51 protein-coding genes, 1 pseudogene and 1 riboswitch (1 of these 53 running past the window's edge) are annotated in these 57671 nt (G+C 53.3%); of the genes and pseudogenes, 20 read left to right on the top strand and 32 right to left on the bottom strand.

The genetic code is table 11. The features are described 5' to 3' along the window. The 3 genes and pseudogenes from serS to AC0MA3_RS24055 all read left to right on the top strand — a co-directional run. A pseudogene (gene serS / locus AC0MA3_RS24065) lies at nucleotides 1-86 on the top strand (serine--tRNA ligase); it begins 1210 nt to the left of the window's first position. A gap of 203 nt (nucleotides 87-289) precedes the next feature. Beyond that, nucleotides 290-1192, top strand: coding sequence for an ArsR/SmtB family transcription factor (locus tag AC0MA3_RS24060; protein WP_474658103.1), 903 nt, complete (start codon nucleotides 290-292; stop codon nucleotides 1190-1192). A 118-nt stretch (nucleotides 1193-1310) separates the two neighbouring features. Next, the gene (locus AC0MA3_RS24055; protein ID WP_474658102.1) at nucleotides 1311-2612 is read left to right on the top strand and encodes an MFS transporter; all 1302 of its coding nucleotides are present in this window, start codon (nucleotides 1311-1313) and stop codon (nucleotides 2610-2612) included. Nucleotides 2613-2867: 255 nt separating this feature from the next. Here the strand turns inward: AC0MA3_RS24055 and AC0MA3_RS24050 are convergent, their stop codons facing one another. The 10 genes from AC0MA3_RS24050 to AC0MA3_RS24005 all read right to left on the bottom strand — a co-directional run bounded on the left by AC0MA3_RS24050 (nucleotide 2868) and on the right by AC0MA3_RS24005 (nucleotide 18258). Further along, nucleotides 2868-3509, bottom strand: a complete 642-nt coding sequence (locus tag AC0MA3_RS24050; protein WP_474658101.1) for a histidine phosphatase family protein — start codon at nucleotides 3507-3509, stop codon at nucleotides 2868-2870. A gap of 48 nt (nucleotides 3510-3557) precedes the next feature. Then, the gene (locus tag AC0MA3_RS24045) at nucleotides 3558-4361 is read right to left on the bottom strand and encodes an AAC(3) family N-acetyltransferase (protein ID WP_474658100.1); all 804 of its coding nucleotides are present in this window, start codon (nucleotides 4359-4361) and stop codon (nucleotides 3558-3560) included. A 269-nt stretch (nucleotides 4362-4630) separates the two neighbouring features. After that, complete coding sequence (locus AC0MA3_RS24040) at nucleotides 4631-6220, bottom strand: response regulator (RefSeq protein ID WP_474658099.1); 1590 nt, start codon at nucleotides 6218-6220, stop codon at nucleotides 4631-4633. Further along, nucleotides 6217-8112 carry a sensor histidine kinase gene (locus AC0MA3_RS24035; protein ID WP_474658098.1) on the bottom strand — a complete coding sequence of 632 codons (1896 nt, stop codon included), beginning with the start codon at nucleotides 8110-8112 and terminating at the stop codon, nucleotides 6217-6219. The genes AC0MA3_RS24040 and AC0MA3_RS24035 overlap by 4 nt, the downstream gene beginning before the upstream one ends. 200 nt (nucleotides 8113-8312) lie before the next feature. After that, nucleotides 8313-10010: a type 2 periplasmic-binding domain-containing protein gene (locus AC0MA3_RS24030; RefSeq protein ID WP_474658097.1), complete on the bottom strand. Its 1698-nt coding sequence runs from the start codon at nucleotides 10008-10010 to the stop codon at nucleotides 8313-8315. Nucleotides 10011-10144: 134 nt separating this feature from the next. Beyond that, nucleotides 10145-11035, bottom strand: a complete 891-nt coding sequence (locus AC0MA3_RS24025) for a carbohydrate ABC transporter permease (RefSeq protein WP_379158271.1) — start codon at nucleotides 11033-11035, stop codon at nucleotides 10145-10147. 16 nt (nucleotides 11036-11051) lie between these two features. After that, nucleotides 11052-12041: an ABC transporter permease gene (locus AC0MA3_RS24020; RefSeq protein ID WP_474658096.1), complete on the bottom strand. Its 990-nt coding sequence runs from the start codon at nucleotides 12039-12041 to the stop codon at nucleotides 11052-11054. A 473-nt stretch (nucleotides 12042-12514) separates the two neighbouring features. After that, nucleotides 12515-15754 (bottom strand): cellobiose phosphorylase, encoded by a 3240-nt coding sequence (locus AC0MA3_RS24015; protein WP_474658095.1) that lies wholly within the window; start codon nucleotides 15752-15754, stop codon nucleotides 12515-12517. A 58-nt stretch (nucleotides 15755-15812) separates the two neighbouring features. Beyond that, nucleotides 15813-17162, bottom strand: a complete 1350-nt coding sequence (locus AC0MA3_RS24010; RefSeq protein ID WP_474658094.1) for a glycoside hydrolase family 30 protein — start codon at nucleotides 17160-17162, stop codon at nucleotides 15813-15815. A gap of 79 nt (nucleotides 17163-17241) precedes the next feature. Next, the gene (locus AC0MA3_RS24005) at nucleotides 17242-18258 is read right to left on the bottom strand and encodes a LacI family DNA-binding transcriptional regulator (protein ID WP_379158259.1); all 1017 of its coding nucleotides are present in this window, start codon (nucleotides 18256-18258) and stop codon (nucleotides 17242-17244) included. A gap of 209 nt (nucleotides 18259-18467) precedes the next feature. Between AC0MA3_RS24005 and AC0MA3_RS24000 the strand changes: the two genes are divergently transcribed. After that, nucleotides 18468-19280 carry an HNH endonuclease gene (locus AC0MA3_RS24000; protein ID WP_474658093.1) on the top strand — a complete coding sequence of 271 codons (813 nt, stop codon included), beginning with the start codon at nucleotides 18468-18470 and terminating at the stop codon, nucleotides 19278-19280. Between the two features lie 73 nt (nucleotides 19281-19353). On the opposite strand, the gene AC0MA3_RS23995 is transcribed toward AC0MA3_RS24000, so the two are convergent. Then, complete coding sequence (locus AC0MA3_RS23995) at nucleotides 19354-19545, bottom strand: YwbE family protein (protein ID WP_474658092.1); 192 nt, start codon at nucleotides 19543-19545, stop codon at nucleotides 19354-19356. 67 nt (nucleotides 19546-19612) lie between these two features. Between AC0MA3_RS23995 and AC0MA3_RS23990 the strand changes: the two genes are divergently transcribed. Then, nucleotides 19613-19915 (top strand): hypothetical protein, encoded by a 303-nt coding sequence (locus tag AC0MA3_RS23990; protein WP_379158251.1) that lies wholly within the window; start codon nucleotides 19613-19615, stop codon nucleotides 19913-19915. A 50-nt stretch (nucleotides 19916-19965) separates the two neighbouring features. Here the strand turns inward: AC0MA3_RS23990 and sdaAA are convergent, their stop codons facing one another. The 3 genes from sdaAA to AC0MA3_RS23975 form a co-directional block, all read right to left on the bottom strand. Continuing rightward, nucleotides 19966-20844, bottom strand: a complete 879-nt coding sequence (gene sdaAA, locus AC0MA3_RS23985; RefSeq protein ID WP_474658091.1) for an L-serine ammonia-lyase, iron-sulfur-dependent, subunit alpha — start codon at nucleotides 20842-20844, stop codon at nucleotides 19966-19968. Further along, on the bottom strand, nucleotides 20841-21551 hold the full coding sequence (gene sdaAB / locus AC0MA3_RS23980) for an L-serine ammonia-lyase, iron-sulfur-dependent subunit beta (RefSeq protein ID WP_474658090.1): 711 nt from the start codon (nucleotides 21549-21551) through the stop codon (nucleotides 20841-20843). The genes sdaAA and sdaAB overlap by 4 nt, the downstream gene beginning before the upstream one ends. Before the next feature lie 95 nt (nucleotides 21552-21646). Continuing rightward, nucleotides 21647-22066: a GNAT family N-acetyltransferase gene (locus tag AC0MA3_RS23975; protein WP_474658089.1), complete on the bottom strand. Its 420-nt coding sequence runs from the start codon at nucleotides 22064-22066 to the stop codon at nucleotides 21647-21649. Nucleotides 22067-22208: 142 nt separating this feature from the next. Between AC0MA3_RS23975 and AC0MA3_RS23970 the strand changes: the two genes are divergently transcribed. Together AC0MA3_RS23970 and AC0MA3_RS23965 are read left to right on the top strand one after the other, a co-directional pair. Further along, on the top strand, nucleotides 22209-23108 hold the full coding sequence (locus tag AC0MA3_RS23970; protein ID WP_379158238.1) for an SDR family oxidoreductase: 900 nt from the start codon (nucleotides 22209-22211) through the stop codon (nucleotides 23106-23108). Nucleotides 23109-23171: 63 nt separating this feature from the next. Further along, nucleotides 23172-23627: a hypothetical protein gene (locus tag AC0MA3_RS23965; protein WP_474658088.1), complete on the top strand. Its 456-nt coding sequence runs from the start codon at nucleotides 23172-23174 to the stop codon at nucleotides 23625-23627. Nucleotides 23628-23650: 23 nt separating this feature from the next. On the opposite strand, the gene AC0MA3_RS23960 is transcribed toward AC0MA3_RS23965, so the two are convergent. Together AC0MA3_RS23960 and AC0MA3_RS23955 are read right to left on the bottom strand one after the other, a co-directional pair. Further along, a complete protein-coding gene (locus AC0MA3_RS23960; RefSeq protein WP_474658087.1) occupies nucleotides 23651-25408 on the bottom strand; it encodes an NAD(P)H-hydrate dehydratase in 1758 nt (585 codons plus the stop codon). A gap of 159 nt (nucleotides 25409-25567) precedes the next feature. Then, nucleotides 25568-26200 carry an NAD(P)-dependent oxidoreductase gene (locus tag AC0MA3_RS23955; protein ID WP_474658086.1) on the bottom strand — a complete coding sequence of 211 codons (633 nt, stop codon included), beginning with the start codon at nucleotides 26198-26200 and terminating at the stop codon, nucleotides 25568-25570. A 330-nt stretch (nucleotides 26201-26530) separates the two neighbouring features. Here AC0MA3_RS23955 and AC0MA3_RS23950 point away from each other — a divergent pair, with 330 nt between their 5' ends. Both AC0MA3_RS23950 and AC0MA3_RS23945 read left to right on the top strand, forming a co-directional pair. After that, nucleotides 26531-26842 carry a hypothetical protein gene (locus AC0MA3_RS23950; protein WP_474658085.1) on the top strand — a complete coding sequence of 104 codons (312 nt, stop codon included), beginning with the start codon at nucleotides 26531-26533 and terminating at the stop codon, nucleotides 26840-26842. Nucleotides 26843-27066: 224 nt separating this feature from the next. Then, on the top strand, nucleotides 27067-27687 hold the full coding sequence (locus AC0MA3_RS23945; protein WP_474658084.1) for a sensor domain-containing protein: 621 nt from the start codon (nucleotides 27067-27069) through the stop codon (nucleotides 27685-27687). Between the two features lie 130 nt (nucleotides 27688-27817). Here the strand turns inward: AC0MA3_RS23945 and AC0MA3_RS23940 are convergent, their stop codons facing one another. The 4 genes from AC0MA3_RS23940 to AC0MA3_RS23925 form a co-directional block, all read right to left on the bottom strand. Next, the gene (locus tag AC0MA3_RS23940; protein WP_379158217.1) at nucleotides 27818-28039 is read right to left on the bottom strand and encodes a YezD family protein; all 222 of its coding nucleotides are present in this window, start codon (nucleotides 28037-28039) and stop codon (nucleotides 27818-27820) included. A 99-nt stretch (nucleotides 28040-28138) separates the two neighbouring features. After that, complete coding sequence (gene cysW / locus AC0MA3_RS23935; RefSeq protein WP_474658083.1) at nucleotides 28139-29002, bottom strand: sulfate ABC transporter permease subunit CysW; 864 nt, start codon at nucleotides 29000-29002, stop codon at nucleotides 28139-28141. A gap of 150 nt (nucleotides 29003-29152) precedes the next feature. Further along, the gene (gene cysT, locus AC0MA3_RS23930) at nucleotides 29153-30004 is read right to left on the bottom strand and encodes a sulfate ABC transporter permease subunit CysT (RefSeq protein ID WP_474658082.1); all 852 of its coding nucleotides are present in this window, start codon (nucleotides 30002-30004) and stop codon (nucleotides 29153-29155) included. A gap of 29 nt (nucleotides 30005-30033) precedes the next feature. Continuing rightward, entirely contained in the window at nucleotides 30034-31143 is a 1110-nt protein-coding gene (locus AC0MA3_RS23925; protein ID WP_474658111.1) for a sulfate ABC transporter substrate-binding protein, read from the bottom strand. Between the two features lie 448 nt (nucleotides 31144-31591). Between AC0MA3_RS23925 and AC0MA3_RS23920 the strand changes: the two genes are divergently transcribed. Beyond that, nucleotides 31592-33907: an alpha/beta hydrolase family protein gene (locus AC0MA3_RS23920; RefSeq protein ID WP_474658081.1), complete on the top strand. Its 2316-nt coding sequence runs from the start codon at nucleotides 31592-31594 to the stop codon at nucleotides 33905-33907. 94 nt (nucleotides 33908-34001) lie between these two features. Here AC0MA3_RS23920 and AC0MA3_RS23915 read toward each other — a convergent pair whose 3' ends face one another. Further along, nucleotides 34002-35051 carry a lactonase family protein gene (locus AC0MA3_RS23915; RefSeq protein ID WP_379158201.1) on the bottom strand — a complete coding sequence of 350 codons (1050 nt, stop codon included), beginning with the start codon at nucleotides 35049-35051 and terminating at the stop codon, nucleotides 34002-34004. Between the two features lie 271 nt (nucleotides 35052-35322). Here AC0MA3_RS23915 and AC0MA3_RS23910 point away from each other — a divergent pair, with 271 nt between their 5' ends. The 3 genes from AC0MA3_RS23910 to AC0MA3_RS23900 all read left to right on the top strand — a co-directional run bounded on the left by AC0MA3_RS23910 (nucleotide 35323) and on the right by AC0MA3_RS23900 (nucleotide 37588). Next, nucleotides 35323-35583, top strand: coding sequence for a GlsB/YeaQ/YmgE family stress response membrane protein (locus AC0MA3_RS23910; protein WP_379158198.1), 261 nt, complete (start codon nucleotides 35323-35325; stop codon nucleotides 35581-35583). A 211-nt stretch (nucleotides 35584-35794) separates the two neighbouring features. Next, nucleotides 35795-36301, top strand: a complete 507-nt coding sequence (locus AC0MA3_RS23905) for a CcdC family protein (protein ID WP_379158195.1) — start codon at nucleotides 35795-35797, stop codon at nucleotides 36299-36301. 324 nt (nucleotides 36302-36625) lie between these two features. Beyond that, complete coding sequence (locus AC0MA3_RS23900; protein WP_379158193.1) at nucleotides 36626-37588, top strand: L-lactate dehydrogenase; 963 nt, start codon at nucleotides 36626-36628, stop codon at nucleotides 37586-37588. 122 nt (nucleotides 37589-37710) lie between these two features. Here the strand turns inward: AC0MA3_RS23900 and AC0MA3_RS23895 are convergent, their stop codons facing one another. Continuing rightward, complete coding sequence (locus tag AC0MA3_RS23895; RefSeq protein WP_474658080.1) at nucleotides 37711-39993, bottom strand: heavy metal translocating P-type ATPase; 2283 nt, start codon at nucleotides 39991-39993, stop codon at nucleotides 37711-37713. Between the two features lie 258 nt (nucleotides 39994-40251). Here AC0MA3_RS23895 and AC0MA3_RS23890 point away from each other — a divergent pair, with 258 nt between their 5' ends. Next, entirely contained in the window at nucleotides 40252-41235 is a 984-nt protein-coding gene (locus AC0MA3_RS23890; protein WP_474658079.1) for a cation diffusion facilitator family transporter, read from the top strand. 166 nt (nucleotides 41236-41401) lie between these two features. On the opposite strand, the gene AC0MA3_RS23885 is transcribed toward AC0MA3_RS23890, so the two are convergent. From AC0MA3_RS23885 to AC0MA3_RS23850, 8 genes are all read right to left on the bottom strand, one after another. Further along, on the bottom strand, nucleotides 41402-41767 hold the full coding sequence (locus AC0MA3_RS23885; RefSeq protein ID WP_379158184.1) for an ArsR/SmtB family transcription factor: 366 nt from the start codon (nucleotides 41765-41767) through the stop codon (nucleotides 41402-41404). A 143-nt stretch (nucleotides 41768-41910) separates the two neighbouring features. Next, a complete protein-coding gene (locus tag AC0MA3_RS23880) occupies nucleotides 41911-42651 on the bottom strand; it encodes an ABC transporter permease (protein WP_474658078.1) in 741 nt (246 codons plus the stop codon). Nucleotides 42652-42653: 2 nt separating this feature from the next. Continuing rightward, nucleotides 42654-43370, bottom strand: coding sequence for an ABC transporter permease (locus AC0MA3_RS23875; RefSeq protein ID WP_474658077.1), 717 nt, complete (start codon nucleotides 43368-43370; stop codon nucleotides 42654-42656). Continuing rightward, a complete protein-coding gene (locus AC0MA3_RS23870; protein ID WP_474658110.1) occupies nucleotides 43367-44281 on the bottom strand; it encodes an ABC transporter ATP-binding protein in 915 nt (304 codons plus the stop codon). Before AC0MA3_RS23870 ends, AC0MA3_RS23875 begins: the two co-directional genes overlap by 4 nt. Nucleotides 44282-44340: 59 nt before the next feature. Then, complete coding sequence (locus tag AC0MA3_RS23865; RefSeq protein ID WP_474658076.1) at nucleotides 44341-45789, bottom strand: sensor histidine kinase; 1449 nt, start codon at nucleotides 45787-45789, stop codon at nucleotides 44341-44343. Continuing rightward, nucleotides 45786-46460: a response regulator transcription factor gene (locus AC0MA3_RS23860; RefSeq protein ID WP_474658075.1), complete on the bottom strand. Its 675-nt coding sequence runs from the start codon at nucleotides 46458-46460 to the stop codon at nucleotides 45786-45788. The genes AC0MA3_RS23865 and AC0MA3_RS23860 overlap by 4 nt, the downstream gene beginning before the upstream one ends. A 95-nt stretch (nucleotides 46461-46555) precedes the next feature. Further along, on the bottom strand, nucleotides 46556-47593 hold the full coding sequence (locus tag AC0MA3_RS23855) for an EAL domain-containing protein (RefSeq protein WP_474658074.1): 1038 nt from the start codon (nucleotides 47591-47593) through the stop codon (nucleotides 46556-46558). Between the two features lie 257 nt (nucleotides 47594-47850). Next, on the bottom strand, nucleotides 47851-48288 hold the full coding sequence (locus AC0MA3_RS23850) for a pyridoxamine 5'-phosphate oxidase family protein (RefSeq protein WP_474658073.1): 438 nt from the start codon (nucleotides 48286-48288) through the stop codon (nucleotides 47851-47853). Between the two features lie 171 nt (nucleotides 48289-48459). Here AC0MA3_RS23850 and AC0MA3_RS23845 point away from each other — a divergent pair, with 171 nt between their 5' ends. After that, nucleotides 48460-49632 carry an MFS transporter gene (locus tag AC0MA3_RS23845; RefSeq protein WP_474658072.1) on the top strand — a complete coding sequence of 391 codons (1173 nt, stop codon included), beginning with the start codon at nucleotides 48460-48462 and terminating at the stop codon, nucleotides 49630-49632. 42 nt (nucleotides 49633-49674) lie between these two features. Next, complete coding sequence (locus tag AC0MA3_RS23840) at nucleotides 49675-51135, top strand: hypothetical protein (protein ID WP_474658071.1); 1461 nt, start codon at nucleotides 49675-49677, stop codon at nucleotides 51133-51135. A gap of 1 nt (nucleotide 51136) precedes the next feature. Here the strand turns inward: AC0MA3_RS23840 and AC0MA3_RS23835 are convergent, their stop codons facing one another. Both AC0MA3_RS23835 and AC0MA3_RS23830 read right to left on the bottom strand, forming a co-directional pair. Next, nucleotides 51137-52828 carry an ATP-binding protein gene (locus AC0MA3_RS23835; protein ID WP_474658070.1) on the bottom strand — a complete coding sequence of 564 codons (1692 nt, stop codon included), beginning with the start codon at nucleotides 52826-52828 and terminating at the stop codon, nucleotides 51137-51139. Nucleotides 52829-52864: 36 nt separating this feature from the next. Further along, nucleotides 52865-53887 carry a cobalamin-dependent protein gene (locus AC0MA3_RS23830; RefSeq protein ID WP_474658069.1) on the bottom strand — a complete coding sequence of 341 codons (1023 nt, stop codon included), beginning with the start codon at nucleotides 53885-53887 and terminating at the stop codon, nucleotides 52865-52867. Between the two features lie 213 nt (nucleotides 53888-54100). Further along, a riboswitch (TPP riboswitch) is annotated at nucleotides 54101-54213 on the top strand. Between the two features lie 122 nt (nucleotides 54214-54335). On the opposite strand from AC0MA3_RS23830, the gene AC0MA3_RS23825 reads away from it, so the two are divergent. The 4 genes from AC0MA3_RS23825 (at nucleotide 54336) to AC0MA3_RS23810 (ending at nucleotide 57399) form a co-directional block, all read left to right on the top strand. After that, entirely contained in the window at nucleotides 54336-55412 is a 1077-nt protein-coding gene (locus tag AC0MA3_RS23825) for an ABC transporter substrate-binding protein (RefSeq protein WP_474658068.1), read from the top strand. Nucleotides 55413-55466: 54 nt separating this feature from the next. Next, complete coding sequence (locus tag AC0MA3_RS23820) at nucleotides 55467-55760, top strand: thiamine-binding protein (RefSeq protein ID WP_379158147.1); 294 nt, start codon at nucleotides 55467-55469, stop codon at nucleotides 55758-55760. Next, complete coding sequence (locus AC0MA3_RS23815; protein WP_379158145.1) at nucleotides 55757-56518, top strand: ABC transporter permease; 762 nt, start codon at nucleotides 55757-55759, stop codon at nucleotides 56516-56518. Before AC0MA3_RS23820 ends, AC0MA3_RS23815 begins: the two co-directional genes overlap by 4 nt. 86 nt (nucleotides 56519-56604) lie before the next feature. Further along, entirely contained in the window at nucleotides 56605-57399 is a 795-nt protein-coding gene (locus tag AC0MA3_RS23810) for an ABC transporter ATP-binding protein (protein ID WP_474658109.1), read from the top strand. Nucleotides 57400-57671 lie beyond the last annotated feature (272 nt).

Below are 57671 nucleotides of genomic sequence, written 5' to 3'. Positions count from 1 at the left end.
ATGGTTCGATCTATATCCCGCAGGCCCTACGCAAGTATATGGACGGGCAGGAAATTCTACACGCCGCTGCGCCGGCAGCGGAGTAACCGCACGATAAAGCCTTGGCCCTTAAGCGGCCGAGGCTTTTTTTTTCAGAAATAATAAACCAGTGCAGAAGCTGCAGCGATGTTGGTCAAGACCTTGGGCTCCATACCCTTGATATTAATTATTAGTTCGCATATAATAAAACCAGTAATCGGTTCTATATTTATAGAACAAAATATACAAAATAGAGAAACGGGGAACATACGTGGATTATAAGGTAGAAGTGGATTTTGCCCCCATGCATGAATGTTTTAACAGTCTGAGCGCCTTCCTTGGCAAACAGAACCATAACGCTCTGGAATCTGGAAAGCTCTGGGTCAAGGAGGTTCAGAAGAGGTTCACCCCAGCCCAGCTGCAGAACATGCAGGAATTTTACAAGGAAAATACAGATTTCACGCTCACGCCTTATATCTGGAGTTGTCCTGGAGGCCGTTCGGTCGACGGCTTCCTGGATTGGTTCGAGGGCCTGTCTCCGGGGGAATTGTTCGAGACCGCTGCACGCTTTGGATCAACCGTGTCCTCCAATCTTGCCTTACTGCGCACACGCACCTCCAGTATTTTGAGGGAATGGAATGAACAGTATTTCAGCGGAATTGATCCCGCCATTCTTGTAGGGTTAAGTCAAGAGGCGGAAGCCAGACGAACGGAATTGAACGATAACAATGCTATGGAGGTCTACGAACGGGCGACGCAGGGGATGCGGCTGTATCCCGCCAAAGAAGTGAAGCAGATCATCCTAATCCCACAGTACCACGCCCGTCCTCTGGTCACTTCATCGCTGTGCGATGAATTTGTATTTACCAGCTATGCCTATGATGCGCTGCCTCCCGAGGAAGGACGGCCCGCTCCCACTCTGCTGCGGCTAACCCGGGCGCTGTCGGATGAGACACGTCTATACATTCTCCGCCTATTGGCTGGAAAACAGCTGAGCTTTACAGAAATCGTACGGCAGGTCGGCCTCTCCAAAAGCACGATCCACTATCATCTCATCACGCTGCGCTCGGCCGGGCTGGTCATTGTCCATTCCACCGGCAAAAGCGCGTCCTACAGCCTGCGCCTGGATGCGCTGAATGATCTGCCCAAGCGGATTGCCGATTATTTGGAGTAGCAGGCAGCGGGTTGGATTGAAAGAGCAATCCCCTATGCTGAAAGGCCGCTTAGTGTGTTGTGCACCATTTACGGCCTAAGCCCCTGCCTCAGCTTACATATAAAGGAGTGAATTCCCAATGCTGAAACGCAGCTATTATGGTCTGCTGTCTACCATTTCTTTGAGTGCTTTCGGAGATGCATTCGGGCTACTGGCGATGGAGTGGCTGGTCTATGAGCTGACCGGCTCCAAGCTGGCCATGGGCGCGCTGGCGCTCAGCTCCGGCATCCCTGAGCTGCTGTTTCGCTTAATCGGCTCACCGCTCGCCGACCGGCTGCCCCGCGTGCGCTTCATGGCCTGTCTGGCCGCGATCCGGCTGCTGGCCATCGCCCTTCCGCTGGGCATGGGCCTCGCCGGCCAGCTCCAGCTCTGGCATTTATTCGCCGCTGCCGGACTTAGCGGCGCCTGCGCCGCGCTGTTCATGCCGACGGCGATGGCTGTGATTCCCGGCGTCGCGGACAGCCGGAAGCTGGTACGCGCCTTTGCTGTCATCGATGGCTGCAAGGGTGCAGCGACGCTGCTCGGGCCTGCGCTGGCGGGTGTGCTGACCGCAGCCAGCGGGGCGCTCCCGGCACTCGGCATCAATCTGCTCTGCTACACTGCCGCCATCGCCACGCTGCTGTACCTGCCGAAGCTTCCGGGGCCAGCCACCAAACCGGCTGCCGCCTTAGGCGGCTTCTCCCTCTCCCTGTACATACGCGAGATGGCTGAAGGTTTTACCTTTTACAAGCAGTTCCCGGCGATGCTCACCATTATGTTCATGGCTTCGGTCAGTAACCTGAGCTCCATCGCGGTCTGGACGATGATGGTTCCCTATGTGCGCGAAGTGCTCCACCGTGATGCCGCAGCATTGGGAACACTTACCACAGCCTCTGCACTAGGATCGCTGGTCGGGCTGGGCGTAATCTCGGTGCTGGGTGAGATTCAGCACAGACGCCTGGTGATGCTCTCCAGTCTTGGAGCCATTGGAGTCATGACATCCATGTGGGGGCTTATTCCCAGCTTCCCCTTTGCGCTTGCGGCCGTATTTATATCCGGCGCCCTTGGCCCCTTCTTCGGCTCCTTAAGCTCCTCCCTTCATGGACGTCTGGTTCCCGGCAATCTTCAGGGACGGGTTAACTCGATCCGGTTTTTGATCGGCGGCAGCCTGCAGCCCTTTGGCGCTTTTGCCGGAGGAGCGATTGCCGAAATCTACGGTGTGTCCGCTTTGTTCCTCGCCGCTGGATTGCTGCCGGCGTTATGTGCCGGAGCCGCCCTGCTGCTCCCCGGCCTTAGAATGCTTGATGGTGACCTGTCCATGATTGAAGCGAGATATCTGCAGAGCAGCAGGCCGGCAGCTTCGCCTCAAGGCGTGACTTCAGCCTCTTCAGCCAAACGGTAAACCCGCCGCCCTGGATCAATAAACCACGCTGAACCATGGGTCCGTTAGGCCGGCTGATAAGGTCAATTGGCGAAAATAGGAGCTTTCTGGGCCGCATGGACCGCATGGACTGCACTCGCATGAACACGAACAGGCGACACCCGTATTCCCCGAGCATCGCCTACAAGTTTCTTGGCTATATAAGCTGAATGGAGAAACCCTTGTGGAACCAGAGTTTCGCTAATACAGCAAGTAAGATCCTTACGTTCACTCTAATTAATCAAAAAGTTCATCTTCTACGCTATTCCCATAATGGCTCGTATCCCCGTGCAGCAGAATCTCCGCCGCTCCGTCCGTAAAATCGATTCTGCACAGACAGGTAGGATGAATATAAGGCAAATCCCACAGATTCTCCATAGCTCTCTCTTCGAAATAAGCCATCAGCACTTTGATCACTACCGTATGGGTAACAATTAGAATACTCTGACCGTCATGCTCCGCCACTATTTCATGCAGCTTGTCCAGGGCCCGCTTCTGCACACCAGTAAAAGTCTCGCTGCCCTCTACATTGAATTCCTCGGGGTCTTTCCAAAAATTAAAGTGCTGCGCTGAGTCAGCACTCTGAATCTCACCAGATTCCCGCCCCTCCCACAGTCCCATACCAATCTCCTTGAATTCATCACAAGCGATGAGCGGGATGCTCCGCTCGCCCCGGACAATCTCTGCTGTCCGCAAAGCTCTCGGGCTTGAGCTTGAGTAGATGATATCCAGAGGCACCATTTGCAGTCCCTGGTTCAGCCACTGTGCCTGCTGCTCGCCGAGTGGTGTAAGCGGTGAATCGAGATGCCCCTGCATCCGGTTTTGGACATTCCACTCGGTCTGCCCGTGCCGGGTTAAATATACAGTTGTTGCAGCCAATGTACTCCACTCCTCTATATCACTATTTTCAATACCCACCTGACCTGGTTATACCCGCTTCTGCTCCAGCCATTTCACCGCATAGTCCACGATCTCACGCTGCGGGATAAGCTGGGCCGTGGCTGCGGCAACTTTTCCATATGTAATCTGTCCTGTCTCTTGTCCAAAGTCCGTGCCAATGGCGGCAAAATCATCCGAATTCCAGTTATAATCCCTGTATTCCTCCCATTGTCTGGCCCCGTCAACCCGCATGGGCGCTCCCGCAGTAACCTCCTGCTTCCCGGCATACTCTGCCCGGTATTCAGCCAAATGGAGTGAAGTATTGTTGAAGCTGTCCACACCAAGCAGCAGTACGCTTCCCTTCAGGTCATAGATTCGGGCCAATGGCGACTGTTCACCAAAGGCAAAATCCAGCGCATGCCCATCAATAATCTCATCCCTGTGCCTGCCCCAGGCAGCAAAAGAATGGACCGGATGGCTGCTGCGCCTAACCCCCTTTTGCTTCCGGAAGGTTTCCGGGATCACGCCCATCCCCCTTAGCAGCGTTAGATCCGGGTCATAGGCCGGCATCTGTTCCCGGATGGTCTGCCACCACGCCTCCGGTACCGGCGGATTGCTCCAGCCTGCCGGGTCGGTAACATCTGAGGAGTGGGTCGGCATCACCAAAGTCCCTTCTTCCCCAAGCACCTGCTCCAGCGCCAGAATAACGGCAACCGGCCCGCCTGCCACCCATTGCCCCAGCGATTTAAAAGAAGAGTGCAGCAGCAGCGTCATCCCCTCACGCACCCCCAGCTCCCGAAAGTCCGAAGCCAGTGTCTCTACAGTAATAAGCTCCCCTTGTATTTCTTCCACTCGAACGCTCCCCCTAACACTTTCATTCGATAATCCAGTTGGAATTAGTACACTTCAATTTTCCGTAATCGTTAATAAACACCCAAATACGCTTATAGCTGAAAATTTAAGTTCCCTTTTTCCACCTAAACCCAAAAAAAGAGCCTAATATCGCTAAATTAATTGTACAAATTACCACTAACAAAGAAGTAACTAAAAGCCTAAGCTGATCACGCGAGCCAGCAGCCACGCAGCCACGCCACCGGTAAAACCGCTGCCGTTCCGGGTTCTTACGATTCCTTATCTCCCAAATGTCCAGAATAGCGCTCCAGCAGAAGCTTGGCGCGGTATTCGCCCGGCGAGATGCCCTCCAGCTCCTTGAACACGCGGGCGAACTGCTTGCTGTTCTCGAAGCCGACGGCTTCGGAGACACCGGCCAGCTTGATGCGGTTCTCAGAGAGCAGCGCTTTGGCATGGCGGATGCGGACTTTTTTGAGATATAGCACAAAGCTCTCTCCAGTGTAGGCCTTGAAGGCCTCACTGAAATAAGAATAGTTAAGCGACACATGGTTGCTCACCATCGCCATATTCAGCGGACGGGTATAATTCGCCTCTATATAAGCCAGCGCTTCCTCCATGTCGGCATGCTCCGTATGGGCAGATTTAATTCCTATAATATAATCGTTCACCTTAATGAGCAAATGCTCCAGTGTCCGGTAATAGTCATGAAAATGGCGGAAATTATACAGATTGCCCACCGTACGGTACAGTTTGAGCACTTCTACAGAGGCCTCCCCGTGCAGCCGGAATACCTCGTCGAGTACCCGTTCGTTCATGCTGCGGCCTACCTGTTCAAGATACGCCAGATCGAGATGCTGTAAATGATCCAGCTGAAAAATCGTCCCCAGCAGGCTCTTAATTTCCTTCTCGCGGTCTGTACCGAGCATATTCAGCAGCTTACGCAGCTCCTCCTCCGGCCATGGAAAAAGCAGCCGGCCTTCCCGGAAATCCGCGTAGTCGATGAAGCTAGACTGCGGCGGCAGAAATGTATACTGCAGCGCGCGGCAAGCCTCTTTGTACGCGGAACGGAAGTCTGCCGGATTCCGGTTATCACCGCTGATACCGATGAGCAGCCCATTCAGTTCTCTTGTATCAGCCTGCCGGGACAGCTCCCGGAACGCCTCTTTGCTGCCTCCGACCAGGACCAGCTTCCCTTCCCAATCTGTCAGAACTTCAGCAAACGGCCCGGCCAGCGGTCCGGTCATCCGCTCGATCAAACCCTGAACTTCACCAGGCTTCATGCGCTTCCCGTCTTTGTAATAGAAATTCAGCACACCCACTGTAAAAGGAACAGGCAACCGGTCCAGCTCCTGCAGCTGCGTTAGTGACGGCTCCACAGGCTCCTGCATGAGCAGTTCGCGCAGGCGGGCATTACGCAGCTCCTGGCGGTAGCCCTCCGTCTCCTCAGCAAGCCTGCGGGAGCTTGACTCCTGCTCCAGACACTCTCTGTTGATCTGCTCCAGAATTCCGAATAGCTCCTCGCGTCTTATCGGCTTCAGCAGGTAGTCCTTGACGCGGTAGCGGATTGCGCTTTTGGCATATTCGAAATCATCGTAGCCGCTCAGAATGACGACCGCTGGTCCTTCCCCGCCTGGCTCTGCTTCAGCGGCAAGACGCTCCAGCAGAGTAATCCCATCCATCACCGGCATGCGGATATCGGTAATAATAATATCCCTGCGCTCCTGCTGATACAGCGCCAGTGCCTCTGCACCGTTCCCCGCGAGCTCGATGCTGTAACGGGACGGGTATTCCCGCTCAATCATGGCCTTCAGGCCCTGTCGGATCATTTTCTCATCATCTATGATCAGCAGCTTCTTCATGTCTGTCTATCCCCCGTCAAAAGAACTTTAGGCAGCGTCATGAACACCGTCGTCCATTCCCCCGCTTGACTCTGCACTTCCAGCCCGTATGCGTCCCCATAGAATAACTGCAGCCGCTGATGTACATTCCGCAGTCCAATACCGCCAACTCTGTAACCTCCTGCCGCTGATCCGGAAGCATCCACACCCGGTTCATCCTTGGCATAAATCGAGGCATGCAGCTCCTTCAGGCGCTCGGGTGTCAGTCCGAACCCGTTATCCCGGATTGCAATGAAAATGTCCCCCTCTGCCTCTGAAATCTGGATGCGGATGGAGCGGTCCTGCAGCTCTTCCTCTCTGGAAGACCAGGCATGCTTCACGCTGTTCTCCACCACCGGCTGCAGCGACATTTTCAGTACCTCCAGTTCCAGATAAGAGGGAGCAATCAAAAGCTCCAGCGTAATGGGATGCTCAAACCGGATATTCATCACTTCGATGTAATTCTCGATATGGCGGATTTCATCCCGCAGCTTCACATACTCGCCGGACCATTTGAAATTGTACCGCATCATGCCGCCGAGCGAAGTCAGGGCATCGGAAATGCCCCGCTGATTCTCGATCTCTGCCAGCATCTTAATATTTTCCAGCGTATTGTAGAGGAAATGGGCATCAATCTGGTTATGCAAGGTCCGCAGCTCCGCCTCTTTGGAGAGCGCCTCCTTGTTCACCGCCTGGGCCACCAGTGTATTGATCGTATTCATCAGCTTGGAGAAATGATGCGCCAGCTCCCCGACCTCCCCGCCTCCGCGGATGCTGATGCCCGTATACGCCTCCCCTCTGCGCACCCGTTTCATCGTCTCTGTTAACCGGCGCAGATTCTTCAGAATGAAGGCATTCAGCACATAAGCTATAACCGTAACCAGAACGATAAAACCGATGTTAAGACCGATAATCAGATTGCGGGTATGCGAAATATCCCTCATGACACTCTCCATCGACACCACATTCAGCAATGAAGCGCCAATCTGAGGAATCGGGGTCTGAATCAGCAGAAAAGAGTTGCCATCCTCCTTGTAATGAACATCCCACTCCCCGGTTTTCTCATACTGCTGCAAGCGTTCGGCAATCGCTCCGTTCAGCTTCGGGTTATCCTGCTCAAAAGAATGGTCCGCCCGTGTAAACAGCTGCAGCCCGTCCCCTGCGATGAACATCTGCGACTGGTTGTCACGCACATCGGTATAGGTTTTTGGCGTGAAGCGACTGAGCAGCATATCTACCTGAATCATGCCGACATGATGACCGGCCGGAATGCTAATTTCCCTCAACAAAGAAACCTTAGGCTGCCCCTGCGGTGCGTGGCCCGTATAGCGCTGCATAAGATCCGGATCGCTCTTCTGAAAAGACCACAGTTCCTGCCCCTGCAGCTTCAGTGCTTGCTGAAACCATGGCTCCATGGACACCCGGTCCTCCCGGAAAATAATCGGCCAGATCTCGTGCACCTCCTTGCTCGCCGAATACAGCCGCAGATGCTCAATATTGGGATTATTGAATTGAATCCGGTTCAAATTCACATAAGTGGTCGTATTGAAATCAATCAGTTCTCCAAGTGAGGGATCACTCTCATTAAGCAGATAATTCTGGATCACCTTGTCGGAATAAGCCATCTGCGCCGCACGCTCCATGGCTTCGATCTGATTGAGGATATGCATCTTTTCCATTTGCAGTAAATAGTTGTTTTTGTCCACAGCATCGCGGACATACGTATTATTGATCGCTCTATAGGAATAGAGGGACACCAACAGGCAGGGACCCAAAATAATGAAAATATAGGCCGCCACCAGCCGGCTTTGCAGCGATCTCCGTCCCCACCAATAGCTGAAGGAGCTCCATAATGCCCCGGTTCGTGTGCGCATGTTCACCTGTATCCTGTACACCTCGCCTCAAAGGCCGCAGATTAGACAAGCAGAAACAGCTAAGCCGTCCTTCTACAGGACGGTACCGTTTCAGTAAGAAATAGAAGGATAATGAATTGCGTGAATCCTATAAATTCTTATATTTAGAAAATAACCCAAAAGCCCGCAGTCAGCGGGCCATTGGGCATTATTCTAGAGAGTTACATTCCAAGTTTCTTTTTGTTCTCTTCATATTTCGTCTGGCGGTAAGCATCGAAGGTCGCTTGACCTTCTTTTTCTTTCTTCGCCAGATACTCGCTCCAGAGCTTATCGAACTCAGCATCGGAGGAAGCCATCAGCAGCTTCGGCAGCGTTTTGCCGCGAAGGGTTTTGAGCTTGGTGGCGATAATGCCTTCAGGCGAGTTGCCTGTAGGATCAATCTGCTGGAATTCCGAAGTGTTGACCGCTTTGCCGCGGGTCCAGTCTTCCAATTGTTTGAAAGGCTCAACTGATTTTGGAGCCCATTGGTCTGTAATATTCGTATTTTGCATCATCCAGAAGGTGAAGGAAGATCCATACTTTTTATCGAAGGCTGCACGGTCCTTGTTCATTAAATCAAAGGCTTCAGGAAGAAACTGATCCTTCCCGTCAATTGTATCATAGCTGACCCCTTTTTCACCCAGATAAAGATCCTTGTTGCCTTCTTCACTGTTCAGGTAGCTGAGGAATTTAATCGCCCGGGCTTTATCCTTCACATCCTTGGAGATCAGCGTTACGGTCCAGCCGGAGATCCCCGGACCGTTCAGTGCCGGAGGGTCCATCTTGGTGTTCGCAGGTCCGTCTACAGCAATATAAGTTTGTTCAGGATTCTTTTGGAAAATGGTGCCGAGCTGTGAAGCAAAGTCAGTGCGTTGATAGAGCATGGCGAAATAGCGGCCTTGTGCGATCTTTTCTTCCATTTGAGCACGTTTGTCAATGAAAATATCCTTAGCCAGCAGTCCGTCCTGGTTGGCCTGACGGAGCGTCTTCATCCAGCGTACATATTCAGGATCGGTTTCGCGGTCATAGACCTTGCCGTCCTTTTCCCAAGGAATGTTCAGGAAGTTCTGAATGTAACCTTCCAGCGAGTCGTTGCCGTTCTCCGTGAACTCATGAAGACCGAGCGGAATAATCGGCTGGCCGTTAATCTCAGGGAATTTCTCCTTCGCCATCTTCAGTGCGTTCAGGAAGCCCTCCGGTGTGCGCATATCCGGACTGCCGATGGCTTCGTAAATATCCTTGCGGACTACAAAGGTCTGGTTGGAGACATAGCTATCACCGTATTTTTTATAATCAGCAGGTGAAGATGAGGAGTTAGGATAGCCGTATACATTGCCGTCCGGTTGTGTGTACCAGCCCAGCTTATCTGCATCGGATACTTTAAAGAAGTACGGGTCGTATTCTTCGGCCAGCTTGTTCAGCGGAAGCACCAGATTGCCCTCGATCATCTTCTTGATCGCATCTTCCCAGAAGCCCAGCGTAATGAAGTCAGGCAGCTTGCCGGAAGCAATCAGAGTGTTGAGCTTCTCATTCTCATTTCCTGCGGGAACGATAAAGTTGATATTTACACCTGTCTTTTTCGTTACGTATTGGGAGGTAGGATCTACACCCCATTTATTCGGAAACCAGGCGAAATTCAGATACCAGTCGAACGTGATCGGTGAGGTGTCGCTTTTCCAGCCCGGCTCATCCGCTGAGATCGCTGATGCAGCCGGCTCTGCCGGTGCTTTGGTAGCCTCTGCCGTCTTTGTAGCGTTGCCCGCGTTATCCTTGCCATTATTTCCGGCATTATTGCCATTCGAACAGCCCGTTGCCGAGAATGCCAGCATCAGCCCCAAGAGCAGCAGTACCATTGCTTTCGGCTTGCGTTTCATGCCCATGCTTATTTACCCCTTTTCTGAGATTGTAGTAAATTATAAGCTCAACTCCATACCCCACATGTACCCGGGTGCCGGAGGAGTTACCTGTTGCTTGAGTGGCTTGAGGCTTAAGTTGCTTACCCCAAGACAAACCTTTAGCCCTTGATCGAGCCAATCATCATGCCCTTTACGAAATAGCGCTGCAGGAACGGATAGACGAATACGATCGGCAGCGTAGTGACCACCATGGTAGCCAGCTTGATAGACTGTGAGGTCACGCTTTTGGTAACACTGCTGCCCTGCACGGCCACCATCATCTGGTTAGAGCTGGACTGTGCCACCACCCGGAACAGGTAAGTCTGAATCGGCTGCAGATCCGGATTGTTGACGTAGATGATACCCGCAAAATAATCATTCCACTGATACACACCATGGAAGAGGGCAATCGTGGCAATGACCGGCATGGATACCGGAAGCACGACCCGCAGGAAGATCGACCAGTCATTGGCACCGTCAATCCGTGCCGCCTCCTCAAGACCCTCGGGAATTTCCCGGAAGAAGGTCATGAAGATAATGAGATCGAAGAAGCTGAACATCACCGGAATGATATAGACCATGAAGTTATCCAGCAGATGCAGGTCCCGGTTCAGCAGAAAGGTCGGGATGAGGCCACCGTTGAAGAATAGGGTAATCGTACCCAGCAGGATATAGAACTTGCCGCCGATGAGCCCTTTACGGGATAACGCGTAGGCCACCATCGCCGTGAAGAACACATGCACCAGCACGCCGAGCACCGTTTTGGCAACGGTAATTCCCATGGCCTGCATGATACCGGGACTCGCAAACACCGCGTCAAAATTCTTCAGGCTGAACATTCGCGGCCACCAGTAAATCCCGCCCAGCATCGCATCATTTCCGTCATTGAAGGCATTAATCAGCACGTACCAGATCGGGTAAAGCGTCAGGAAACAGACACACAGCATAATCAGATTATTGACGATATCAAACAGGGCTTCGCCCTTCGTCTTGCGCTTGAGTGCAAACATTGGTTAAGTCCTCCTTCTAGAACAGCGACGTATCGTTAATTTTTTTGGATACCTGATTGGCAATCAGCAGCAGAATGAGTGCAATGAACGCCTTGATCAGGGTAACCGCCGCAGAGTAGGAGAAGCGGTTCGAGACTATGCCTGTATAGTAGATGTAATAGTCAATTACATTACTGGCGCTGTCATTAAGCGAATTGCGCAGCACCAGGATCTGGTCAAAGTTGGAGTTCAGCACACCGCTGACCGCCAGAATGAAAAGAATGCTGATCGTCGATTTAATCGCCGGCAGTGTGACAAACCACATTTTCTGGAATCGTCCGGCTCCGTCGATCGTCGCTGCTTCGTACATTTCAGGAGAGACCCCGGAGATCGCTGCCAGGTAGATAATTGCGGACCACCCAAGCTCCTTCCAAATGTCGGAGGAAATAATAATCGTCCAGAAATAGCTGGGCTCAGCAAGATAGGTAATCGGCTGATCGATCAGATGCAGTCCCATCAAAATATGGTTCACAATCCCCACATCTGCCAGCCAGGTCGCCAGAATTCCGCCCAGTACCACCCAAGAGAGAAAATGCGGAAGATACGAAATAGTCTGGATCGCTTTTTTGTACCTTAAGGAGCGGACCTCGTTCAGAAACAGTGCAAAGATAATCGGAAGCGGGAAACCGATCAGCAGCTTGATCAAGCTGATGCCCAGTGTATTCTTGATAACATTGACCAGATCATCATCATCCATGAACTCACGGAAGTGCGTCAGCCCCACCCAGGGAGCCTCAGCGATCGATTTCACGATGTTGTATTCCTTGAAGGAAATAATTAGCCCGTACATTGGAATGTAGTTGAAAATAATCATCCAGACCACGCCGAGCAGGGCCATTGTCTGTAAATGGCGCTGGGCCAGAAGCCGCCTCCAGAACGCGCTTCTGGAATCTGAACCGGTTTCGATTTTTGGCGAAAGAAGCGGTTTCATCGCGGTATTTGCTTCGGTGCTGCTTTTGTTCTCCATCATATGGCCTCCAAAATCTGTCTGTCTGCATTTATGTGAAGCGCTTACAGCTCCATGCGTTTATTGTATAGCTTTTCAGGTTGGGCTGTAAGGGCCCAGATTTCGTATTTGGGGGCTGATTTTTCGGCTATAGAATTTGTAGTAAAGTGCGGCTGGCTCGGTGAAAACCGTGACTGCGGGGAATGTTTGGACTTCCGGTCGCTGTTGTATCCAGATTTCTTGATTCATACCGCTTCTAGCGGATGAAATCCGGATACAAAGGCGAACGCTGCCGCTCCTCCAGTTCCAAACTTCCCCTCCGCCACTCCCACCTCCTCAAGCTGGACTTTAAGTTCAAATGAAATAGAAAATCAGGCAGAGTGAGGGGCAAGGAGAGGCTGTTCCGCCTCTCCTTGCCCTTTACTGTCCACTCTGAGATTGATCGACTTACCGTTCTACGATTCAGTGGTAGCTGGTGGCTTAGGCTGCATCAATTACTCCAGCACCGCCCGGATTTCGGCGACATCTCCCCGGCGCAGCGCTTCGGCCTCCGCGCCGCGCAGCAGCGGGCCGGGTATCCGGCTTGCGGTCCCGTCGCGGTAAGCCAGCGTAAGACTCTGAATGGATGCCCCTCCCTCACCGAAAGTGTTCAGATGGCGCGGATTGTAATAGGTAACCCGGGTCTTTCCCAGGAAGGTAAAAGATAACTCCCCCTGCTCATCAAACAGCCAGCCCGGAAGCGCCGGGTCAAAGGATAAGGCCAGTTCCCCGTCTACCACCGAGAATATCCCGCTTCCGGCCATCATCGTCCGCCACATGCTCAGAAACTCTGCGGTGGAGCCGCTAAGTCTGGCGACGAAGCCTCTTCCGTGCGTGCCCGGATCCGGATTGCCGCCCGTGGCGATGAAGGAGGAGTTCTCCAGTGTACTCCGTCCATAGACTGCCGGGTCCAGGAAAGGGATAAGCGAAGTTTTCAGTTCTCCGTAGAACTCCTCATAGAGCCCCGCTTTCAGAAGCTCCAGCAAATATTTGTAGGACATATGCAGAAAGTTAGATTCCCGCTCCAGCCAGCCCGGCGTGAATGCACGCATCCGTCCGATTTCATTGGACTCCTCATCCAGAGAGACTGATGTGCGGTACATCGACGTGACCGGATCATACAGCTCCGTTTGCTTGATCCGGTTGTAGATATCCCGCGCCTCATCCGGACTGTCCAGTGTCTTCAGCCAACGGGCAGGCCCCTCCAGAAAGTATGGCAGCGGAAAGGCCTCGAACGCTTCCACCACCGCCTTAGGCAGACCGTAGCCGCTCATTACCGGCTGCCCGGCCTCATCGGTCACTGCCTGAAACCGCACAGCCTCAAAGCGGAAATAAGTCGGAGTCAGACCACCGCCCAGTTCGACTGCCTGCTCAATCCCGATATTAAGCTTGCTCAGAAATTGGCCCAGCGCCTCACGTATCACCATAAGGTTAACCGGCTGCTCTTCTCCGGTGATACCGAAGCGGATACGCTCCCGGTAGGACTCACGGGCGGATGCTACAGTATCCCAATATTCAAACTGCCCAAGCTCTCCTGCAAGTACAGCCGTTACAGCATGGTTCACCTGCTCCAGCAGCAAGGACATTTCTGTCGGAAGCTTGACGGATAATCCTGATGTTCCAGCCCCCTCTTCATTGCTATCCAGAACCTCTAGCATAAAGACGATCATCCGCTTCAGTTCAAACGTCTCACTCATCCCTGATCCGAATAACCCCGGCAGGCCGTTCATGGCATCATTCCAGCCCGGCTTGTTGCCCTCCATCTCCACACCCATGCCATAAGGGTCCAGTGTGGCAAATTTGTTCAAGGCCAATGACAGCATCTTCACGAACAGACTGGTGCGGTAGATGTCCCCATGTCCGCCTCCGGTGCGGAGCCAGTGCGTCTCCGAAGCCTTTCGCTTCAGCAGATGCAGCTTCTCCTCATCCTCTAGAAGAGCACCATATTGCCGGACCTTGCCGTCACTCAGCACATACTTCTCGCTTCGCGGCAGTACATAGGCCGGGCTGTCATAGAACGCATAGCTCTCATCTCCGAAGAGCAGCTCCTGTCTGCGTTCAGGGAAAATATCCAGATAACCCTCCACCAGATCGAGGTTATACGTCCAGTGGTCGGACCAGAAGCCTTCCCCGAAGGCTGCCTCGATGTTCTGCTGCGACAAAGCCAGCACGCCGCTCAGGAATTCCTGCTCGCTCACCTTTAAGGTAACGTCATAATCAGCAATATAGTTAATCAGGCGTCCTGGAGTGAACCGGCCCGCGCAGAGCTTCACCAGTTCCTCCTGATGATCGGCAACTGAATCGCGAATCCATTCTGCGAGCTGTGGCGCTTTGCCGGGCAGAATTTCAAAGGTAGTCCCCTGAACACTCAGCGGATTGTAGCCATCCGCCTGAATCAGGCTGTAGAACATTTTGATGTTGAAGCTGCCGACCCGGGGATTGAAGAATACATCATTGCGCCGGTTCTGATTCATGTCGCGGAAGTTCCCGTTTCCCTGGGAGTAATATTCCGGCGCCAGCGAGAAAAAGTTGTAATCACGTTCCATGTCGCCATGCTTGCGGGAGAACAGATGCACGACAAAGCCTTCTCCCCCGTTATCGAAGATGAACGGATAGCCGCCACGGAGAAAATTATCCAGATAGGACTGCCGGCAGTACGCATCAAATACCGGCGAAGCGGTACGGGTGGCAATATCTGCTGTCAGCTCTTCAGTCAGGCTGGCAGCTTCCAAGGCTTTGGACATAATGTATTCATCATGGCAGAGAGTATCCGCCTTCCGGTTGATTTTGTCGATATCGTTCACATGTCCAATAATGGTGTTCAGAATCACCTTGCTGCCTGGAGCGAGCGTGCGGGCCGTACCACTGAAGCCGCAGGGAACTTTATTGACGGGATACTGGGGCTGTGCGAGCAGCTCTTCAAGCGGCAGATCAGCAAAACGGTCCGGATAACCAAGCGAAGTATTGCCTCCGAACACCGTCTCGAAGTCCACAACCGGTGCCAGCCGCTCCCCTTCTGCAGTGAAGGACAGATAGAAATGCCCGTTTCGGATTTCACTGACCTGCGCATCATCATTCGTGCTGGATCGCAGCTTGTAGAATGGAATTCCATGGTCCAGATTGTATACTTCCATCCAGCTGCGCAGCAGGTTGCCGATCTCCTTGTACCCGCTATTCTCTACACCATACGGTAAAATCTCCGGCAGACCATCCAGAAGCTCTAATTCAAGCTCCCCTTCGCTTATATTCTCGATTTCTACGCGCCGGACCAATGCAGCGTAATCATCATTCGGCATATTGAAATAGTGGACAGTTGTCTTTAATCCATAGCCCGTATGGGATTCCTCGATCATCAGCCCATTCGGAAGAATCGTCATCTTGCGTTTCGCATCGGAATCAGGCCGTGCCGACTGGAACGGCTCATACACTTCCTGAGCACCCTTTATCTTGATAAACGTGCGAAAGCCGGACGAAGCAACGTTCTTGTAGGAAATATTCGCTGGTGAGAACTCCATAATCGGCGAGTTTTTATCGCGTACCCCAAAGCTGCAGATTCCCTGACCCCTGTTCGTATAAAAGGTCCACATCGGAATGCCCTTCAGTCCTGCCAGTCCGGGCAGAAAGCTCGAAAATGGCTTGCCCTCATGAAACTGTTCGATCACAAAGTTGCCGGAATCAAAATAATAATGGCTCATACATTTGCCTCCTTCAAATTAAACTGCAGCAATTAACGGCATTCTGAACGTGATGAAATTACGAAAAGATAAGATGTGTTGCGATGGAATGCGGCGGTAGCGTGCATTCGGCCAGCTCATCACCAAGCCCCAGAGTCACGATGCATGTATCCTCCCCCTCATTCATGAGAACAACGGCGAGACTGCCGTCCGGATTGCGGAATGCAGTGGACAGAATACCTCCGGCGGCAGACTCCAGGCCAATGCGCATAGCACCGGGAGCAATGAATTTGCTGAAATGCCCAATGTAATAATAGGAACTGTTGTAATGCACCTCATCCGAAGTCGTATCGGCAATCACCGGAGCATCGCAGAAATTGCCCACATGATTCGGCCCCCCGGTCTCGTCGAGCACAAGATTCCAGTCCAGATAGCCTTCCGTCCAGGCGTTCAGATCACCGATCATATTCCGCCCGTAACGTTCACCGGTGAACCATTCGCCCAGACGCACACCGCCCTCCTGGCAGCCCTCCGTGAACAGCAGATGCTTTTCCGGAAAGAGCTCATGCACCTTGGCCACCTTATCGAATTCCTCACCGCCGTACCAGTGAATGCCTGTACCCCATACATACCTGGCAGCTTCCGGGTCGGACAACACGGTAGAGGCGCGTTCGACCATGATATCGCGGTTGTGGTCCCAGATTACGATGTTTACATCCGCCATTCCCGCCTCATGCATCACAGGGCCCAGATGGGTTTTGACAAAATCCCGCTCCTCCTCCGCACTGTACACACAGGAATCCCAAGTCTGTACGGCTGCGGGCTCATTCTGTACGGAGACGGCCCAGACCGGAATGCCCTCCTTGCGGTAAGCTTCTATGAATTTGGTATAATACCGCGCCCAGACTGCTGCGTACTCCGGCTTCAGCGAACCGCCGTTGTTCATCTCCCCATTGGTCTTCATCCAGGCCGGCGGGCTCCAGGGGGAAGCCAGCATCGTCAAAGGCCCGCCTCTGACTTCCATCGCGTCTTTAATCAGCGGAAGCACCCACTTGTGGTCATGGGAAATATCAAAAGTCGCGAGCTCCGCATCCCCCTCCTGAACATAGGTATAATTCCCGAGGGCAAAATCGCAGCTGTGGATATGCACACGCCCCATGCTGTAGTTCAATCCTTCCTCAGGATGAAAATACCTCCGGATGACCTCCGCCCGCTTCCCGGGGCTCATCCGGGACAGGGTATAGGCCGCCGCCTCTGTGAAAGCGCCCCCAAAACCAAGCATTTGCTGAAACTCCCGTTCCGGCTGCAATTGTACATCCGCCTTCTCATCGGTTGTGCGGACTCTGAATACGATTGCCTCTACTGGGCTTAAGCGTTCTCCTGTGTCCTTGGCGGTCATCACTGTGCGTACTTTTGTCAATTCATCCATCTCCTTTTAGTTGTACTTATATGATAATCGAAACCGGTTTCGATTATTTCGAAAAAAAATGCGCACCCGGCGGAACTCTTTATTTTCCGCCCGGCGGTGCGCAGGAATCCCGTACGACTACCTCCACCGGAAGTAGCAGTGCTTCCTTCTCTTGTCTTTTGCCGTCGATTGAAGCAAGCAGAATCTCTGCCGCCCGGGTCCCGAGCTTTTCCGTATCCTGCCGAATGGTAGTCAGTGCCGGTGTTACATAGGCGGCAAGCTCAATATCATCATAGCCGAGGACTGAAATATCGGAAGGAACAGAGAGACCTTTGTCTTTGGCTGCCATCACTGCGCCCAATGCCAGCAGGTCACCCGAAGCAAATACAGCCGTAGGACGCTCCGGCAGCTCAAGCAGCTTCAGCATAGCAGCATAACCGCTTTCCCTCGAGAAAAAAGCTCCCTCAGCGATGTATCCTTCCCGCACCTCAAGCCCCTGCAGCTCCATTGCCGCTATGTACCCGAGCTCGCGCTGGCTTCCCGGAAAGGAGTTCTCGCCCCCGGAAATATGGGCAATTCTACGGTGACCCAAAGACGCCAGGTAATTCACCGCCAGATGCGCTCCTTCCATATTATCCGAACATACCGTATGCGACTGTGATGTATCATAATCCAGAATAACCGTAGGAATATCACTTTCGAGCAGCTCCAGAAAATAAGGGTCGTCATAGTCAGACAAGAAGACCACAACTCCATCCACCCCGCGAATGCGGCAATTCTCCAGATATCCGCTCTGCTTGCCGCCGACATCCTTGGAGATGAACATCAGCGCATACCCTTTAGCTACCGCAACCTGCTTGAAGCTCTCGATGACCGCACTGAAAAAGGGATGGCGTATCCCCGCCCCGGTTCCCTCTACAAACAGCACACCGATCGTCCATGACTTCTTGGTGGTCAAGGTACGGGCATGGGCGTTTGGCAAATACCCCATTTCCTGAGCCGTCCGCAATATGTCCTGACGGGTTTTCTCCCGCACATCGGAATAATTGTTGAACGCCTTGGACACTGTCGTTGGCGAGTAGCCGGTTTTTTTGGCTATATCATAAATCGTTGTCAATCCGGTTCACTCCCGCCGGCCCACTATGAAAGCCCTTTTATATTCACTGCCATTCTAACGCCTTTAGGTCCCGCCGTCCAGCAGAAATTAGGAGATCTCTCCCCACCCTGTCTGCTGTGTGATTCACCGTTCTTTGCGTTATACTAAAGCTACCACAAAAAAGAAGGGGACTGGACAGGCGTATTCAAGACGGCCTTCCACACATACCTATGACCGATATCCATCAGCCATTAACCAAACAATGCGCCTACTGTCAGCAGTATAAACCTCTAACTGAATTCCGCAGGCGCACCGGCAAGCGCTCCAAAGGCCAGTCCCGCCGCGGTGCCTGCCGGGATTGCCGCAAGGAGCTTCTGGCGAATAGACCCAAGCCGGCTGTGCGGGGAAAAGGGACTGCAGCAATTTCGGCTACAGTGATCTCCGATGCGGGATTGACCGATACGCTCGTGCTTACGCGTCATCCGCTCCCCCCGGTCCCGCCTGCTTCAGCTTCCAAGCCCGCTGTACCTGGAGCCCATAAGCCTTCCCCGCCGGGACGATCCAAGGATGGCCAGGCAGCTCCATCGGCACACGGGATCAAGGGCAAAGCACGGCCACGCGGAGCAGACCCCCGGTATAAGGCGCCGCAGATTAGAGGACCGAAGCCTGATCCCCAGGACGCATCTGCCCTCATTCCCTCATCCAAAGGCATGATTCTCATGCGGGGGCACAGCGATAAGGGGCGGCGCTGGCATCAGGAAATCGACCTTGAGCTTGCTGTAACCCTCGTCAGGGAGCATGCCGCCGTGGTAGTGAACCGCCGTACGATCCGCCGAATCTACAGCAATAAGGATTTCCGCGCATTTATTCTGACCAGGGATAACTATACATGCCATTTCTGCGGTTTGTACGGAGATACCATAGATCATTTGCTGCCCCGTGCCAAAGGGGGCCACACTACGCCGGACAACTGTGTCTGCGCCTGCAATCTGTGCAACCAGACCAAAGCTGACCAGTATGTGGAGGAGTTCATGGGACGGTAAAAAAAAGCGCTCTCGGACCGGGAATATGCTGTTCAGGAGAACGGCAGCCCAGGGCCGGGAGCGCTACTTTTATTTACGTAATGTGCTTGACCCGTCCAACTTTACCGTCAGTTAGCCTTACCTTGATGCCGTGCGGATGGCGAGGCGAATTGGTTAAAATATCTTTGACTACGCCATGTGTGAGTTTGCCCGTAGGCTGATCCTGTTTCAGTACAATATCCACCTCAAGCCCGGCACGGATATCTGCTCTAACTTGCCCGTTCATGATGCGTTCCCCCTCTCAAGTTATAATAGAATTAATAATTCAGATTAAGGATAAGGATGAGACAACAATGGCCTTCGGTATTAACAGAGAAGAATTGAGCCGCTGGAAACAGGCGGTCTCCGCAGGAGAAATCGCTTTCCTGACCCATTATTGGCTCGACCCGCGCTTTCCGGGGATGACCACAGTAACCAAAGTCGGCTGCAGCAATCTGGACCGCCTGAGAAGCTGGTGCGAGCAGCATGGGCTTCCGTCCCGGTATATCCATAACCGCAGACCTTTTCCGCATTTCGATCTTATGGGACCGAAGCAGCCGGAGATCCTCCGGCAGGAAGGGCAATGGGAGCAGCTCGAAAGGTTCCATATGCTCTGAGCCAAGGCTGCACCCCTACGCGGTTATGATGTCCTAATACAAGCTGCATACTATTTCTTATTCTTCAGATCCTTCATAATTTTCCGTCCGGTCGGAGTCTGGGCCAGTCCGCCTCCGGCTGTCTCCCGGTGCTTCTCCGGCATAGCCGATCCAACCTCCAGCATGACCTTGATGACCTCGTCAGAAGGAATTACGCTGCGTACCCCGGCCAGCGCCATATCGGCAGCAGCCAGCGCCGTAACGGCTCCGAAGCCGTTGCGGACGATGCAGGGAATCTCCACAAGTCCGCCCACAGGATCACAGATCAGCCCCAGTGTATTTTTGAGCGCAAGACCAACGGCATGGACGGCTTGAGCCGGAGTTCCACCGCGCAGTTCAGTAAGTGCGCCCGCTGCCATTCCGATGGCTGAGCCAACCTCAGCCTGGCAGCCGCCCTCCGCTCCGGAGACAAATGAATTATTGGCAATTACATACCCTATCGCTCCGGCCGCGAACAGACCGGACACCATATAGTCATCATCCCAGCCGAACCGCTCCTGGCAGCTCAGAAAGACACCGGGAATAATTCCGCAGGAGCCGGCTGTCGGTGTTGCGATAATGCGGCCCATGGATGCATTGACCTCCGATACAGCCAGTGCGTAGGCCATAGCCTGACCGGCAGGTCCGCCGAGACAAGGCTCATCCGCTGTGTTATAGGCGGCAACCCGCTGGGCGTCCAGTCCTGTCAGTCCGCTGCGCGAGGTCGTATCCTCGGTCATGCCGCGGTGGACGGCTTCTTTCATTACGCCATAATACTGGCTCATGGTAGCAAATTCCTGTTCCTTGGACCGTCCGGATTCTTCACTCTGCTGCTCCAGCATCAAAGCGCCGATCCCCATTTCCCGTTCCTCGCATAATACGGCCAGCTGGCTTAAGGTTTGAAAATTCATGGTGTGTTGTCCTTCCCTTTCTGTTCTTGCGGAGCTTCATTCAGATCTACTACCTTAACGGATTGGACGGCAGGCAGTGCACTTAGCTCATGCAGCAGCTCCGGCGTCGCCGCTTCGTCCATCTCCAGCACTGTCAGAGCTGCACCGCTGCGGTTTTTACGGTCCAGCGACATATGCCCGATATTGAACTGGCCTCTGCGCATGACATCCGTAACACTGGCGAGTACCCCCAGGTAATCCATATGATTAATCAGTACGGTGGGATACATTCCCGTCAGCTTCACTCCAAAACCGTCAATATCCACAATTTCAATATTCCCGCCGCCGATGGATATTCCGGTAAGTGTTAATTCTGTGCCTGTCTGAGCACCTGTTAAGTGTAGCCTTACTGTATTGGGATGAGGGAACAGACCCGTCCCCTCACCGAAGGAAACCGTCATCCCGGCCTCGGCTGCAAGTTCGATAGAATCAGGCAGACGTGAATCGTCCGTAGCGAAATCCAGCAGTCCGCCGGCAATCGCCCGGTCCGTCCCATGCCCTTGATACGTCGCAGCAAAAGAGCCGAAGAAAGTTACCTCGGCCGAAGACGCCGGTTCGCCCAGCACCTGCCGGGCAGCCCTTCCGATCCTTGCCGCGCCTGCTGTATGCGAACTGGAAGGCCCGACCATGGCCGGACCGATAATTGAGAATACATCTTTGAAACGCATTGTTCAGATCTCCACCTATCAAAATTCGACAATATACTTCACTTCTATATTATACTGCAGCCGCGTAAAAGCTACACTATGACATTATCTGTTACCTAAAAGGTATTCCGGGAAAACAGGACAATGCCGTCCCGCTCCTGCCACCCAATTCCAGCCCAGAAGCTGCGGCCGAGGCTGTTCCCCTCTATCACCATCAGATGACATTTGTCGATACCCTCCTGAAGCAGCCTGTCCAGACAGCGCGAAACCATCCCACGGCCGACTCCTTTACCGCGGCTGTCCCTGCTGACTGCCACATGATACATATACCCCCTTCGTCCGTCATGTCCGCACATGGCTGTACCGGCAAGCGTACCGTCCTCATTCTCGCAGACCTGGCTCATTCCAGGGTTACGCTCCAGATAGCGGAGAATTTCTTTCCGGGAATCTGCTTGACTAAGGTTCATGCCCGCCGTATTCTCCCATAAATGATATGCGGCTTCATAATCATCGGCAATCATAGGTCTGAACTTCATGCTCTTTCCCCATCTCCGTTTATATTTAGTATGTATAGATAAGTCGTTTGATCCCTTTCATCAGACATCAGAGTCGCACGCTTTTCTGGGCGGATGCATAAAAATATACAGGAAACCAGAACACACCCGAGGAGTGTCGCTAATGAATCCTGTTTACCCCTATTACGGAGAACGTACAGTCTGCCGTGTGCAGCCTATAGGCTTTCCTCCGCAGCACCAGGACCGCCAGCCGGGTCTGGAGAGCCTGATGATGCCCCGGCCTATCAGCGAGAACCCGGAGAGCCGCGGCAGCGGAAAGCTGAGCGGCAAAGTGGCGCTCATCACGGGCGGAGACAGCGGGATCGGCAAAGCCGCTGCGATTGCTTTTGCCAAAGAAGGTGCCGATGTCGCCATTGCCTACTTATACGAAGCTTCGGATGCGGAAGCCACGCAGCGGCGTATTGAAGAGCTGGGGCAACGCTGCCTGCGGATTCAGACAGATTTGCGGTACAAAGCTAACTGTACCCAGGCGGTGGAACACACCGTGCAGACCTTCGGCAAATTGGACATCCTGGTTAACAATCATGGTGTGCAGTATCCGCAGCAGAGCCTTCTGGATATCTCGGAGGCGCAGCTCTACGAGACGTACCGCACGAATATTTTCCCGTTCTTCTTCCTGACACAGGCCGCGCTGCCGCATATGAAACAAGGAACAGCGATCATTAATACAGCTTCTGTTACAGCATATCAGGGAAAAAAAGATCTTATCGATTATTCGTCCACCAAAGGCGCTATCGTCTCGTTCACCCGCTCGCTCGCCCTGTCGCTGGCCGATCAGGGAATCCGTGTGAACAGTGTGGCTCCAGGACCTGTATGGACTCCGTTGATTCCTTCCAGCTTTTCTGCTGAAGAGACCAGCGTTTTTGGTAGCGACACCCCATTCAAGCGGGCTGCCCAGCCCTATGAGTTGGCCGGCGCTTATGTCTATTTAGCGGGTCCCGATTCTTCTTATGTTACTGGAACCTGTATTCACGTAAATGGAGGGGACATGGTTACTAGCTAACCAGCCGCTTGCGGGATGGATCATCCCGTAAGCCGTGTTCACTTCCCTGAAAGGATGTAAAAGATGAACAAGCTAAAAGATTACGATCTTCCGTCCGTCCGTCTAAGCGCAGGCATGTACGCATTAACCAAACTGTCTGCCACCGGTTTGACATTTATGCTGGTCTCCCTCGTCATGCTGGCATTCCCGCATACCGGTGGCGTGCCGGAAGGCTGGCCGACCTCGGTGCCTTACGCCATCTATGCCTACGGACTGCCAGCTGCTCTAGTCGCAGATGCCCTGCTTCACGTGTTCCGCTCCACTTCGCTTCTCCCGGCCCTCTGCCTGTATGCCGTCACCGGCTATGGCGCAGGCTTGTGGCTCGCCTCTGAGCAGGGCGGAGACGCGGTATCCTGCGGCATCGCCGGAATATTTGCACTGCTACTGTTCCGGCTTGCACAACTGGCCGGAGAGCGGCAGCCGCTACTGCTTCCGGTATTTGCCCTGTTTGTCCCGCTGCTCTGCCTGGTGCTGTTCTAAGCTGTGCTTAGAGCCCTCCGGAATCAGAGCGCCTCGATGATATCCCCGGCGATGAGCGCCGCCGGATCATGGCGCAGGCGGGCCGCCCTCTCCCCCGCCAGCCCGTGCAAATAGACTCCAAAAGCCGCTGCCTGCGCGGCATTCAGCCCCTGTGCGAGCAATCCCGCAATGATGCCGGTCAGCACATCGCCCGCACCACCGGTCCCCATACCCGGATGACCTGTAATATTGATATAAGCTTCGCCTTCAGGTGTTGCAATGACCGTGTGGGCTCCTTTGAGTACAAGGGTAACCCCATGCTCCCCGGCATAAGCCAGCGCCAGACCGATCCGGTCCCGCTGCACCTCAGCTGTGGATAGCCCGGAAAGCCGGGCCATCTCCCCCGGATGAGGGGTCAGGATCACCGGATGGCGGCGGCTTGCCCAAGCGCTGTAGTCGCTGTCCGCCAGAATATTCAGCGCATCGGCATCGATGACCAGCGGAGCTTCGATGCCTTCCCACAGCGCACACAGCCATTCCCCGTCACCCTCAAACCGGCCAAGCCCAGGTCCCACGGCGGTGACATCTCTTCCGCTGCTGAGCCGCAGCACTTCTGCGGCAGTCCCTGCGCTCCAGGCTCCGTTCTCCCCGCCGGCTGCTGCCAGCATAAGCTCGGGGGCTGCGCCGATAACAAAGGCAAGCAGCTTCTCAGGCAGCGCCCAGGTCACCAGGCCACAGCCAGCGCGCAGCGCTGCGCGGGAGGCCAGCAGGCCGGCACCGCTCATGCTGAGGCTTCCTGCCGCCACCAGCACATGCCCGTAGGTGCCCTTGTGGCCTTCGGGCGACCGGCGGCGCGACACGTCGACCTGCAGACGTGTCCGCAGCACCTCCGGCGTCAGCAGGCTGACCGGGACGCCGCTCTCCCGGGCCAAGGCAGCAGGGATGCCAATGGAGCGGACCACCACATGCCCGGCGCTGGCTGAGCCGGGATACTGCAGCAGCCCGCGCTTAAGGAACGCGAGGCAGACTGTCACTGCCGCATGAATGCAAGGCTCATGCGCCTGGCCTGTGTCCGCATCCAGCCCGCTCGGGATGTCTGCGGACACAATGGGCTTGCCGCTGCCGTTCGCAGCGGCAATAAGATCCGCATAGGCACCGCGCGGAGCTCCCGCGCTGCCCGTGCCGAGCAGCGCATCCAGGATGCCGCTGCATGCGGCAAAGTCTACCCGGTCCCGGCCGTAGACTACGGCGGGCAGGCCCATGGCTGCAGCGGCACGCTGCTGCAGCGCGGCTTCGCCGGCCAGCGACTCCGGCGCGGCCGCGTACACCAGCGTGACGGCGATGCCCGCCTCACGCAGGTGCCTGGCGGCGGCGATGCCGTCGCCGCCGTTATTACCTTTGCCGACGAGGACGAGCCAATGCTCGGCGTCGGCACGCCCCAGGGTCAGCGCGCGATCTCCGCTGACCGTGAACCCCGGCGGCCGGATCCCCGGGCCGCCGCTTCCCAGTGCTCCGGCGTCACCCAGTCCGCCTGAACCATATGCTCCTCCGGTCCGACTCCTGCCCGCTGCGCCCGCATCTCCCCGCCCCAAGCCGCATCTCCCCTCAGCATCGCCTGTTCCGCCTGCCTGGCTCCATGCAGCAGGGGTATCGCTCCCGCCGGCTGCGTCACGGCAGAACCGGATGATCTCCTCCGCAATGGCCCTGCCCGCATTTTCCATCAGCGCAATAGCCGGAATACCCAGCACTTCAATGGTCTGCCGGTCCAGCTCCCGCATTTCCTCCGCAGTTACCATATACATAACCCAGCCCCCTTTTTAGCTGCTTCGTTGGCAGCCTGAGAATCTCGTCCTTCCAGTGGACACCAGATACATCCTTATCTTCAATAAAAGCCCTCCGGTCACGGAAGGCCCTATATCATATAGTTACGGCGGGTGTTGCAAGGTTAGCCTGTATCCGGCTCAATATCCAACGGTAAACCGGGTGCGGCTGAAATTCCCTTCCTCCAGCTCGTCAACAACAGCTACGGCAAAATCCTCCACGCTGATGCTGCTGTCCCCGTTCTCATCCGCCACCAGCCGGTCCAGGCCAATGCGGAACTGCCCCGTCCGTCGGCCCGGGCGGATCGTGGCCGGCGGGCTGATGTACGTATAGTCGAGCTCAGAGCCGCTATAGATTTCGTAGGCATGTCCATGAGCTTGCGCAAGCGGGCGGAACTTCTCCGGGAACCCCTGTGAATCCATAAGCCACTCGCCAGACTCCGTCTTCAGACTTCCTGCTCCGCCGACAACAAGCAGCCGCTCAAGACCTGCAGCCTGCATGCCCGCAAGCAGACTCTCGGCCGCACGCACCAGGTCGTTCTCCCGTCCGGCAGCGGGGCCAAAGGCACTGATCACCTCTTCATGTCCGCGCACTGCCTTCGTTACCGACACCGGGTCGAGAATATCAGCAGTGGCTACATGCAGACGCTCATGCTCCAGCTCCAGTGAGGCCGGATTTCGGACCACGGCAGTGACCTCATGTTTTCTTTTTAACGCTTCCTGTACAATAGCTCTGCCAATCGTTCCTGTTGCCCCAAAAACTACAACATCCATATCCTAATTTCCTCCCTTTATCCTGCTCTATATCCAAAATGGTTACCCTATATTAGCGCCGCAGGAACATTTCCTGCGAATCAGGCATGACTGGCTCCTAAATCTTACTGCGCACTTATTCTGTTACCCATAATATATGACCGTACCCCTGCCAAGCAAGAATAGCCCGTCTCCATCCCATACCCAAAGAGTTGAAACATTATCCGTGGTACGGCGTACAATGACTCAGGGAAGTTCTTCTTGTAAGCTGCAATATTCTAGACCTATATTCATGGGTAAATGTGGATTAAACTCTCATCATATTATACTGAAAGGTTGGGTGAAGTAATCATGACTCCAACAGGAAAACTGTTCAAATGGGGCACTTTTGCTTATGAAGCTTTTCTGGCACTGCCGATTATCGGAGGCGCTTTTGTTGTTGCAAATGCCTGGGTGCCGCTGGGGGTTGCCTTTTTGCTGCATGTCGTAGCCGTAGTATTGTTAATGAAAGAGCGTGGCCCGTTTATTGGGAACGTGGTCGGGATTATCACCTCGGTTGTCGGTTTGATCCCTTTGGTCGGATGGATTATGCACGTTATTACGGCAATTATTCTTCTTGTTGAGGGCATCTCCGCTTCACGGCGCAGCCCTCTACTAAAATAGCAGCCCTAGTATGGATAACTACGCATGAATGAAGTGTACAAATTTCAAGGCATATTGTAGTCCAGGCCCCTTATGCGGGTCTGGATTCTTTTTCCTTTCCGTTTATTGAATATAGTGCATCCAAAAACTGGACCAAAGTCGGGTGAAGTTTCAGACCTGGGGTTAGTGTTCATACAACAATTTCCAAGTACAATGAGAACAGACCGCTAAGGGGGAGTTATGAAATGAAAAAACAAAGCTTTATGGAAACCTGGAGTCTGCTTGTGAAGTCTCTTCCGAAAGGAATTATGGCCTTTGTTATTGCGGTTACAGGTCTATGTGTAAGCTTACCGCTGATTATATTATGGGTTGGGCTGCCCTTGCTAGCAGCGACACTTGCAGCGTGCCGTAGAATGATGGTACAAGAAGAATTAGTGGTGGATCGCTGGATTCACGGAGATCGTCAACAGCCTGAACCTATAGACAACTCAGTACCTATGCGCCCGGAGGGCTGGAGGTCTTTATTTACTCTTCTTAGTCAAGGCCAAACATACCGGGGACTCCTCTATAGCATAATGCAGCTTCCCGTCGGGATTCTCGGTTTCACATTGGCTGTCGTCCTGCCAGCTACCGCATTTGGGGTTCTACTGTCTCCTGTGGCCTATTTGGTGAGTGACCGACTATTCTCCTTTGATCTTTTCCCGTCTAGCTCCAACCAGTTTCTCTCTCTCTCAGACTTGTCTTCCTTCGAGCGCTCCTGGATAGCCGCCGGCATCGGCTTAGTGTTAGCCTTATTGCTGCCGTTGATCTTCCGCAAACTCGGACAGTTATACGCCGCATGGGTGTACACGGTATCCAGTAAATAATACATTATTGTTTTTCAAAAAAAACAAAGAGATGGACAGCAGAAAAACGAAGATCGATCTGAATTTATCAGAATGGACCTTCGCTTTTTTTGATAGCTGCCTCTTATGTTTACACTGATTCTTCTTGCTTCTATCCTCGTCCCACAGAACGGGAATCGGTCCGCCGGCTTCCGGCCTCTCCACTATAACGTGTATTGGCAGTACTGTTCTCAAAACGTTTGCGTTCTGTCCGCTCCATCTGTACAATTTGTCCTTCGTGTACCACAATGTGCAGGGATCCGAATTCCATATCATCCAAAAGCTCCGCAATCCGCGTAAGCCATACCTCATCCACTTTCAGTGGCTTAGCCATTCTCCAGCCTCCCTTACCCCGGACAGGGGATTCTCCACCAATTCCTTAATAACCAACCAAATTACTATGATTTAACTTAGCATGGAATTAAAAGGGCTGTCAATGTGCATTTTTGCGTGTGAGCCAGCTTTTTACGATCATCGTGACCAAAGCCAGCAGCAGCAGCAGAGAGGCCACAGCGAAGGAAGCTGAAAACTGATATTCGTTGTACAAAATTTCAACATGCAGCGGCAGCGTGTTGGTCTCTCCGCGAATGTGCCCGGAGACAACAGATACCGCACCGAACTCTCCCATCGCGCGCGCGTTGCAGAGAATAATCCCGTACAGCAGCCCCCATTTGATATTCGGCAGGGTCACGCGCCAGAAAATCTGCCAGCCATGTGCCCCGAGGGTAATAGCCGCTTCCTCCTCCTGCGTGCCCTGGTCCTCCATTAGCGGAATCAGCTCGCGGGCCACAAAAGGAAAGGTGACAAAGAGGGTCGCCAGCACAATGCCGGGGAGGGCGAATACAATCTTAATGTCATGGACGCTGAGCCAGGAACCGAACCAGCCGTTCGAGCCGAATACCAGCACAAAGATCAGACCGGCGATTACCGGTGATACAGCAAAAGGCAGGTCAATTAGTGTAATCAGAAACCCTTTGCCGCGAAAACGGAACTTGGTCACCGCCCAGGCTGCCATGACTCCGAACAGCGTATTCAGCGGTACGGTAATCACTGCAACCAGAAGCGTCAGCCGCAGGGCGGAAGCAGCATCCGGATCGGTCAGCGCCGCGGCAAACACATCCCAGCCCCGCTTCAGCGCCTCTGTCAACACCACGATCAGCGGCAGGGCAATCAGCCAGAACAGCACGAGTCCGGCCGCGGCGACCAGCACCCATTTCACGGCGGAGGATTCCGTTGTTGCCGGGGAGGCTGCGCTCCGCTGCGCCCCCGGGGCAGCCATAGGTACAGTACCAGCCATGATGTCACCTCCTACAAGTTTTGTGAGCATAGACGTCTTATGATTTACTTCGTACAAAACTACTTCGAAAGCATACGCTTATTTTTGTTAGGATCACTACCATGATTAATCAGCGTACAAAAATCACTTCGAAAGCATACACTCCGCTCCTCACCGCGAAGTTTTACGGGCCCAGCGCTGCAGGGTGTTGATCACGAGCAGCAGCAGGAACGAGATTAGCAGCAGCAGCAGCGCCACTGCCGTTGCCCCTGCATAATCGAACTGTTCCAGCTTGGACATGATGAGTAGCGGGGCAATCTCCGTGCGCATTGGCATATTACCGGAGATGAATACCACGGAGCCATATTCCCCGATCCCCCGGGCAAAGGCGAGCGCAAAACCGGTAAGCAGCGGCGGAAACAGCTCCGGGAGCACGATGCTGCGGAAGGTCCGCCAGCGCCCCGCTCCAAGTGTTGCCGAAGCCTCCTCCATATCCCGGTCCAAGTCCTCCAGCACAGGCTGTACGGTACGGACCACAAAGGGAATGCCTATGAATATCAGTGCAAGTGTGATCCCGAGCGGGGTAAAAGCAATCTTAAACCCCAGCGGTTCCAGCAGGGAACCAATCCAGCCATTCTGTGAATATAGCGCCGTCAAAGAGACACCCGCTACAGCGGTCGGGAGTGCAAACGGCAGATCGATGAGGGCGTCAAAGATCCGTTTGCCTGGAAACTCATATCGCACCAGCACCCAGGCCAGCAGCAACCCTAACAAGGCATCTGCCAAGGCTGCCGCTGCTGCAGTACTCAAGCTGACCCGGAAAGAGGCCAGGACCCTCGGGTCTGTAGCGATACCCCAGAATTTCCCCCAGCTTAGTCCTGTTGAATTGAACAGCAGTGCCGAAAGCGGCAGCAGCACGACGAGACTCAAATACAGTATGCTGTAACCCATCGTTAGTCCGAAGCCCGGCAGCACTTTGCGCCGTACCGCAGCTGTAGTGGTGATATTCATCGTTCCCTTCATTCCTTTCCTGCCTTCGGCATATGGGCCGATCAGCTTCCAGGCACATAGATCTTGTCGAAGATCCCGCCGTCGTTGAAATGCTTCTCCTGGGTTTCTTTCCAGGTTCCGAATTTGTCTGCCAATGTAAACAGCTTGATCTCAGGGAATTTATCCTTGTATTCCTCTTTCACACTTTCCAGGGTTGGACGGTAGTAATTCTCCGCCGCGATTTTTTGCCCTTCTTCGGTGTACAGATATTTTAAATAGGCTTCTGCGACTTCACGGGTGCCTCTTTTATCGACAACCTTGTCTACGACCGCAACCGGCGGTTCAGCCAAGATGCTCTCAGACGGGTTAACGATTTCGAATTTGTCCGGGCCCAGCTCCTTAATCGACAGGTAGGCTTCATTCTCCCAGGCAATCAGCACATCCCCGATTCCACGCTCTACAAAAGTTGTGGTTGCCCCGCGCGCTCCAGTATCCAGCACAGGCACATGCTTGAATAGCTCCTGGACAAATGCCTGTGCCTTGGCTTCATCATTATTATTGTGGTCAAGCGCATAGCCCCAGGCGGCAAGATAGTTCCAGCGGGCGCCACCGGAAGTTTTCGGGTTCGGGGTAATGACTTCAACCCCTTCTTTTAGCAGATCCGGCCAGTCTTTAATGCCTTTGGGATTGCCTTTGCGTACAAGAAACACAATGGTCGAGGTGTATGGGGAGCTGTTATGTTCAAATTTGCTCTCCCAGCCTTCATTGATCAGCCCTTTCTCCTTCAATGCGTCAATGTCGTAGCCCAGGGCAAGGGTAACCACGTCCGCTTCCAGACCCTCTTGCACCGCCCGGCTTTGGGCTCCTGAACCGCCATGCGATTGTTTAACCGTAACCTTCTGGCCGGTTTCCTTCTCCCAATAGGCAGAGAACGCTTTGTTATAACTCTCGTACAGTTCACGCGTAGGGTCGTAAGATACATTCAATAGCTCTACCGGATCTTTGACCGGCGCCTTGGTAGCTTCAGCTGCTCCTGACGCACTGCTTGCTGCCGGTGCATCTGTCTGGGCGGCTGCCCCATTATTCGAATTATTGTTGCCGCAAGCAGCCAGACCTGCCGTCAATAGTAATGTGAATCCGGTGATAAGTCCCTTCTTGATCCCTTTCTTCAGTACAGTCTTCTTCATTACAAGCCACTCCCCTGTCCTTTTCTCTTGGCCGTTCTTTATTGGTGATATCTCATGAAGTTCCGGTAAATCTGACCCCTGCATTTCAGCAAAAATAGACGGAGGAAGGCCCACGTATGGCAGGTCAAACCGGTCCTGTGGACACGTGTCTGCGAGCTACTGGCGGGCATTCCTCCGTCTGTACGGTAAGAACTTTATTTGATTATTCCTACCCATTTAGTAGGTTATGAAGATATAATACTGAATGCTCCCCCTACTGTCAAATCTTTTTTTCATAATAGCGTAAAGTCGGTTTGGGGCGGTTCTGACGGCAGCAAGTGGCCGCTGTTCCTGTAAGACCCACTTGTCATTGAAGCAGTAAAGTACTATTATTGCTACATCTTAAAGGTCAAAAAATAAGCTGATATTACCGCAATTACCGGGGGAGACAATCATGGGAATGAATCTGGAGTATGTGCCTGTACCAATACCCGCACCCTCGCCGCAACGGCCGCGACTGCACCGGCGTATTCTGGGAGGGATAGCAAGGCGCATCCTGGACACGTACCGATACGATACACAGTTATGGAGAATAGCGCTAACCGGCCCTTGGGTCATATGTTTTTTGGCGTTTACAACAGCTGTCCTGGGCATTCCTACCGGACTCGGCACCGCTGCTGACATTATGCTTGCCACTACCGCCGCAACCCTAGTCTTAGGGTTTGCAGGAAACATTCTTGCTGCACTGCTGGCCCTGACAGGACTGCGCATCCCGCGCCTTTACGCGGGCTCTTTATTGAGCGCTTTGGGAGCCGTCCTGCTAATCTTCTATTATGCGGATTTGGAGCTGGAAGCGGCAGCAGCCATAGCTGTAACCGCCACTCTCCTCGGAGGGCTGGGAGGTTTGGCGCTGGGATTCCTGCGCAGCCGGCGGTTCACCATCGGGCTAGTGCTGGCGGCCCTCGTGCTGGCATCCCCGCTCGCCCTCTCAGTCGGGAGCAAGGGTGATAAGGTCTCCGGGATGACTGCTTCTGCCGGAAGCCCGGCACCCATCCTTGCAGAAAATCCAGGAGTGCCGGGGAACTATACCTTCCACAGCTTCACCTATGCCAGTGGCCAGGATCTGCACCGTACCGAGTATGGCAATGGAACGGAGCTGATTACATCCTCCGTGGATGCCTCTGATTACATTAAAAGCTGGCCCAGGCTGCGCACCTTATTCTGGGGTTTCGACTACAGTGCACTTCCTGTAAATGCCCGGGTCTGGATGCCTGATGGAGATGGACCCTATCCGCTTGTGCTCATGGTGCATGGCAATCACATGATGGAGGACTACTCGGAGGGCGGCTACGCCTACCTGGGTGAGCAGCTCGCCAGCCGGGGCTTTATCGCCGTTTCTCTGGATGAGAACTTTCTGAACTATTCCGCCTGGTCAGGCATTCCGGACAATGACTTCAAGGTACGCACCTGGATGATCCTGAAGCACCTGCAGCAGATTGGCGATTTCACGGAGCAGCCCGGCACACCGTTCTATCAAAAGGTAGATTATAGCCGAACCGCCCTGCTCGGACACAGCCGCGGCGGGCAAGCCGTTGCCATGGCCGCTGATGCCGGACGCTGGTTCAAGAACGACCCGGTCTATGCTGCCACCAGCAAGTTCCACATAGCCTCAGTCATTGCGCTAGCGCCTACCGACAAGACGATTGACGATGAACAGGCCAATCTTGTGGATGTCAACTATCTGACCCTTCAGGGGGCACGAGACGGGGATGTACATGATTTTTACGGAGACAGACAGTACATCCGTTCTTCCTTTACAGGGGCTGCTTCTTCATTCAAAAGCTCACTGTACATCGCCGATGCCAATCACAGCCAGTTCAATACCAGCTGGGGTCTGTATGACCAGTCGCTTCCGGCAGGACTGCTTCTGGACCGTACGGAGATTATGGACGGGGAGGCCCAGCGGCAAATCGCCAAGGTGTATGTTACAGCCTTTCTGGAGACCACCCTGTATGGCGAGGAAGTCTACCAGAACCTGTTCCGCGATTACCGCAGCGGATTACAATGGCTTCCAGACACCGCCTACTATAGCCGTTTTCAGAGCGGGGATTATATTCCGCTAGCCACCTTTGATGAAGACCGCATTAAAGGCACTGCCGCTGGAGGAACTGCTGAAGCAGTAGGGCTTGTCTGGAGCGAAGAGACCGCTATGGACCGGGAATCCAAGAGTAAAGCCACTTATGGCCTTCTGCTGGAACATAAAGAAAAGGGCAGGGAGGCCGCCTTTTACAAACTTAAACTGAAGGACAGCATAGTAGCCAGGCTTGCTGATACTGAGGCCGCAGGGCTGACGTTCTCCATGGCTAACCGCAATGCAGATATTGTAAAGACAAAGGGCAGGGAAGAACCGGCGGTCTCCCCCACTGTGGAAGTGGAACTGACTGACGGCAATGGTACGGCAGCCCGGCTCCCGCTGAATGAGTTCATGGACATTTTACCCTTGCCCCAGACCCGGTTCACGATCCTTCCCTGGCTGGAGGAGCGGATGAGTGACGGCAAATATGGTGATCTTTCGGAAGCGGTATTTCAGACCTACGAGTTGCCTTTTGAACGGTTTCTCGAGAAAGAGCCTAGGCTTGAACCCGATAAACTGAGCACAATCACTTTTTATCTGCAAGGCGAAGGCGACAGAATTATGCTGGATGATATCGGATTCTACCATAAGGGAAATGGAATGGAAGGCTCGAAGCAAACCGCCATTATACAATAAGCAGGAATAAATATATCCATCCGAACCTATCCATAACACATCAAAAAGTGCCTCCTATCTGCCGGCAGCCGGCCGTATAGGAGGCACTTCTATTTTACAGCTGCTTCAGGCAGACCGGTGACGTAATCTCCAGCTCATTGCCGGTAGGAATCAGTCTTCCGGTATCCTTGTCAATTCTAAACGAAACGATATTGTCACTGTTCTGGTTCGCGGCGAGCAGCATCCCGCCAATAATAGCGAAATTGCGCGGTGTCCGGCCCCCGGAAGTGACCCAATCCTGCGGTTCGAGCAATCCAGTGGCTCCGTCGATATTAAACATGGCGATGCTGTCATGCCCGCGGTTAGAGGCATACAGGAAGCGGCCGCATGGGGATACATGGATGTCCGCTGCCGTATCGTCGCTTCCGGCGGCGTAATGCTCCGGTAATGAACTTACGTTCTGCAGAATTTTCAGATCAGCAGTTGTTTCATCGTTAGCAAATACAGTAATTGTACTGTTGAGCTCATTGATCAGGTAGATCCATTGTCCTGATGGATGTACAGCAAGATGACGGGGACCCGAGCCTGGCGGAAGCGGAACTTCGCGGTGAGTCACCAGCTTGCCGCCCTCCACACGGTAGAACACAATCTGATCCAGTCCCAGATCACACACCAGCACATGGCTCCCGGTCCGGTCAGGAATGACCGAATGGGGATGCGGCGCTTCCTGCCGGTCTTCGCGCATGCCCGACCCTTCATGCTTCACTTGCGCGGACATCTCCTGAAGCGAGCCATCACCATTCACTGGAAAGACGTTGACGTTGCCTCCCGAATAATTGGAGACAAATATGTAATCCTCTTGCGGAGAGATCGACACATAACATGGGGCGCCTCCATCCGTCGGCCGGCTTCCCAGCAGGTGCAGTTCTCTGCTGCCTGGCTCAATCGTAAATGCATAGACCTCGCCGTCATCCTTCTCACTTACAGCGTATAGAACAGTTCCAGAACCGTTCACAGCCAGATATGAAGGATTCTCGATACCCCCGGTGCTGTTCATCACCCTCATTTCCCCGGTATCCTTGTTCAAAGCCCCCAGTATAATGGCTTCCTGATCGGCGCTATTGTAGGTTCCTGCATAGAATAGAACTTCATTAGGCTGTTGCATGGCAGCGTCTCCCTCCAATGTATATAGGCACTCAATTCAACTTACTTCTTATATACCCTTCACCCCGGAGAATACACCTCCAGATACAGGACTTTTTTCACTATAACATGTTTATGTACCCAATAGCGCACCCGGTTTAAACAGCCTATTTCAGGACATAATGAAGTACTAGTTATTAAGATGCCTACAAATTTTTACAATGGTTTAAACGTCCGGCATGAGGTTAATAGTAACCATCGAAGATAACAAAACTTAAAGGAGCTGAAGCATAATGAGTTTTCTGTGGATGTTGATTGTTGGTGGCGTAATTGGTTGGTTGGCTGGTCTGATCATGGGTAGAGATATTCCAGGCGGTGTTATTGGTAACATTATCGCCGGTATTCTTGGTTCATGGCTCGGCGGAATGCTGCTGGGAAGCTGGGGACCTAGAATCAGTGATTTCTACGTCTTCCCTTCGCTTATCGGTGCAATCGTTCTGATCTTTATCGTCAGTCTGATTCTCCGTTCGGTCGGTGGACGCAGCCGTTCTTAAGACTAGCCTGATACATTAGCCAGAACCTGCTTAGCAGGACTGGAACCGAAACCCGCCAGGGTCCTCCTTGGCGGGTTTCTTGCGGATTATCGCATTGCCGCACGGGTAGAAAATCGCCGGATTGCTGCCAAGAAGGGTTCAATGTTTTGCCTTCTTTTTTCTGCTATAATGGAAAAATAAGTGACACAAATCACAGAAAGGAAAGTGAATTATGGGCAATATCAACCCTTCACTTCTGCATGTCGGCTCCACGCTGGGGGCTCTGTTCATGGCACTGATGGTAATTGTTATCCGCCTGAAGGCTAGCGCGCGTCCCGTGACGATCCGCAAAATATGGATTCCGCCGCTCGGCATGTCCACGGGCTTTGCCATGTTTGTGGCACCTGAAGTCAGATTCCCTTGGTGGTGGGCGGCGGCTGCTTTTCTGATCGGATGGTTTATATTTGCTTATCCGCTGATGCGCAGCACCAGGTTTGAAGAACGGGGAGGCCAGATTTATGCCCAGCGTTCCAAGAGCTTCGCGTTCATTCTGCTGGGATTGCTGCTGGTACGGACCCTGCTGCATGAATTCATCAATCAATATGTATCCATTCCGCAGTCAGGCGGACTCTTCTTCATCCTGGCCTTCGGCATGATCCTCCACTGGAGATTCTTCATGTACAAACGCTACAATCAGATGGCTCCGCCGGAAACGCCCATCCCGCAGCCCCGGGGCTGAACACTGTCCATAGTGCATATAAGGAGCATTCGGGAGCTTGGCAGGCTCAGGAATGCTTCTTTATATTGTCCGGGCTACTCGGCTGTATGAGGAGCCCGCACCCACCCAGAAAATTCACCTATTCACTGTCAGCTTACATTCCCCATTCCCACTAGTTTGCATATAATATCAGTAGTCAGCCCAGGAATTTCTAACCTCCTGTGTTATTTGTGGCAGATTATGAACACAGTGGAACCCATTTTTTGATCCTGATGTCAGGTAACTTGCGAAGAGATCAGTTAGAATATAAGCAGATATCATTTTTAGAGAGCGGGGACAAGTCAATTGAAAAGTAAATCAAGAAAAGTGGCGATCGTCGGCTCAGGAATGGTCGGTTCTAGTTGTGCCTATTCTATGGTCAATCAGGCGATATGCGACGAGATCATGATGATTGACCGCAGCTATGACCGCGCTATGGCACAAGCACTTGACCTCTCGCACTGCATGGATTTCACCGGATCCCGCACCAAGGTATACGCCGGCACCTCCAGCGATTGTGCCGCAATGGACGTTGTCATTCTGACAGCGGGCGCCAATCCCAAGCCGGGACAGAGCAGACTTGATGTTCTAGATGCTGCGGCTGTGATTACCAAAGAAATTATTACGGAAATTATGGCTGGCGGCTTCGATGGCATCTTCGTAGTTGCTGCTAATCCTGTGGATATTGTCACCTATATGGTATGGAAAATATCCGGACTGCCGCGCCACAGAATTATCGGCACTGGTACCTCTATCGACTCTTCACGCCTGAAGACGCTGCTGTCAGAGGTATTCACCATCGACCCCCGCAGTGTCAACGGTTATGCGCTTGGTGAACATGGCGAATCCCAATTCGTCGCCTGGTCCCATGTAACGATCGGCGGCAAACCGATTCTGCAGATCATGGAGCAGCACCGGGAACGGTTCAGCACTTTGGATCTGGAAGATATCGCCCGCAAGACCAAGGATGCCGGCTGGGAGATCTTCACGCGCAAGGGCTCCACGCATTTTGGTATCGGCAGTGCACTGGCCTACATTACCCGCTCCATCCTGAATGATGAGCATAAGATCATTGCCGTCTCCGCCATATTGGACGGAGAATACGGCCAAACCGGCGTATGTGCCGGAGCCCCGGCGATTATTGGCAGCGGCGGCATACAGGAGCTGCTTGAACTGAACCTTAGCCCGGAGGAATCCATGAAGCTGGAGGCTTCCTGCAATATTATCCGCCGCGGCATAGAGAGCCTGAACCTGGAGGAAAAGGTGTAATCTGCCCCCCACGAAGTAAAACACCCCTCGATTCTACACACGGCCGTGTGCGGAATTGAGGGGTGTTTTTATTCGTAAAGATTGAACCTCCCGGACGAGAAAAGAATGTGTTCAAAAAAGGGTTATCCCGCTTTGGGAACCTGCAGAGCCCGTACACTGTTCAGAACCGCAAGCACAGTCACACCCACATCCGAGAAGACAGCTTCCCACATCGTAGCGATCCCAAATGCGCCCAGCAGCAGGAACAGCGCCTTTACCGCAAGGGCAAAAATAATATTCTGCCAGACAATGGCCCGTGTACGCTTGGCAATGCTGATCGCTGTTGCAATCTTTGAAGGTTCGTCAGTCATAATTACAATATCCGCCGCTTCAATCGCTGCGTCTGATCCCAGTCCGCCCATGGCAATACCTACATCTGCTCTGGCCAGCACCGGAGTATCATTAATTCCATCGCCTACAAAAATAATTTTGTCACGCTGTGATTTTTCCCGCTCCAGCTTCTCAATGGCCTCGACCTTGTGCTGGGGCAGCAGCTCAGCGTGAATCTCCCCTATGCCCAGCTGCCGGCCGACCGCTTCGGCAACACTTGAAGCATCACCCGTCAACATCACAGTTCTATGAATTCCAAGCTGTCCAAGGGCCTGAATGGCTTGAAGCGAATCTTCTTTCACTTCATCGGCAATCACCAGATAACCCGCATACTGCTTATCTACAGCGATATGGACCACTGTTCCGGGCGCTTCCTGTGTCCGGCTGACAATGCCCTCACGCTCCATCAGCCGCACATTACCCGCCAGTACCGCCCTGCCCTCTACCGTAACGGCAATACCGTGACCCGATATTTCATTGTAGTCTGCTATGGCCTCACCGGGGATCTCTTCACCGTAAGCTGACCGGATGGATTCCGCTATCGGATGGCTGGAGTGGCTCTCAGCATAAGCGGCTATCCGCAGCAGTTCTTCCTTCTCCACTCCTTCGGAAGGGTATACTCCTGTCACCTTGAACTCCCCTTTGGTGAGTGTTCCCGTCTTATCAAACACAACAATGTTCACATCGTTCAAGGCCTCCAGGAAGTTGCTGCCCTTGACGAGAATACCGCTTTTGGACGCTGCGCCAATACCGCCGAAGAAGCCGAGCGGGATCGAGACGACAAGCGCACAAGGACAAGAGATGACCAGAAATACGAGTGCCCGGTAGATCCAATCGGAGAAGGTAGCCCCGTTCAGCACGAGCGGAGGGATAATGGCCAGCAGCAGTGCCGTAATAACCACAACAGGGGTATAGCCTCTGGCAAATTTGGTGATAAAATTCTCGGTTTTCGCCTTATTGTTGGAGGCATTCTGCACCAGCTCCAGAATCTTGGAGACAGCCGATTCTCCAAAGTTAGCCGTCACCTCAATCGTAACCACACCATTGCGGTTAATAAAACCACTCAGCACCTTACTGCCCGGTTCAGCTGAGCGCGGTACCGATTCCCCCGTCAGCGCTGAGGTATCCATCATAGCGCTGCCCTCCAGGATCATTCCATCCAGCGGTACTTTCTCGCCAGGTTTGACTACAATATGGTCGCCAATCCCCACTTCTTCGGGAGCAACACGTCTTAGACCTCCGCCTTCCTTCAAATATGCGAACTCCGGGCGGATATCCATCAGCGCCGTAATCGAGCGTCGGGAACGGTTGACAGCAAGACCCTGGAAGAGCTCGCCCACCTGATAGAACAGCATAACAGCCACGCCTTCCGGGTATTCTCCAATCGCAAATGCCCCTATCGTTGCCAGTGCCATCAGAAAATTCTCGTCGAAGACCTGACCCCGGACGATGTTCCGGGCAGCAGACCAGACGACTTCGCCTCCGACAACCAGATAAGCAGCCAGAAAAATCAGCAACTCCGTGATTCCGCTGACCGGCAGGAACATTCCTGCTGCTCCAAGAATGACTCCAGCCCCCAGCCGCAGCAGGATAGAACGGGTTCCGCCTTCGCCATGTTCATGGCTATGGCCATGGGCATCACCTTGAGCATGGGCTTCATGGCTGTGGGCATCACCTTGTGCATGCGCTTCATGACTATGCCCGTGGGTAGTCATAGCGTTATGAGTGTGGGAGGTACTCTTTTCCTGCTCCAGACTGCCGCCGGGCTTCGGCTTTCTACCCACGCCTGCTGCCTTCACTTCCTTGATTTTCACGTGTGGCTCTAGTGTGTGAACTGTCCGCCGGGCTTCGGCGGATACGGCTTCGGCATCGGCCACTGCGGTTTCCAGCGTCATCAGCTTCATGGCAAAATTCACTGAGCAGGACGCGACTCCCTCAATTTTCTTGACCTTATTTTCAATTTTCATGGCGCAATTGGCACAATCCAATCCTTCCAGCATCCACTGTTGTCTTACATTTCCCTGAACCGCATTCAAATGACTCATCTCCCTTAGTCAAACCTATATATGAGTATTTGTTCATATGTTTACTTACACACATTATATGCCCCTCAATCTCGGAGTGTCAACGCAGAGTATATTGTTTTTCCTTAAGGGTAGAAGAGATGCTGACAGTAAATAATAGGTAAGTAAAGGCTGCACAGTCGGATGATTATCTCTTGTAATCTGCTTTCATTCAGGATAAAATTTATATATGAGCATTCATTCATATGTTTTGTGGAAAGGAGTCATTTTATGAACAACCACAGCCATCCAGGTCACCCACATGAACATCATCAAGAGCAAAGCCATGTACATAAGGATGAGCATGGGCACAGCCATTCCGGCCACTCCCACTCCCATTCCCATGGGCCAAACAACAAAAAGGGCCTGCTGATTGCTTTAATTATTACCGGAGGTATTATGTTCCTTGAGTTCTTCGGGGGACTGGTTACAGGCAGTCTCGCTTTGCTCTCTGACTCCGGGCATATGCTGAGCGATACGGCTTCTCTTGCCTTAAGTCTTGTAGCGATGATATTTGCGGTCAGACCCCCCTCATTGAAGAATTCATACGGTTTCTACCGGTTTGAAATTATGGCTGCTTTATTCAACGGAGTTACACTATTTGTCATTGCCGGATTTATTATATGGGAAGCTTGGCAACGGTTTTTCGCACCACCGGCAGTGGCAAGCGGCACCATGATGATTATTGCGGCTATAGGACTCTTGGCCAATCTGATCAGTGCCTGGTCCCTTATGCACAAGAGCGATACTAAAGAGAACATCAATATCCGTAGCGCATATCTGCATATTATGGGTGATGCCCTCGGCTCCGTAGGTGCACTGCTTGCCGGATTCCTTATGAAGCTGTTCTCGTGGTATGTCGCCGATCCTATCATCAGTGTACTGGTGGCCTTGCTTATTCTAAGAGGAGCGTGGGGCGTTCTGAAGCAGGCCTTTCATATTCTAATGGAGGGAACACCAGATGCCGTCAACACGGATGAGATCAAAGAAGCTTTGCATGGCATCGACGGTGTCATCGGTGTCCATGACCTGCATGTCTGGACCATCACTTCCGGCCTGGATGCACTCAGCGGACATCTGCTGATCAAGGACCAGGCTGACCCTCATAGTATTCTTCAACAGGCCATCTCTATTGTTGAAGACAAATTTAAGATTCAGCACGCCACCCTGCAGATTGAGAATTCCTCCCTGAAGCACAGGGAGCTGCGGGTATGAATACTCAGGAACAAAGCGGCTGCCAATATTAGAACAAACTGCCTTTATGGCTTCAACAACGGCAGTTCTGCCGTTATTCCCGGCATCCCCTCGTCCTTTACTCATTATTCTTGTCAAAAAAAAGAGTGCTCCGCAGCCAAATCGGCTTGCTGAGCACTCTTGTCATCTATTCGTGCCGGATATGCTCATGCGTCTGCAGAAATATCTGCTCCACATGGGCGTCATTCAGCGAGTAATACACGGTTTTACCTTCCTTGCGGCGTTTGACGATCCGCAGATTACGCAGATACCGCAGCTGGTGGGATACAGCCGACTGTCCCATATCTAATATAGAGGACAAATCATGCACACACAGCTCCCTTTGCGACAGGGCATAAATCATCCGCACCCTTGTGGGGTCACCCAATGCCTTGAACATCTCCGCCATCTTATCCGTTGTCCCCCGGTCAGGCAGGATCAACGCCATAGATTCCGGTTCCAGCTCCGAACCTTTACATGTATTGTCGCATTCTTCGAGTGCTACTGGCTCCATGCTCTCGCCCTCCTCCATCTCTTTCCTCCGCCCATACCGATGGTTCATCGAATCTTCTACGATTAATTATAGCAAAACTTTACTTGATGTCCATGTCGGAGGTCGTTATGGGAAGACTTGCAAGCAGCAAGAGGCACCCTGCTTTAGACGGCTTTGCGCCAGAAGGAGAGCAGGCCAACTGACAAAAATACAAGCAGACTGCCAAACACAACGATCAGCAAGCTCTCCAGTGGTAAATTGAAGGCTCCAAAGCGTTCTTCCCCAAAAGAGGACATCGCCAGTAACGGTTGAACCCAAGGATAATAAGGTCCGTAAGTAGATGAATTGGCTATAAGCATGTTGGGCAGGGTAAAGCTCACATTGAGTGCGAGCGGTGCACCAAAGCTGCTCCAGCTCTGAGACACCGCCAGTTGCAATGCAGCCAGCGGCAAGCAGGCAAGCCAGCCGCCGAAGCAGCTGGAGAAGAACAGCGTCCATGGGACAGGCATATCCACACCCCGCAGAAGCCCCACACCAAACACTGCTGCAAAGAACAGCAGCTGCACAGCAGCCATCAATGACATAATCATGGTGTATTTGGCCAGATATACGGAAGTACGTGTAACAGGCAGCGCCAGAAGCATTTTCCACCCCCCGTCAGCATGCTCTGCCCGGCAGATCAGTGCTGCGAAGACACCCGAGAGTACAGGAAGGAACATCATGGCATGAAACACTGACATGACTCCAAGCAGCATATCCCAGGTGAGAGGCTGGCCTTCTTCCTGTATATTGGCTAGCAATCCCACGGCTATAGCTACCACCGGACTGCCAATGATCAGCAACCAGATGAAGGATTTGGACATTTTGAGTCTTTCCGAGGATAGTACTCTCCAGAACATACGCATGATCAGTTCACATCCCTTCTGGCAAAATGCACAGCACCCGGCAACAGCACAAGCAGGCCCAGCAGGAGTCCGGCTCCGCTGAACAGCCAAGGACGCGAGGTACTCCAGGCTAGGGCAGGCCATGACAAGGGGATCCACTCAGACAAGAACACCGAGAAGAGACTCAGCAACGACAAAGTAAGGCCAAGCGATACAGGCAGGGTCTGATTGCGGCTGATTAGAGAGAGCCACAGCTGCAGGGCAATCACCGGCAATGCGCCAGCATAAGAAGCGAAGCTGATCCGCAGCACATCCGTATAGGGAACCGGGTCTGAGCCGAAACCGAGGATTAGACCCAAAGCAACCGTCCCTGCAGACAGCAGCGCACACGAGACGGCAAGAAGCAGCAGACATACCAGGAGCTTGGACATAAAAACAGAAGTGCGTGAGACAGGTAAGGCCAGCAGCTGCTTCCATGAACTCATCTGGTGCTCTACGTTCGCCAAAAGCGAGCATATCAGCGTCCCTCCCAGATACAGCGCTACGGGAACGAAGTCGGCCAGATTAGAGAGCAGTCCGCCCCAAAGGTCCGCTTGATACTGCTCCTTCAGATAATCATAACGGAGGCCGAAGTTCAGTCCCTGCATGGCCAGGAGCCCTACCGGGCCGAGGAAGACCAGAAACCACAAGCCTTTGCCGCGGATTTTGAGTAAGTCCGCCGAGAACGAACGCCACATCATAAAGAATGGCCCCCTTCGACTATCTGAAGGAAGAATTCCTCCAGCGATTGTCTGTGCTCCTCGACCCGGTAGACCGCATGACCATTTTCGACCAGCTCCTTAATCAGGAGCGCTACCCTTGCATCACTCATTCTGGGCAGGGTGATACGTCCTTCCAGGAGCGTACCTCCGTAGCCGCGCCGCCCTGCCAGAATCAGCGCTTCTTCCGGCTCGGATACCGCAAGACGGAGATCACCGGCTGCCTGCTGCTGCAGATGGGCAATCGTATCCTGGTAGATCATCCTGCCGGAGCGGATGATGCCTACAGTTCCAGCCATCTGTTCAATCTCGCTGAGCAGATGGCTCGACACAAGAACCGTGATCCCCTCTTCTTCGGGCAAGCGCTTGATCAGCGAGCGGATTTCCTGGATGCCCGATGGATCAAGGCCATTGGTGGGCTCATCCAGGATCAGCAGCTCCGGGCTTCCCAGCAGCGCGGCTGCGATGCCGAGCCGCTGCTTCATGCCCAGGGAGAAGCCCTTCACTGGGCGTTTTTCTTCCCCTTTTAAGGATACGATGTCTAATACTTCTCCGATACGCGACTTGGGCACATCCAGGATCCGGCGGATCGCCTCCAGATTATCGAGTGCGCTCAGATGCCCGTAATACGACGGTGATTCTACAAGTGAGCCCACTTTGCGGAGAATTTGCAGCTTATTCCGCTTCAGATCCTGGCCAAAGATTCTAATACTGCCTGAGGTCGGCTTAATCAGCCCCAGCAGCATGCGGATGGTCGTTGTTTTGCCTGCGCCGTTGGGTCCAAGAAATCCGTAGATTTCCCCTTTGCCTATATTCAGATTTAAATGCTCCACCGCAGCCCGGCCACGGTATTCTTTCAATAAATCACTGGTTTCAATTACTGTTTCCTTCACCTTCTTCACCTCGGTAATCAGCATAACTTCCCAAGGTTAAAAGCACGGAGGCGGCAAGTTTAAATTTCGTTTAAATTTACATCCGGCAGCGGGCTAAGAATCACAATACTAGTGCCTTGCCTTGTGCTGTCCACTTTCCACTCCAGCTCCATCCGCTGGAGCAGCAGCTCGACAATGGACAAGCCCAGTCCTGCACCCTTGGAGCCGGAGTCGCTGCCCAGACCCTTGCCGTGGTCACGGATGACAATTACACGCCCGCCGTCTCTGGCCTCTACAGCCACCCCGGCATATAATCCGCTTCGCGCATGGCGCACTATATTCTGGAACAGATTATCCAGAATGCGGCGGAACCAGCTCTCATCCACCTTCCAATACAGCGGCTCTCCCTCCAGATCAATATCAATCTGGAAACCTTCCTTTTCCCACAGCGGATACCACGCCGCAGCACTCTCCCTGAGCAGACGCAGAACATCCTTGCGCTCCAGCTTGAGCGTCATCCGTCCGCTGCTAAGCAGATTGTAGGACAGCAGATTTTCGATCAGGATGCCCATGCTTTCAATCCGTTCATCCACAAGCTTCAGGGATTCCTGTCCGCGTCCGGTCAACTGTTCCTTGTTAAGAAGATGAAGATGACTTCGGATTACCGTAAGCGGAGTACGCAGATCATGGGACAAATCAGCGACAAGCCGCTTGCGCAGCCCCTCTTCTTCCGCCGAACGCACACGGCTGGCCGCAAGCTCGGTGACCATGGTATTAAAAGCAGTTTCCAGACGGCCAATCTCATCGGGCTTGCCTGGGGCAATCAATGGAGGCACACCAGCTTCTCCAGTAAAAGCCATAGCTGTCTGCAGCCGTACCAGCCTTTTGCGGATCTGGATGAAGAACAGCAGCGAGACGATAATGAAACCTGTAAAAAGTAAAAGGATAACTAGCGTAAACCATATACTAATCCCGTCAAAAGAAGTCTGCTCTCTGACGACGCCTGGAATCTGCATCACTATAAACCCTTCTCCGGCTTCCGAATGATCACCTACAAATGCGACTATGCCCAAAGGCTCCAGGTTTGTGCTTTTTTTCATAAATGAGATTGCCTCTGCCGCAGTCCACTGCAAGGGAATGGAGTATCGTTCCTTCTCCTGCCATAGCTTCGGATTTGCAGACTCCAATAACAGCCGGGTGCGCCCTTCCCCGTCTACCCAGAAGATCGTAGCCAAGCTGTACGTGGTGCTTAACGCCCGCAGCCGCTCATTAATCATCTCGGGCGGTTTGCCAAGAAGCCCGGCAGCTTCCTTATGCCAGATCTTCTCTACTTGAGTTATGTTGTCATATGGCGCATATTCCTTCGGCCGCTCTTCCTGGCTCAATCCGGTAAACAGGCCATACACCGTCATGGTCAACGGGATACTTAGCAGCGCAGCGGGAATAAACAGCAGTGCGGCGATAATAATCAGCAGATAGCGGGAGAGCAGCGAGGTATGCACCTTACGCAGAAGGCTCGTCTTCCTCATGCGCGTACCCGGTAGCCGATCCCCCGGACGGTCTCAATAATCTCCGGCGCGGCCGGATCAAGCTCCAGCTTCTCCCGTAAATAACGAATATGCACCATCAGTGTCTTGTCACCCTCCATATAGCTCTCTCCCCACACCGCCTCATAGATCTGCTCTTTCGTCAGGATCTGGCCCAGATGGCGCAGCAAATATGAGAAGATCTGAAACTGCTTGCCAGTAAGCAAAATTTCCTTTCCGCTGTCCGCCTCTATAATCCGGTTGTCCCCTTCGTACACCATCAGATGCTTTAGGGTCAGGGGGGTGGACTGGGCAGCGCCTGTCCGTCTTAACAACACCTCAATACGCGCAGCCAGTTCATCCGGATGAAACGGCTTGGTCAAATAGTCGTCGGCAAATTCCAGGCCCTGAAGCTTGTCGTCGATGGAAGTGCGGGCAGACAGCATCAGAATCGGCAGATTCGCATACGCCCGCTTCAGCCGCTGCCCGACCGTGAATCCATCCAGCCCCGGCAGCATGACATCAAGTATGGCCAGCTGGCAGCCTGCCGCCGCCTCGGCAGCTCCCTCTCCGCTCTCCAGCCAGCGGACAGCATACCCCCGCTCCTTCAGATCAGCGGAAACGGCGGTTCCGATGTCCCTGTCATCTTCTACATACAACAGCGTAATACCCATTAGCTTCAAATCCTCCCTTCTTCATTAGGCACAACAAGAAATCCCCGGGGCAGCATAGAGAAACGTCTGCGTACCCGAGGATGAATAGAATACTATTATGCAATATGGCCAAAACGGGCCGGCGGCTTGTCTGAGGGTTTACCCAGCAGATATCCTTGTCCAAGATCCATGCCGATATCCCGGCAGAACAGAAATTCCTCCCGCCGCTCAATCCCTTCAGCCAGCACCTTGGCTCCAAAATCCCACGCCCGGTTCATGATATCCCGGATGGCCAGCTGCTTCGTCTCATCCTGATCACAGAAGCTGATCAGCCCCCGGTCAATCTTGACATAATCCGGCCTCAGGCTCGTCATAACCTCTATGGTGGAATGACCCGCGCCGACATCATCCAGTGCGACCAGCAGACCCTGATTGCGATATTCGCTGAAAATATCCTGCAGATGGGGGATATTTGAAATCTTCTCTGTCTCTACGACTTCAAACACAAAATCCTCCGGGGCCTGGCCGAGGCGTCTGATGGCTTCAAAGGTATGAGTCAGACAATACTTGGGATTATAGATGGAGGAGGGCAGGAAATTAACAAACCGCTTCATCCCTTTGGGCAGCAGCTTTGCGCTGGTCTCAATGGCTGATATACGCGCAGCCCGGTCAAGAAAAGAATGAAATCCGGTCTGCCTGGCAATCTCAAACAGCTCATAAGGTTTAAAAGAGGCGCTTCCCGGCAGCGGCCGCAACAAGAGCTCAAAGCCCATAATTGCCTCATTGAAATCCACAATAGGCTGCATATGGCTGCAGAAATTGTGGTTGGCAATGATGGCAATCAGATTTTCACTGGTAAATCTGAGTTTCAGCTGCTCCAGCGTAAACCACCGCTCTACCAAAACCTTGCCAGTCCGGCCCTTAAGGCTTAACGACAATGGTAAGCGCAGCTCGTTCTGAAGCCTGTCCAGCTGTTCCAGAAGAAGCAGGAGCTCCTCGCGTGATCCATATGTAATCTTCCCGGCGTCTTGTGCTTCTTCAACCGCGTAACCTGCATCCCTTACAGCGGCTGCAAAGGGAGCCGTGCAGGGCCTGAATTTCAAATCCCCTTCGTCTTCCACCGGCTCAATTGGAGAACAGTCGATGCATCTCATGGAACCCCTCCATCTCTCATGATGTCGATAAGGCTTGTACGGCCAAGTATAGCATGATTTCCCATTAGCCAGCCACGGCCTGACCAGCACCATGAGCAAACTCCTTAGGAGGTGCATGCATATTCAGCAGAAAAATTCCGCAATCCTCATAAAAACGAAAAACAGCGATCCTCCAAATGACGGAAGAATCGCTGCTTTGCTATATTTACCTGTCTATTTAACGGAGTACAGTTCACTTATGGACAGCCTTTCTCCAACTAACCGGAGACCGCCGCCGAACCTTCCCAGACTCCATGCTGCTGGTTCTTACCCATGTACTCTATCCGCGTCGGCTTCAGCTCAAGGATTACATAGTCGGGATCATCCGGCCCTTTGAACCATTTCTCCAGCTCTTTGTTCCATACCTTGGACCGCAGGCCTTCATCCTTGGTAACGGCAACAGTGGCTTCAATCTCAAGTACATCCTTGCCGCCGCCCTGTTCATATCCAAGCAGCAGAAAAGCATTCGGATTATCCCTCAGCTCCTCTACTTTATGCGTTTTGCGATTGGTAGCCAAATAAATGTGAAGCCCGTCATGAAATACCGCCATGTAACGCACCTTAGGTTTGTTGCCGGCTTCTATCGTGCCGAAGGACCCGAATTTGTTGTCATCCAGCACCTTGATGATCGTCTGCTCCAGCTCTTTGTTATCCATTGACGAAATAGCTCCTCTCTAATCATGTGAATATAAGTTTATATATCCACGTCGGGAATTTGGATTTATGATAAAACCGTTGTTTATATTAGTGTACCCGTTCTGAGGGTAATGAATCCGTAATGAATCCTGAATCCAGCCATTAACCCACTACAAAAGGAGCTCCCCTACTTGAAAAAATTGATCTGGATTGGCTGCCTCTCCTACTTTGTCATCGGACTCGCACATGTGGTGCTGGGTTCTATTCTTCCCGTTCTGCTGCAACATTATGACCGCACTTACAGTGCAGGCGGCGAGCTGATCTTCAGCCAATTTGCCGGATTCCTAGCCGGTGTGCTGATCTCGCCGCTGCTCAACCGCCGCTTCGGCAAAAGGGGCGGACTGCTGATCGCCACTGGTCTGCTGCTGTGTGCGGAAACCGCTTATGCTTTTCTCCCTCCATGGGGGTGGATGTATGTCATTGCCGTGGCCGCAGGCTTTGGCTTCGGCATGATTGAAGCCGTCATCGGCACCATCATTATAGCAGCTGTCACAGAAGGAACCGCTGTGGCCATGAGCCGGCTGGAGGTGCTGTTCGGCGTAGGCGCACTCGTGATGCCGCTGGTTGCAAGCCCGTTAATTGCAGCAGGCGCCTGGAGACTGGCCTTCCTGATCGTCGCAGTCTTTGCGCTGATCTCTCTGCTGTTCTGGGCCAAGGGCGGGTTCGGCCGCCTGCAGAGCGTACTCGACGAACGCCCCCCGCGTAAGGAACGGGGCACTGAGCGCCTGCGTTCAAGAAAGCTTCCCTATAAAGGCAAACAGTGGGTGCTGCTCGGCTTGTTCATTGTTTTCTTCTTTCTCTACGTCGGTACGGAGATGAGCCTGGTCAATTTCATGCCGGCAATCTTCATTGCCAAGCTCGGCATGAGCGACGCTTCGGCGGCCCTGACCGTCACCTTCTTCTGGCTGGCGATGTCTGCTGGGCGGCTGTATGCCGGAGTTGTTGCCGAGCGGATCTCCTATCGAAGATATGTGCTGGTTAGTTGCTTCTCTACCTTGCTGCTGTTGGCGCTATTTCCGTTTGCTGAGCAACGTATTGCCGCTTTTGCCGTGCTGGCACTGCTGGGGCTGTGCATGTCCGGCATCTTTTCCATATCACTTGTCTTCTCCAGCAAGCTGCTACCCGGAGCCGAAGAGTCCACTCCAAGCATTATGATCGCTGCCGGCGGGATCGGCGGAGCGGTGCTGCCGCTTGTGACCGGCTGGTCCATGGATCATCTGCAGATCGCCCAGACTTCGGGACTGCTGGCTGCTTTTGCCGCCGTGCTGTTCCTGTTAAGCGTGGCAGCCTGGAAAATAGGGTAATATAATTCATGTAAATATCTTGTGCAAGGGTGGGAACTATTGATGCCTGAACTTACCCCTTTAGCTTCTGAACCAACACTCCATACCGCCCTGCTGCAGTTCATCTTCCCCTTCTCCCTCAAGGAGGGTGAAGACACGAAAGTGATCGAACATCTGACCCGTGAGGGATTTACCCGTTTTTTTCTGGACAACAAAGACCTGGAAGACGCTTATTATGGCGAAGGCTACTGTGTTTCCCATGAAAAAATGGAGCGGAGCTACCTCCCGTTTGCGGCCCATGTGCTGTTCCCCCGTGAGAAGGACAAAGATTCCTTCCGCCGCTTTTCCCGGGCCAATCAGCTTCCCTGCAGGATGGAGATGCCCGGACAGTCAGTTCATTTCCAGGTGCTCTCTACGGATGTATTCGTCTGTCCTTTCGAACTCGGCTTCCTAACCATTAGAGTCAGCATAGAGGAGGAGCATCTCCCCTTCAGCATTGCCCTCGAATTTGCCGACCGCTTCCGTACGCTGGAGGATGTATCCTTAAGGGATAAACAAACCTCCATTCATTGCCATGACCGCTCCTTTGATGAGGTAGAGGATTTTGTGTTCAGGAATTTAGTGAGCGGACTGGAGCCTTTTCTCGACCCTTCAGAAATCAATGGGGCTTATTTTGAGACTTTACCGTTTTTTGTGGATGAAAGAATGCTGGTTCAGGCCTTTTACGGTTTTGACGGGCAGGTGGGCCAGGAGGGTGAGATCAGTGTGGAGCAGCAGTACCGTGCTTCCCAGCTGGATGGCCTTACCGTGGAAGGCACACCGTACATCAGTGCCAGCGATCCCGGATACATCCGGGATTACTGCGAGGAACACTGCTACAACCGCTGGGGACCGGACACTTACTATTTGACGAATGAGCAGACATTCTGCTGCCTGAGCCGGGCTGAACCTGAGCTGACCACCCAGCTTATTAATCAGATGTATGGAGAATATTACTATGGGCTGCTGCTGAGCATATTTCATAAAATCGTTCTGCTGAAGCTGGCCAACATCCACTCTCGGCTGCGCATTAACCACGATGTGGATGAAATCGAGAACCTGATTTTTATGATTAACAAGTTCTCTGCCAAATTTTATTTTCTGGAGTTAATTTCGCAGTCCCAGGGCCGGGAGATTTTTTTTCAGCTGCGCAAAGTCTACGGGAACGACGCCCTGTTTGAAGAGGTCAAAATGACTTTGAATGACCTGTTTCAATACCAGGAGAAATTCCAGGCCAAGCGGCGGGACACACTGCTCATGATCCTGACGGTGTTCACCGTCGTGAGCGGTATTTATGGCATGAATCAGGTGATCGAGGACCTTAAAGGCAAGATTGACTGGAGCAAAATGCTGGAGTATTCCCCATTTGAATATCTGGCGCTGTTCGTCACCTTCACAGGGATCGCTGTCAGTATCGGCCTGAGTCTGAAGCAGCTATGGAACGGAATCCGCAGCCGCCGCAGAAAAAGAAAAAGAGCCCGCTGATCTACAGCAGGCTCTCCAGTTCACGGCAGGCTTCCGCATACGCAGGCGCAAGCCTGGGAAGCAGCAGTGCCGCCCGTTCATATTCTCCTCTTCTGGCATGCTGCTCAACGCCTGCGCATACATGGGCGAAGTACTGCGCTCCCAGTCCAAGGCTGCCGGATTTCAGGCTATGGGCTACCGAAGCCATCTCCTGCAGGTCACCGGCCTCCGCCGCTGCCTGCAGGGCAGCCAGCCGCAGCGGGGTATCTTCCTTGAACATATCGACAAGCGTCCGAAACAGCTGCGGCTCTTCCTCCCCGTCCATTTCCCGGATGCCGGACACTGTATCCCGATTCAATACCGGAATATAGGGCTTGGGCCCGAACCATCTGTCCAGAAGCTGCTTCAGCTTATCCAGATTCAGCGGCTTCACGGCCCAGTCATCCAGCCCCGCATGAAAAAACGCTTCCCGGCTCTCTTCTGATCCATCCCCGGTCACACCAATAATGGGAATTCTCATCCTTGTTCCTGTGGATTCCAGCTGGCGGATTCTCCGGACCGCCTCGCCGCCATTCATGCCCGGCAGCCTGCTGTCCATGAGAATAAGCCCGAAGTCTCTCTTCTGCCAAGCTTCTATAGCCTGATTTCCATTATTGGCCAGTTCTACATTGGTAATGCCCAATTTTTTCAGTTGCAGCAGCAGGAGTGTGCTGTTCAGTCCATTGTCCTCAGCAACCAGCACCGGCATTGTACTGAAGCGGGCCTCCGGCAGGAGCAGGAGAGCCTCAGCGGCATTCAGGTTGTCCTGCAGCCGGGCGGTCTTGCCCAGCGCTATCTCAAACCGGAAGGTTGAGCCTTGGCCAGGTGCACTATCCACCGTGATCGCACCCCCCATCAGCTCCACCATCGACTTGCAGATCGACAACCCCAGCCCTGTTCCCTCTACTGCCATCTCTGACTCTTGGCTGACTTGCGAATACGGCCGGAACAGCCCGGCTTGAGCCTTCAGCGGGATGCCAATGCCCTCGTCCCTGACTTCGAAGCACAGCGTCTGATGCTTGCCATCCTCTTCAGCCAGTCCTACGCGTACCTCCACCACTCCGTCTTGTGTGAACTTAATGCTATTCCCCAGCAAATTAATGAGCACCTGAAGAATCTTGGACGAGTCTCCATTCAGTGTACTCTCAACACTGCCTGCAACCTGCCATTTCAGAGTGTTTCCGCGCTTCACTGCGGCAGGAGAGAGGAGACTTGCCGCATGTTCAAGCAGATTGCGTATGCTCAGCGGAGCCTTTTGCAGCTCCATTTTGCTGGCTTCAATCTTGGAGATATCCAGCAGATTATTGATCATCTGGAGCAGGTATTGTGCCGATTCCCGGATGACCTCCAGATGAATCCGCTGCTCATCCGTCGGGTTCTCAGCCTCCAGAAGCTCAGTCATCCCCACAATTCCGTTCATCGGCGTACGAATCTCGTGGCTTACTGTAGCGAGAAACAGGCTTTTTGCCCGGTTGGCCCGTTCCGCCTCTTCCTTCATGGCTTTAAGGCTGGCACTATTCTTGGTGAGCAACCGGTGCATCGTAATTAATTCATTGTTCATCGCAGAAAATTCAGCCAGGGCTTGTTCTTCTCTTTGCTGTCCCTGGATCACCTGGTTAGAGAGCTTCTCAATCGTCTCTCTCAGTTTCCGGATCTCTTGCTCATGGTCGGTCATTTCCTTCTCCCGCCTTCTATGTCAATTCTCCCGGAGTCACGCATCAGGAATAAGACGCCCCGCTATTTCCAGCGCCCCCTTGGCATCAGGGGCATAGCCGTCAGCACCGACTTTTTGCCATAACTCTCTGTCTATATTAAAGGGCATTCCGCCAACCATAATCTTGATGGGATTCAGTTCCGCATGTGTACGGATGGAAGCTATCAGACGCTGAACCTCCGATACATGAAAAGTCATGGTGATGGAGATGGCCAGCAGGTCGGCAGGCTGTTCCTTCAGATACCGGATCAGACCTTCTGCAGGCATGTTGGAGCCCAGATAAAAGGTGTTCCAGCCCTCCATTTCGAAGAAATCCGCCAGCATCCGCAGTCCGATCTCATGCAGCTCCTGGCCGACTCCGACTGCAACCAGAGTCTTCTTCCCTTCCTGCGCCTGAATCCAACGCGGATAAAGCTGGGAAATAATACTCTGGGTACAGGCTGTACAGTAGTGCTCCTGAGCGACAGTAATGTGACCCAGCTGCCATAGACGGCCAATCTCATACTGGCTGCTCTGAAAAATATGCAGATAAAGATCACGGATAGGCACGCCCTCATCATGGAGCCCCAGCACAAATTCTGAAGCCTTACGGCGTTCGCCGTCCAGCAGCAGCTTCAGGTACCTTTCGGCCTCCCGGAAATAGGGTTTCTCCGGTTGAAGAAAGGGCGGCAGGTTCTGCTCTTCGAGCGCATGGTGGATTCCTATATCAAGATAGCTGAGAATCAGCTCTTTTTCCGGCGTCTCTACCTGTGAAGCTACAGCTTCCTTCATCAGTCCCAGATTGATCTGCAGATCCTCAGCCGTAATTTTGTACTGTGCGAGCAGCACCTTAAGCCAGATAATATAATTAATGAATAAAAGCGGACTGTCCAGCGCCACACTTTGCGCCAGATACCGTAAATGATAGAGTGAATCCTGCTTGGTTCTTGCCATTCCGGAAGGGCCGAACCTGTGCTGCAGCTCGGGCTGCCGCTCATACTGACGTATAGTGACCTCCTCCGCCAACTGTTCCGCTAGCACCTTCAGCCGTTCTCCGGCATTTTGCTGATCAGTGAGTATAAGAGTCACTCCTTTATTAAAACAGAATTGTAAAGTAACAATTTTAATATATACAATTTGGAAAGTCCACTGTCTGGTGAGGTTTGGCAGTCCGCCAGAATCTGGGGCTGGTACTGGACAACCCCGAAGGGGACCGCTATAATACAGCGTAAGAACACAGCAACACCCATAACTTCATAGTACCAGGGGGGCTGGAATTGGCTGGCTGAGAGTGTATCCCGTTAAAGATACTGACCCTTATACCTGATCTGGATAATGCCAGCGTAGGAATCATCACCCGCATTCAGCCACTTCGGCTAAGCGGCCACCTAACGCAATTGCTGGCGTCCCGATCTTCGGGGCGCTTTTTTTGGTATGGACATCATCAGAATTAAGAAGACTGGGTAGCTGGAAGGAGAGAAGAATAGCAATGGGAGTCAAAAAAGCACTAATGCTCTGCATCAGCTGCATGTTGGTTATCATCATGGCCGGGTGCGGCAGCAATACAACCAACTCCGGCGGAAATAGCACTGCACCCTCTGGAGACAGCAACGCCGCACCGGAAGCAACCGCAACCGCTGTAGAAACGGACGCGCCAAAGGAACTGACCAAGATCAAGGTGGCCCTGGACTGGACGCCGAATACTAACCATACCGGCCTCTATGCTGCCAAGGAGCTGGGTTATTACAAGGAGGAAGGCCTGGATGTAGAAATTGTACAGCCGGGTGCAGCGGGAGCCGACACGATGATTACCTCGGGCGAAGCTGCTTTTGGCATCAGTGCCCAGGAGGCGCTCACCTTGGCCCGCCTGCAGGATGTGCCGCTCGTCTCGATTGCCGCTATCATCCAGCATAACACCTCGGGGTTTGCCGCTCCGAAGGACCGCAATATCAAGACACCAAAGGATTTCGAAGGTAAAACTTACGGCGGCTGGGGTTCTCCGGCTGAGGAAGCTGCCATGAAGGCGATCATGGACCCTGAAGGCGGCGATGTCAAAAAGGTGAAGCTGGTCAATATCGGAGAAGCCGATTTCTTCACCGCCGTGAAACGTGACATCGATTTTGCCTGGATATTCTATGCCTGGACCGGTATTGAAGCTGAACTGCGCGGTGAGCCGCTGGATATGCTGTATTTGAAGGATTACGCGCCTCAGCTGGATTATTACACCCCAGTGCTGACGACCAGCGAGAAGGAAATTGCTGAGCATCCGGAGCTGGTGAAGGCTTTCCTTGCTGCTACCTCCAAAGGCTATCAATATGCGATCGACAAGCCGGAAGAAGCTGCCGCCATCCTCTCCAAAGCTGTGCCGGATCTGGACCCTAAGCTCGTCCTGGCCAGCCAGAAGTGGCTTAGCCCGAAATATACGGACGATGCCTCCAGATGGGGAGAGCAGAAAGCCGAGGTCTGGCAGAAATACGCCGACTGGATGTACGGCCTGAAGCTGCTGGACAAGCCGCTGGATGCTGCTTCGGCGTTCACGAATGATTATCTGCCGGAGAGCAAGTAATATATATTAACCTTGCAAAGTTCACGATACAAAACCCGAAAGGATCTGATTGAGATGGCAAACACCCTGCTTAGCATTCAAGTCATTCCGAAAACTCCGAATAACGAGGATTCCATTCCTTATGTGGATAAGGCCATAGAGGTCATTCAGCAATCGGGCGTCAAGCACCAGGTGAATCCGCTGGAAACGACAATGGAGGGCGAACTCAGCGAATTGCTTGAAGTGGTGCGCCAAATGCATGAAGCGCTGATCGCATCGGGCAGCCCCAGCGTCATCTCGCAAATCAAGATTGCTCATAACCCCAGCGGAATCAGCATGGACAAGCTGACGGAAAAGTACCGGCCGTGAGATCGTACTGGAACCAAATCTGGCCGCCCCTTGTGGCGGTCATCTTTTTTCTGGGCGTATGGCAATTGGCGGTTTCCGTACTTCACGTCCCTTCCTGGATGCTGCCAAGCCCCGGCGATATCGCGCGCGAATCCCGGGGAAATGCTTCGGGCATTTGGGCACATACGGCCGCTACGCTGCGGCTGACCTTGATCGGCTTCCCGATCGGCACAGGCGTTGGCCTCATTGTCGCTCTGCTGCTGCATTTGGTGCCCTGGCTAAGAAGAGCACTGTACCCGCTGTTGATTCTCAGCCAGAACGTGCCCTCCATCGCTCTGGGGCCGCTGCTGATTATCTGGTTCGGGTTCGGACTACTGCCCAAAATCGTACTTATCACACTCGTCTGCTTCTTCCCGGTTGCCGTCGCCGCTATGGGCGGGCTGGCCCAAAGCGACCGGATCATGATGAACTATATGAAAATGGCCGGGGCCAGCAAGTGGCAAATCTTCTCGAAGCTGGAGCTTCCCGGTTCTCTGCCAGCCCTGTTCTCTGGTCTTAAAATCTCCGCGACCTACGCAGTAATGGGCGCTGTAGTCGCCGAGTGGATCGGTGCAGACAAGGGCATTGGCTACTACATGCTGCTGCAGAAGGCCTCCTACCGCACAGACCGGATGTTCGTCGCCATCGTAATTATTGTTCTTCTTAGTCTGGTGCTGTTTGCGCTGATCGCACTTCTCGAGAAATGGCTGGTACGCTGGAAGCCGCGCAAGACCTCATGATACTTACACTTCCCGGAAAGGGGATGAATGATTTGACAGCAGGGCATCCAAACTTGAACACCCGGGAACAGGTTCCCTTCGGGCACATGTCCGAAGCTCCAGCCCTCCCTCCTGCGCTGGATGTAAGAGGCGTATCCAAGTCCTACTTCCACCGAGGCCGGGAGACCCGCGTACTCGACAATGTATCACTAACCGTTGAGCCGCAGGAATTCGTCTCCATTGTCGGCCCTTCAGGCTGTGGTAAAAGCACCCTGTTTCATATCATCGGCGGCCTGGAGCTGCCGGGTACCGGAACGGTAAGCATGAGCGGTAAGAACGTCACCGGTCAACGCGGTGAGATCAGCTACATGCCCCAGCAGCCTGCGTTATTCCCGTGGCGGACCATTGAGGACAACGTCCTGCTCGCCGGTGAACTGAAAGGCCAACCGAAGGCCGAAGCGCGGACGGTTGCCCGCCACTGGCTTGGCAAGGTCGGTCTGGGCGGGTTTGAACGTGCCTACCCGCATATGCTATCAGGCGGTATGCAGCAACGGGCGGCCTTCCTGCGGGCGCTGCTCGCACCGCAAGAGCTGATGCTGCTGGATGAGCCGTTCAGCGCGCTGGATGCGCTCACCCGCGAGCAGATGCAGCGCTGGCTGCTGGAGCTATGGGAGGAGAACCGCCGTTCCGTCCTATTTATTACCCATAATATCGAGGAAGCACTCCTTCTCTCCAGCCGCATCTACGTATTTTCCGGACGTCCCGGTTCCGTTCTGCATACCATCGATGTCCCCTTCCCGCGTCCGCGGCGCGGAGAAATCACCGATTCTCACGAATTTCTACAGCTCAGACGCGAGCTGTCGGAGTGGATGCGCGAGGAGCAGGCCAGATCTGCCCGGTAAAGAAGCGTTCCGGCCCGCATTCCATCGCAGCATACCCGTTCGTTTTCCACCGCAGCGTATCGGATCTGCTTGCGGTCAACCCTCTTGAAATGCAGTAGCTGTCTTTACACAGCTGCAGCAAATAGGCCCGGCCTCTATGACTGAAGTGCACCCCTTAGAATAGACATTGGAATAAACCCCTGGTTTATCCGATGAAATCTAAGGGGTGCATTTTTATGGTGAAAAAAGGACAAAAGTTCACAACGTATTCATATGAGATAAAGCTTGAAGCT

The organism is Paenibacillus sp. LS-5 (assembly GCF_056121505.1).
This window is presented reverse-complemented; position numbering and strand designations above follow the sequence as displayed.

What these genes read in the sequence shown, in the direction of transcription:
- AC0MA3_RS24025 (WP_379158271.1), bottom strand. Translation starts at nt 11,035, where the DNA reads ATGTTTGCACTCAAGCGCAAGACGAAGGGCGAAGCCCTGTTTGATATC.
- AC0MA3_RS23810 (WP_474658109.1), top strand. Translation starts at nt 56,605, where the DNA reads ATGTCCGAAGCTCCAGCCCTCCCTCCTGCGCTGGATGTAAGAGGCGTA.
- AC0MA3_RS24000 (WP_474658093.1), top strand. Translation starts at nt 18,468, where the DNA reads ATGACCGATATCCATCAGCCATTAACCAAACAATGCGCCTACTGTCAG.
- AC0MA3_RS23905 (WP_379158195.1), top strand. Translation starts at nt 35,795, where the DNA reads ATGGGCAATATCAACCCTTCACTTCTGCATGTCGGCTCCACGCTGGGG.
- cysT (WP_474658082.1), bottom strand. Translation starts at nt 30,004, where the DNA reads ATGAAGGGAACGATGAATATCACCACTACAGCTGCGGTACGGCGCAAA.
- AC0MA3_RS24020 (WP_474658096.1), bottom strand. Translation starts at nt 12,041, where the DNA reads ATGGAGAACAAAAGCAGCACCGAAGCAAATACCGCGATGAAACCGCTT.
- AC0MA3_RS23940 (WP_379158217.1), bottom strand. Translation starts at nt 28,039, where the DNA reads ATGGCTAAGCCACTGAAAGTGGATGAGGTATGGCTTACGCGGATTGCG.
- AC0MA3_RS23995 (WP_474658092.1), bottom strand. Translation starts at nt 19,545, where the DNA reads ATGAACGGGCAAGTTAGAGCAGATATCCGTGCCGGGCTTGAGGTGGAT.
- AC0MA3_RS24010 (WP_474658094.1), bottom strand. Translation starts at nt 17,162, where the DNA reads ATGGATGAATTGACAAAAGTACGCACAGTGATGACCGCCAAGGACACA.
- AC0MA3_RS23910 (WP_379158198.1), top strand. Translation starts at nt 35,323, where the DNA reads ATGAGTTTTCTGTGGATGTTGATTGTTGGTGGCGTAATTGGTTGGTTG.
- AC0MA3_RS23850 (WP_474658073.1), bottom strand. Translation starts at nt 48,288, where the DNA reads ATGGATAACAAAGAGCTGGAGCAGACGATCATCAAGGTGCTGGATGAC.
- AC0MA3_RS23885 (WP_379158184.1), bottom strand. Translation starts at nt 41,767, where the DNA reads ATGGAGCCAGTAGCACTCGAAGAATGCGACAATACATGTAAAGGTTCG.
- sdaAB (WP_474658090.1), bottom strand. Translation starts at nt 21,551, where the DNA reads ATGCGTTTCAAAGATGTATTCTCAATTATCGGTCCGGCCATGGTCGGG.
- AC0MA3_RS23860 (WP_474658075.1), bottom strand. Translation starts at nt 46,460, where the DNA reads ATGGGTATTACGCTGTTGTATGTAGAAGATGACAGGGACATCGGAACC.
- AC0MA3_RS23875 (WP_474658077.1), bottom strand. Translation starts at nt 43,370, where the DNA reads ATGATGTGGCGTTCGTTCTCGGCGGACTTACTCAAAATCCGCGGCAAA.
- AC0MA3_RS23960 (WP_474658087.1), bottom strand. Translation starts at nt 25,408, where the DNA reads ATGTATATGGTAACTGCGGAGGAAATGCGGGAGCTGGACCGGCAGACC.
- AC0MA3_RS24030 (WP_474658097.1), bottom strand. Translation starts at nt 10,010, where the DNA reads ATGGGCATGAAACGCAAGCCGAAAGCAATGGTACTGCTGCTCTTGGGG.
- AC0MA3_RS24055 (WP_474658102.1), top strand. Translation starts at nt 1,311, where the DNA reads ATGCTGAAACGCAGCTATTATGGTCTGCTGTCTACCATTTCTTTGAGT.
- AC0MA3_RS24035 (WP_474658098.1), bottom strand. Translation starts at nt 8,112, where the DNA reads ATGCGCACACGAACCGGGGCATTATGGAGCTCCTTCAGCTATTGGTGG.
- AC0MA3_RS23835 (WP_474658070.1), bottom strand. Translation starts at nt 52,828, where the DNA reads ATGACCGACCATGAGCAAGAGATCCGGAAACTGAGAGAGACGATTGAG.
- AC0MA3_RS23990 (WP_379158251.1), top strand. Translation starts at nt 19,613, where the DNA reads ATGGCCTTCGGTATTAACAGAGAAGAATTGAGCCGCTGGAAACAGGCG.
- sdaAA (WP_474658091.1), bottom strand. Translation starts at nt 20,844, where the DNA reads ATGAATTTTCAAACCTTAAGCCAGCTGGCCGTATTATGCGAGGAACGG.
- AC0MA3_RS23965 (WP_474658088.1), top strand. Translation starts at nt 23,172, where the DNA reads ATGAACAAGCTAAAAGATTACGATCTTCCGTCCGTCCGTCTAAGCGCA.
- cysW (WP_474658083.1), bottom strand. Translation starts at nt 29,002, where the DNA reads ATGGCTGGTACTGTACCTATGGCTGCCCCGGGGGCGCAGCGGAGCGCA.
- AC0MA3_RS23820 (WP_379158147.1), top strand. Translation starts at nt 55,467, where the DNA reads ATGGCAAACACCCTGCTTAGCATTCAAGTCATTCCGAAAACTCCGAAT.
- AC0MA3_RS23950 (WP_474658085.1), top strand. Translation starts at nt 26,531, where the DNA reads ATGACTCCAACAGGAAAACTGTTCAAATGGGGCACTTTTGCTTATGAA.
- AC0MA3_RS23880 (WP_474658078.1), bottom strand. Translation starts at nt 42,651, where the DNA reads ATGCGTATGTTCTGGAGAGTACTATCCTCGGAAAGACTCAAAATGTCC.
- AC0MA3_RS24015 (WP_474658095.1), bottom strand. Translation starts at nt 15,754, where the DNA reads ATGAGCCATTATTATTTTGATTCCGGCAACTTTGTGATCGAACAGTTT.
- AC0MA3_RS23955 (WP_474658086.1), bottom strand. Translation starts at nt 26,200, where the DNA reads ATGGATGTTGTAGTTTTTGGGGCAACAGGAACGATTGGCAGAGCTATT.
- AC0MA3_RS23865 (WP_474658076.1), bottom strand. Translation starts at nt 45,789, where the DNA reads ATGAGGAAGACGAGCCTTCTGCGTAAGGTGCATACCTCGCTGCTCTCC.
- AC0MA3_RS23840 (WP_474658071.1), top strand. Translation starts at nt 49,675, where the DNA reads ATGCCTGAACTTACCCCTTTAGCTTCTGAACCAACACTCCATACCGCC.
- AC0MA3_RS23970 (WP_379158238.1), top strand. Translation starts at nt 22,209, where the DNA reads ATGAATCCTGTTTACCCCTATTACGGAGAACGTACAGTCTGCCGTGTG.
- AC0MA3_RS23890 (WP_474658079.1), top strand. Translation starts at nt 40,252, where the DNA reads ATGAACAACCACAGCCATCCAGGTCACCCACATGAACATCATCAAGAG.
- AC0MA3_RS23855 (WP_474658074.1), bottom strand. Translation starts at nt 47,593, where the DNA reads ATGAGATGCATCGACTGTTCTCCAATTGAGCCGGTGGAAGACGAAGGG.
- AC0MA3_RS23915 (WP_379158201.1), bottom strand. Translation starts at nt 35,051, where the DNA reads ATGCAACAGCCTAATGAAGTTCTATTCTATGCAGGAACCTACAATAGC.
- AC0MA3_RS23920 (WP_474658081.1), top strand. Translation starts at nt 31,592, where the DNA reads ATGGGAATGAATCTGGAGTATGTGCCTGTACCAATACCCGCACCCTCG.
- AC0MA3_RS23975 (WP_474658089.1), bottom strand. Translation starts at nt 22,066, where the DNA reads ATGAAGTTCAGACCTATGATTGCCGATGATTATGAAGCCGCATATCAT.
- AC0MA3_RS23945 (WP_474658084.1), top strand. Translation starts at nt 27,067, where the DNA reads ATGAAAAAACAAAGCTTTATGGAAACCTGGAGTCTGCTTGTGAAGTCT.
- AC0MA3_RS24040 (WP_474658099.1), bottom strand. Translation starts at nt 6,220, where the DNA reads ATGAAGAAGCTGCTGATCATAGATGATGAGAAAATGATCCGACAGGGC.
- AC0MA3_RS23825 (WP_474658068.1), top strand. Translation starts at nt 54,336, where the DNA reads ATGGGAGTCAAAAAAGCACTAATGCTCTGCATCAGCTGCATGTTGGTT.